This is a genomic window from Nostoc sp. TCL26-01, from assembly GCF_013393945.1.
In the GTDB taxonomy this organism is placed as follows: domain Bacteria; phylum Cyanobacteriota; class Cyanobacteriia; order Cyanobacteriales; family Nostocaceae; genus Trichormus.
In genome coordinates this window covers 6,667,280-6,724,950 of sequence record NZ_CP040297.1, presented here as the reverse complement: position 1 = coordinate 6,724,950, position 57,671 = coordinate 6,667,280, and the positions used below count along the sequence as shown (strand labels likewise).

The following is a 57,671-nucleotide window of genomic DNA, read 5'->3' as shown; positions in this document are numbered from 1 at the left end:
AAGTAGTTGCCACCAGTACCATCATTGCTGACTTGACACAAAAGGTAGGAGGGGAAGAAATACAACTAACAGGAATTCTCAAACCGGGTGCTGATCCTCATGTTTACGAACCAGTACCAGCCGACAGCAGATTTTTAGAAACAGCCGACTTGATTTTATACAACGGCTATAACCTAGAACCAGGAATCATTAAATTAATGAATGCAGCTGGTAGCAAAGCTAGAAAGTTAGCTGTGGGGGAAGTCGTCAAACCGTTACAGCTAGATAAAGGTAAAGGTGAAATTGTCCCTGATCCTCATGTTTGGGGAAATGCAGAAAATGTGGCTGCAATGGTGCAGGCAATTCGAGATGGATTAATTGAATTATCCCCTAAAGATAGAGAAAAATATACTCAAAGAGCAGCACAACTTACGGCTGAATTACAACAGTTACATAGTTGGATTAATCAACAAATCCGAACCATTCCCCCAGAAAAACGGCGACTAGTGACAACCCACGATGCTTTTCAATATTATGGACGAGCTTACGGATTAGCGATCGCAGGAACCTTAATCGGCATTAGTACCGAAGAACAACCAAGCGCCCAAAAAGTACAGCAGCTAGTAGAATCAATCAAAAAAACAGGCGTACCCGCAATTTTTGCCGAAACCACAATTAACCCAGCATTAATCAAAACCGTTGCCCAAGAAGCAGGTGTGCAACTAGCGCCACAGCAACTTTATTCTGATTCAATTGGTACAAAGGGGAGTAATGGCGATTCCTATATCAAAATGATGACAGCCAATACCCGCAGTATTGTAGAGGCTTTAGGCGGTAAATATACCCCTTTTCAACTCAAGAAATAGGGAATAGGAAATAGGGAATAGTAAATATTAAGGTAGCAATAAATTTGTAGGTTGGGTTGAGGCTTTGGGAAACCCAACATCATATCCATACTAGGTTTTTGAGATCCATGTTGGGTTGCGCTGCGCTTAACCAAAACTACACCTAATCCAACATTTTAGGCTTGCCACGCCACTACTTCTATCCCAAAGATAATTATTTACACCAACTTACTTACTCATAGTCAAGACATTATTTGTCACCAACCACAAATTAGAAACAGCATATTTTACCGAAACTGAGGTTTGATTTGCATTGCAAGAACTCTTGATATTAATAGTCTTAGTAATATCTTTAATCAACTTAGCTTGATATGTATAGAGAGAATCAGTACTCGGTGCAAAAGTTAACTCTCCTAATATTGTGTTATTGTCTAAACTTTGTTCTAGAATCTTCCCGGCAACTCGATAGTTAAACCAACTCCATCCATGACTCAGCATTAAATCTCGTTCTAAAACTTGCAATGGTGCTGGCAAAATTCCCCAACCTCGATAAACTTGCTTTAATGCCTGAATATCTCCTGTTTTCTGTAAAATTGATAAGAATGAATCCTGTTCTAAACGTCCGTAATATCGTCCTTCTGGTAAGTCTATTGCTGTGGGTGCAAATCGGTGTCCGCCAAAATGACTAGATTTCCAAATGCGGATATTCTCTAGGTTCATGTTGGCGATCGCTGTATTAGCATGGAAATAAAAAGGATTACCATATCTGGCACAGCACTTGTCGTAACTACCGTGGGTACAAACTAAAATATCTCGTGTGATGTTTGTTGCTATCTCTGATTCTGGTCTTTGACCCCACAACCATTTTTTGACGACTGCTGCTACCTGTTCGATGTGTGACAGCTTAAACTCATGCTGACGATATCCGTGACTTAATCCTTCTTGTTTTTGATAAATCAGTAGAGTCGTACTGTCTGCTTTATGTGTTGTGTCATTAGCAATTAATAGAAATCTGATCGGCAATTTGGCTAGAGATATTTCATTAACTAATATTTGTAAATTATGAGGAACCCACTTAGATTTAAATACATCTCCTATCCACGGTTGGGGACACTCTACAAGAATATAAGTTTGGTAATCAGTAGCGCTACCAATAACATCTTCTCCTACGTGTTTTGTATAGTCTGAACAGAAAAAGTTACTCATTTCTCTATACTAATTTGCTTTTCTCATGAATAAATGTGATGAACAAGACAATTGTGTTTTGAGTGACAATTTTCTCATTACACAAACTTAAAAAGTAATCAGTTGCATCTACTCGATTAACTTAGGTAGCCACTTTATAACACTATTTGCAATTAACGTCTTCCCTATTGAGAACAATTCCATAATAGAGAGCAACAATTTCTTGAGGATATCCGGTCGAAATCTGGGAAAAATAAGTTTGTCTGATAGATATTTGAAGCAACAATACATAATTTTTGATGAAATGATTCGCACATATTACTAAAACATCTGTACTATTATTAAACAAGCTGATAATATAACGCTGCAAATAAAAGTATTTCTAAACAAAAACTTTTAACCAATATTTAATAATTCTACGCCAAATTAGTCTAGAACTGAGGCAAGGGGTAGTATGCTCACATCTTGCACCTGCCCTAGCGATTAAAAATCGCGGCTATACAAACGCTCGCCCTTGGCGTATCAGGAGTTTGAAACCCGCGCAGGCGGGTTTTGCCCGTGTAGCCGCGACTTCCAGTCGCTTGGTGCAAGATATAAGTTCTGCTTTGCTAAGTTATATTGCAAAATTTTCTCAATAAGCTGCGAAAAAAAGAGGACAAATATTCTAGAAAAGATGTTAGGTAACATCTCATCTGGAGTGAGTTTAAAGTTCATTGGAAAATTTTTGCTGAAATTATGCTTATCTTATGATTTAAGCGTCTATGTTACAGAATTAATGTTAACTTTTGCAATATTGATGCAGCATAGACAACTAAATTGGTTGCCATACCTATTTATTTATCTTCACTGTCAAAAGTTAGATAATTTTTGAGACACCTATTTCAAGATTAAACCAAGAAAATCATAAATGCAAGTTTTTCTTATTATTGGCACGAGATATTCCAAATATACTGAGCGACCACCAAGCTAGATGTGTAAATTGGGCGCACTCAAACCAAGTGAAGGTAAAGACAAGATAGGCAACGAAGACTGCTTCTATCCCACAATAAGGGGATTGAATCACCTGCCACAGACACCATGCTAACAGGGTAAGGTAGGATGCCAGCCCCAGGAATCCTATCGATATAAGTGTATCTAAGATTAAATTATGCGCTTTAGTTGTGGGTAGTTGTGCAGTTTTGATTTGTCCATTCTCGTCTTGGTAGTTGAAACTAAAATCACCCAAGCGAATTACTTTAGTTATTTTTCTGCCGGGTTGCACAGAGGAATAAGCAGTGCCGAAACCATTCATTCCCCATCCAAGTAAAGGACGCAGACTAATTCTATAGTTAGCCATTTCCCACAGATAAACCCGGTCGGATGTGATTTGTTTAATCACAGGTAAATTATTGATCTGCCTAGTACTGGTAGCGATGCCAATTAGCAGCAGACATATTAGTGTTGTAGGGATTAAAAGCTGATAATACTTGCGTCCTAATAGGTAAATAGTCGCTACCAGTAAGGCCAATAATCCCGCCCTGGTTTGAGTAAGCACTAAAGCAGGGATAATTAAGATGCCAGCAGCAGCCGCCTGACGTGTGTTGATCCATTGCCATTGCCAACCGATAAGTGTCATCACTGCTACTGCTGCGAGGACAAATGACGCATGACCGCGATGGGAGTATAAACCAATTGGTTGTTGATTTTGGAAGATGGTACTGGCTAAAATATTATTCTGGATCAGTTGACCGCTTGTGGCGGTGTAGTCGATGCGCCAGTTAATAGCTTGGGGGAAGATGCTGATTGCCAGGATGACTCCACCAATGACTAAACCTCGGAGTTGAGAACGGACTAGTTCTGGGTGTAGTCTTAGTAGTAGGTTATTACTAAGAGTAAAGAGGGCGATGAGCAGCCAGTAAAGCCAGCCATCACCCATCTGTTCTTGACCGAGTAGGGAACGCCAAGGGAAAGGACTAGCGAGAGTTGAAATTAACCCAATTCCCAAAAATATTTCCCATAGCAATCTGTTAATTTTCCAACTTTGGGGCAGCTTAAGATTTTCCCTGTCTTCCCAGAGATTTAAAAAGTTGAGTATGCAGATTAGACTAATGGTAAATACTTTTGGTTGAGTCCAAATTTCCCCGCGCATTGTCCCGATTGGGTTGATGAGTATAATGCTGAGGGAAAATAGTAGGGTGTAAAGACTGTTCACAGTTATTTGTCAAAGCGAATTTTCATCGCTTTTATTATTCCCCATGCGCCTAGTGCTAATAGTCCTAATGCAGATGTTGTTTCAGGGGTAGAGACAGGGGATTCAGAATTATCTTCTTGTTGGTTTTCATCAAGAATCGGTTCTTCGTCAGAAGTCCAATCCCAATTCTCAAGTTCAAGAAATGACGGGTTTTGTACTTCAATCCAGTCTGGGTCATTGATATCAAAATCAAAGTCTTCAGTCCAGTTGGTCTGATCAATATTGTCATAAGAAATTTCCTGATTGATATTTTCGATACTGTCGTTATCAAATATCCCATCAGTTTGTGTTCTATTACACCCACCACCGCCACTACCGGGGTGACAAACTAGATGTTCAGGAATTTTAGGAATGGGAATAGGTATTGGCTCAAATTTAGGTATTTCGGGTATAGGTATGGGAAAAGGTACAGGATTTTTACGACGATATACTCTGTTTAACCAACCCCATCTGATTCCGTTGTAAATTTTTACTGTTTTTGGTGCTATTTCCTCAACTAAATAAAGTTCACCAACCCAAAAGTGAGAGTTTTTGGCATCTTTTCTATAAGATTTATCTCGAAAAGAAGATTCATTTGCAGTGCCAAGAGTGTCATAGTAAGGGTTAACATTCATCCATATGGGAACATCAAGCCCATCATAACGGAGACCATGTGTCCCTTCATCTGTATGAACCTGGTTTTCGTTATAAATGCTATGGTTGTTAACTACACGCTGAATCCAATGGATTTTTCCTTGTCCTGGTTTTGGATCTGTTTTTTGGGAATTATACTTTATATCAATATAAGTTCCTACTCCACCTCGTATGTGATTGTTCGGATTGGGTTCTTCTTTTGCACAAAGAGTTTGAACACTACAAGCATAGTAGTTAAAAATTTCAAAATTACCATATAAATTCTTATCGGAAGATATGAAATTCCAGCCTTGCCACCTAACATCATTATTTAACATCTTCAGAAAGTCATTTGTCCCACCTAATTTAATACTAGCAACATATCTGGGCGATAAAAAAGTTGTACCTCTAGTGTTAGCATCTATAACGTATGGGACTGTAGGATTGTAATAATTGATTGCACCCTTTCCATACTTAAGAGTAAAGCCCATAGCTAACTGATTTGTTAGTGTTACCAGCAGATTTGTTGCTAAAAAACACAGAAGATATTGTTGTTTACGCATTTTTAAATGACTGAAATATTAGGTTTATTGAAAATCACACTAGTCATCAATTTGTTCCTTGAACTAGTTGAAGAACCACAAGTGGAGTTAGTACTTTTCCTGTCCAAAGATTTTGTAAGATTGTTTGTAATATTGTTGGTTCAATCCACAGCGAAAGTTCCTCAATAGATTCCCGAAATTCACGATACTGGAAACGCAATTTATATGTACCTGGATACAATGGGCAAAAAGCATAAATGTCTTGATATAGAGAAGGAATATTCAAGGTCAAATTTCGCTCACGCTTTTTCTTACGGTTCTGTATCCAACAAAGAAAGGCATCACGAGAAAAAGTTACTGATTCTCCAGGTACTACTAACACATAGTCAGATTCAAGCGGTTTGTTTAGTCTCTCGCAACTGATACCTGTCTGCATTACTTGACCATCTGGTGCTATGAGTTCTGGAAACAAAGAGTAAAAAGAGGATGAAAAATAAAAGGGTGTTTGCGTGTTATTGGTAATACAAATACCAAGCTGTACAGGAGTATAAACACCATGCTTGGCTTCTGGGATGGTTAATACCCTTTCTGATACAACAGTTTCAAACTTGACATTATCCACTTCAACGGTATTACTCTCATTTGATTTAAAAGATGTCATTTTGATTACCCTTAAACTGAATATATGCTGATTTTAACTATACTGATAACCCTGGATTTACTGGATTATTAAAAATCAGTGTTTATTGAATTTTTGGAGGAATAATTTTTCTAAAATAGTCTCTTGTGAGTAGTCCATAGTTATCTACAGTTGTCTTATAAAAAGCTACAGGCTCATAACTGGAAGAAAGAGGAAATTTTGTATAAACTAAGTTAACAGCAATAGCAGGATGTGATGTCAGAAAAAAAGGAAATGGAAATACTATAAGAATTGCTAATGATTCTTTAATTTTCATATTGTGTTTTTCTGTCTAATAGTTGTGTGATAGTTAAAGAGCAGATTATTTGAAGTTAGCTAGGCAAATAAATGTACTTCTGCTTTACTCAAAGAAATGTTCTGTTTATCTGAGACGTAATCTTATAAAAGGTGTAGCAATTGTACCTGTCCAAAATTCGTCGATTTCATATTGTCCTCTTAAAAGAAGCATTTTTTTTTCTTTAGAACATTCTTGTAGGTAAGCCGAATTTGGTATTTGCCAGGCTTGAAGTTATAAAACCACCAAATTGCTCCATATGATACAAAGCCTTTAAGTTCAACGCAATCTCTGCTGCACCAGCTAAATTTTGCATCCTTCAAAAATTCCAGACTCTCTCCAGGCACAATTAACGGAATGTCTGCTTCTTCTACCTTTCTGGTTGAATTTTGAGAAAAACTCATTTGCTTAGGTTTTCCATGTGGATTTAATATTTCTGGCACAAACATAGGCAATTCAAAGCGATAAGGAGTTGATGTTTGATTAGTAATCCGAACACCAAATTGAATATCAGTCTCTTCTCCATATTTGGGTAGACGGTACATTCGCTCAGGAACTAAAGTTTCAAATTGAATTCCATCTACTTCAATAGTCTTGGGGTTGTTGGATTCGCCAGATGTCATATTAGTTATCCTGTTAACTTCCACTTTTTCATGCGCCATCACACTGATTGGTGAATGGTTTAATACTATTATCCCGAAAATGATTAAAACTATAGCTAAAACCGCCACTCGTGAATAACGCATCAGATATTTGCTGAAGTTTAGAGGGTGATGTAGAGATTAAATGTCAGTCAGAAGTAGAGATAAAAAATCTCATGAAATCGTGTTTGTCATAATTTACAAGCCTGATGAACTTGAATCAACTTTATGTTACTTGCTAGCAATTGAATTTACTCAAGTAAGTACATAATAGATAATTTTGTGTTTTTTTTGCAACTAGATAAACACTGATTTTGAGAGCTTAGTTTCTTGAAATAGTTGTAAACACCAAGAGCCTTTCTCGTAATTTTGCGTGGATAGCTGAAGTTATGGTTAACTCAGGTAGTTTGGATGAAAAGAATGATTACTGAGTTAAATAAATACTTTATATAATTTTTACAAAACAGAACTTACGCAAGTGTCACAATTAGTGGTTGGTATGTGACGCTATAAGTTTCATTGCTAGGTTCAAATATTCTGGCAGCGTTACACACCCTACAGAAAAAATATGTTATTAAGCTGATGAAACCAATATTAGCTCTGGATTTTGGGGGAACTAAGTTAGCCGCAGCTTTGGTAAATCCTGGTGAGAGAGAGTGGTGGCGTTACGAACGTTGTCTTTCTCCAATGAATGCAGATGCTAGCACAGACTTGGAAATTATGCGATCGCTCATTCATTCTCTGCTCCAAGGAACAACCCCATCAGCTATTGGTGTTAGCTTTGGCGGGCCAGTAGACGCAACAACTGGCACAGTCAAACTTTCTCATCACGTTCCTGGGTGGGAAAACATCCCTTTGCAAGATTTACTTACAGCCGAGTTTGGTGTACCCACGACTGTAGATAACGATGCTAATGTGGCGGCGTTGGGGGAATATCGCTTTGGTGCTGGTCAAGGATACGATAGCCTGTTTTACATTACCATCAGTACTGGTGTGGGTGGTGGTTGGGTACTCAACGGTAAACCCTGGCGGGGTGCATCTGGGATGGCTGGAGAAATTGGACACATGGTTGTAGACCCTTCCGGCCCTTTATGCTTATGTGGTAAGCAGGGATGTGTGGAACGTTTAGCATCAGGGCCTTACATGGCACAAAATGCTAGGGATATTTTAGCCAACCGAGCAAAACTGCATCATGGGACGATACTGAAGAATTTGGTGGCAGATGATCTCAATTCACTTACAGGTAAACTAGTCAGTGAAGCAGCAGCTCAAGGCGATGATATTGCTCAAGCAGTTTTGCAAAAGTCTGCTTGGGCTTTGGGTGTAGGCATTGGCAATGTAGCTAATTTAATTAATCCACAACGGTTTATTTTAGGTGGTAGCGTCACTAAGGCAAGTGCAAGCTGGTGGAGTGTTGTCCAAAAGACTGCCAGAGAAACCGCTTTGCCAGAAGTTAGCTTAGAAATTGTGCCGGCGGCATTGGGTGATGATGCGCCGTTGTGGGGTGCAGTAGCTTTGAGTGGTCAATAGTCAATGGTCAATGGTCAATGGTCAGTTGTTACACTCCCTATTCCCTATTCCCTATTCCCTATTCCCTATTCCCTATTCCCTACTTCTCATGACAGCGATCGCATATACCTTGGACTGTCACCTCGTAGGTTTCACCTTGCAAGCCAGGACGCAAACTCTTTAATTGGATGTACTCAAAAGTGTCCCAAGCAATATCTTCAATGGCTTTGCATTGGCGACAGTAAAAGTGATGATGGGGTGCAACATTGGCATCATAGCGCGATACCCCCTCTTCTAATAAGACTTCTCTGACTAAACCAGCTTCTCGCAAAGCTTGCAGAGAACTATATATAGTCGCTTGGGATGACACAGGACAATCTTGATTCAGTTCAGTTAAGATTTGCTCAACTGTAGGGTGGTCAGTGCGAGATAACAAATTTGCATAAACCGCAAACCGTTGAGGTGTCACCCGCAAACCTCTAGATTTTAAGGTTTGAACAATTGCGTTTGCTTGTTCTTGCATACTTGTTGCTGCATTGTGTAACTTTTCCTTTATTATAATCCAAACTAATAAGAAATTATTACTTTATTTATTTAAGTCTAAAATTTAAGTATTTCTAACTATTGAGTTTTTCTTAAATCAGAATTATTCTGAGTTCATCAGCCGAAAGTTACTACTCGCGCATAAAATAGCTTACTTAAGAGGTCAACATGACTGTAATTACCAAAGTTCCTAACGTTGTCTTCAAAACCCGTGTTCGTGATGAGTCTATTCCTGGGCCAAATCCTTATCGCTGGCAAGATTTAACTACTCAAGAAATTTTTGGTGGTAAGCGTGTGGTGGTGTTTTCCCTACCTGGAGCCTTTACTCCCACCTGTTCCACCTCCCACCTACCCCGTTATGAAGAACTCTATTCAGAGTTCAAAGCATTAGGAATTGATCAAGTAATATGTATATCTGTCAATGATGCCTTCGTCATGTTCCAGTGGGGTAAGCAACAAGGCGCTCAAAACGTTTTCTTACTTCCCGACGGCAATGGTGAATTTACTCGTAAGATGGGGATGTTAGTTGATAAATCCAACCTGGGCTTTGGTCTGCGCTCTTGGCGCTACTCAATGGTAGTCAACGACGGTAACATTGAAAAGTTCTTCATTGAACCAGGTTTTGAAGATGTCTGTGCTACTGATCCGTTTGAAGTTTCAGATGCAGACACCATGCTAGCTTACCTCAAACAAGCCAAAACTCCCGTCGGCGTTTAGAGGACATGGAAGGGGAGAAGGAGCAGAGGAGCAGAGGAGCAGAGGAGCAGAGGAAATTAACTTTTCTTCCCACACTTCCCACACTCCCCCATCTCCCCACACTCCCCATCTCCCCATCCCCCCGCTATTTGTTGTACTAAAAAAATATTCACCCAGAGGGACACATGACCTACGATTTTGACCTATTTGTAATTGGTGCAGGTTCAGGTGGAATTGCATCCGCAAGACGCGCAGCCGAATATGGAGCTAAAGTAGGGATTGCGGAATTCGACCGACTGGGTGGTACTTGTGTGAACCGTGGCTGTGTACCGAAAAAGCTGATGGTTTACGCTTCCCATTTTCCCGATTTGTTTGAGGAATCTCAAGGATATGGCTGGAGTCCAGTCAAGAGTTCTTTGGATTGGGAAAAAATGATTACGGCGGTGAATAATGAAGTGACTCGCTTAAATGGGATTTATCAAGGGATGTTGGATAAATCTCAAGTAGAACTTTTACAGGGATACGGGAAGTTTATTGACTCGCATACAATTGTCGTGGGCGATCGCCAAATCACCGCCGACAAAATTCTCATCGCTGTGGGTGGACATCCCATTAGACCGAATATTTTGGGAATTGAATACGCCATTACCTCTGATGATATTTTTCATCTGCAAAAACAACCCCAGCGCCTAGTGATTTTGGGGGGAGGTTACATTGGTGCAGAATTTGCCTGTATTTTACATGGGATGGGGACTGAAGTCACTCAGATAATTCGGGGTGATATGATTTTGCGTGGTTTCGATGATGATTTGCGATCGCAAATTCAAGAGGCGATGATTAACCACGGTATCCGCGTTCTTAACAAAATTCAGATGATTGCCATTGAGAAAGATGGCGCAGGTGTGAAGGTGACAGTTAGAGGAGACGAAGGTACGGAAGAAACCGTCATTGCCGATGCTGTCAGTTTAGCGGCTGTTGGTCGTAAACCGAATACACATAACTTGGGTTTAGAAAATACTAAAGTTAAGCTACATGATGGGGCGATCGTTGTTGATAAGTACAGTCGCACGGCGGAGGAGAATATCTATGCAGTAGGAGACTGTACTAACAAAATTAACCTCACCCCAGTAGCGATTAACGAAGGTCGAGCATTTGCTGATACTGTGTTTGGTGGTAAGTCGCGGATTATGAGTTACGAGAATGTCCCCACCGCTATTTTCACCACTCCAGAAGCAGCCACCGTAGGACTGACGGAAACAGAAGCCAGAGAAAAATATGGTGATGCGGTGAAAATTTATCGCAGTCGCTTTCGACCAATGTATTACACCCTAGCTGGTAAAGATGAAAAAACCATGATGAAGCTAGTAGTGGATCAAAAGACTGATAAAGTACTAGGCGCGCACATGGTCGGGACAAATGCCGCCGAGATTATTCAAGGAATTGCGATCGCTATTAAAATGGGTGCAACCAAAGCTAATTTTGATGCGACTGTAGGTATTCATCCTAGTTCTGCGGAAGAGTTTGTGACTATGCGGTAATTTTGTGATGTTGGGTTGTGCTATGCTCCACCCAACTATTACCTATTACCTCTGATTAATTAGCAAATTAATACTCTCTAGATTACATAAAAATGTAATCACATATTCTATTTATTAAAAATACTAAAATTCAGAATGTTTTTCGATAATTTCCAGCAGGAATTATTTACAGATATTTACTAAATTTAGAAGTAGAGATAAACCACAAATTTATTTACATAATTTAGTCAGTGCAATGCCACAGGAGAGAAGATAATGATGACTAAGCAATGGCTCTTGCACAAAATTTTACATACTAAAATTGCCATAAGTTGTATGTTAATTACAACTGTAGGTGTCAATCTAATTGCCTTAGCAGGATATAAACCACCCAAAGACCAAAAACCCCCGAAAGACTCATCTGATTCATCAGGGGTGAGAATGTATCGAAAGCTGGTGATTAGGAACTGGTGACTGATATCAATTTTGTTTTTTTCTCTGTGCCTTTGTAGTTCCATAAATTATTGTTTACCACAAAGACACAAAGTTATAAAAGAATTGGGATTAACCCGAATTTCTCACGAAATTTCTAAAACCAAAGTCCAGAGGCTGTAGGGGCGGGTTCACAAATATGGTTATATCATTCACGAATATCTCGTGAACCATTGGTGTCAACTTAAGGAAAAAGCTAGACTAAGCTGGCGTTGAACTCAGATGATTTCGCCCTCATCCCCTAACCCCTTCTCCCATGTTTGAGAGAAGGGGGACAAGAATTCCTGACTCCTCTCCCAAATGTGGGAGAGCAGGGTGGTTTCATACAAACAGAGAAAAAACAAAACTTTGTTTCAAAGCCTCTCCCCCCGTGGGGGAGAGGTTTGGAGAGGGGTCAAAACTTCTGCTACAAAGCGACAAATCAAGATGTATGTATTTTTCTTTTTTCGTATGAAACCACCCTGCTCTCCCAAATGTGGGAGAGGGGGGTGAGGGAAAAACGTTGTCACCAAGCGGGTTTCACGTTAAGTTGACACCAATGCTCATGAACCCGCCCGTACCGTTTTGTGAGAAATGCAGGTTAAATATTTCCAAAGCTGGGAGTTGTATATCTCCCCGCTTTGAAAATACCTAACGGCATCGGCGATATTTAACGTGATAAACTAAACCACGATGGGCAAGGTCAAATGAGTCAACAGTTGCCATTCCTTGACCACTAGCAGTCATTGCCGCATTGACTCGCATATTCACGCTGTCGCCACAACGCGACCAAACATCAGCTACAGTTACTAATTTATCTCGAACGTTATAGTCTTTTTCGCCTCTAAAGGTTCTAGAGAAAACAGGGCCGCGTTGACCCGCAAAAAAGTATTCTGCTCTTAGTCTGCCAATTGTACTGGGTGCAACATAGCCCCGATAATCAGCATCGTAGAGGGAAATTTGAAAGCCTTGGGGTACTTTAATAGGAATACTCAAGTTACAGCTTTTGCGACGTTCTGCTGACTTGTTCCCCAGGGCTATAAACTGATCAAATAGAATACTCAGTTCTTGACCATCGGGGCTGACGCTGACACTAGCAGAACCGTCAGGACAACCACTACCACCATATTCTGCCCCTAAAATTTCTACTTTGTCGCTAGCAAAAGCAGGGCCGATAGAAGCAGTAATTAAGGTAGCAGCAACTAGAGAGGATTTAACGAAATTGATAGATTGTTTCTTGAGATTTTGGTTATTCATAACTCACCTGGATTGAGGATTGTTCATGATGTTAGATTCAAATCTAATGACGATAGTTTCGTAAGTTTGTATCCCGAAAATCGAGAAAACATTCATATTGATACGAGATGTAAAATACTGTATTTTTTATTAACAATTCTCTCTGTATCTCTGTGGTTAAATAATAGTTGACCACAAAGACATATAGTTAGAAATATGATAATTATAGGACTTATGCAGTGTCACTAAATTTTCTGGCTTTTTTGTCAATAGTGAGATAGTGCGTTCCTGTCGCCTTGCGTCGGAAAGCAACTATCGAACCCGTAAGGGTCAATAGTCCAAAAAACTTGATTTTGACCATTGACCATTGACCATTGACTATTGACTATTGACCATTGACTATTGACCACCCTCATTTATGGTTTATTGGTTGAGTGCGTAAGTCCTAAGTTATTCAATTTGCAGCGTAGAACTGGCTGAACGTCCGAATTCTTCTGGTGCATACTGTAAATGCACGTCAGCACCGGGCCAGAGGAATATACCGGGAGTGACGGAACGGACTAGATAGTGTAGGCTGTAAACTCCTGGTTCTATGTGGTCAGCGTAGGCGATAATGCGATCGCTGTAGATATGCTTGTAACCTAGTTGCCAACTATCAGCCTGTGCTTGTAATGCAGGTGTTGCGGTTTGAAAACTCTGGTCTACTGCTTCTAATCCGGCTGGTAATGGGTCTTGAATGACGATATGATCTACAGGGCGATCGCTAATAATTTCTAAGCCAATATCAAATACTTGGCCACTTTTGAGAGTTAAAGGTTTATCAACAGCATAGATACCTGTTTTTTGTAAAAGCTTGGTTTCTCCTACTTCGCTTATGGCTTTTGTGACTCGTAAACCGTTAAATCTTCCTGGTTGATTTCCTGGTAAGGTGTAACTATAAGCCACTAAATAATGTAACTTGCCATTACCCGATTTTTGTAATGTCAAATCGTGACGACCACGGGGTAATTTATTCATTGGCACATTTAGCTGTAAACTAGAATCTTTGTAGCCATTAAATCTATGTTCAGCAATTTTTTGACCCGCTAATTGGACTGTGGCGAGAAAATTAGGGGGTGTGGGTTGGAGTCGGCTATATTCTACCAATGCTGTTAATGCTTGGGCATTATTATAGTTGGTTTGCCATGTACCATTGCGTCGCTGATTCAGCAGACTTTGCACTAATTTATCGATAATTTCTGGGTTACTTTGGTTGGCAATAAATAGTCTTAAAGCCTGTGCTTGTGCGGTGGTGGCTGAACTCATCCATCCCCAATTCTGGGGATAACTAATGACTGCTGTCCTACCAGTTTCGGTAATATTTTTTTGCAACTGCTGAAATAATTGTTGGGCTTCATCTTGCCATTGGGGAAACTGAGATAAATATCGTGTCAGTTTGATTTGTGTGACTAGATCAAATTTTTGACGCTGTTGATAAATATCTCCTAAAAAACTATTGCGTTTATCTCCTATTTCTGCTAAAGCAATTAAAGTATTGAGTTGCAGTTGAGTTTTGCACAATTGTTGTTGACAAAATTCATATTGTCCAGGGTTAGCTAAGACTTTCTGCAAATAACTCTTTAAGCGAGATATGATAGTGGAATTGACTGCATTGGGGAAGACTAGTTGGGCTTGGGTTAAGGATTGTGCAGCATATGCAGAAACCCAAGGGTCTGATTTTTCTTGACCTGGGAAAGCTGCAAAACCACCATCGGCTAGTTGCAATTTTTGTAATTGAGTAATGGCTTGATTAGCCTGTTGTTCTGGATTAAATTCGGCAAAAGTTTGACTATATTTTTGTGCCAGAGTTTGTAAGTTAGCGGCAATAATTAACTGACTTACCGCAGGTTCAGCGAAGGGTAAATCATCATCGGCTAATACTTGTTTAGCTGGTGCTGTGATTTCTGGGATGAAGGTACTCGCCAGTTGGATATCTAAACCGCCAGCTGCCGGCAAGACATTTTTATCAACATTCAGAGGAATTTTGACTGGCTTATCACTCACACCAGTTTCCACAACTTGTTCTGTCACTGTCAAAGGTTTGACTGTTAGCGGTACGGCAAAAGCATCGGCAACAGTATTATTAAGTTGGGTGGCAAAGCGGACTTGTGCCACACCAACACTATTAGCTACCATCTCAAAACGATAAGCTTGGGTGGTTGATGCTGTTTGGGTTTGTAAAGTAGTTTTTGTTGGGTTCTGTTGGACAAACTCAACTGTACCGTCAACTTCCCCATTAATGGTGAGGTTTCCAGAAGTACCAGTGTTATTGGTGACAGATAAACCAGCGAAGAGGCGATCGCCTGGACGAGCAAATTGTGGCAAGATGGCATTAGTTAGTAGTGGCTTGGTTGTGATCAAGGTCGCATCACCATTCCCAAACCGCAGATTTCCATCAGTAGCGACAACCATCACCCGCCACGTAGTTAAGTCATCTGGTAATTTGAAAGTGATTTGCGCCTTACCATCAGTATTGGTCAACAGAGAACCATTGTAGTAAGCTAAAGCTTGAAAATCTGTGCGGACGCGGGTATTTGCTGCACCTGCGGAAAAACCACCACCATAACCCCAGCCTTTAGGTTTAGCTACATCTTGGGGTTGTATCACCACATCAGGACGATTATCACTGAAGCGGGTAGATATTGGCTGTTCGGCATAAACTGTATCAACTAAATTAGGTGGACGATAACCTGATAGTTGCAATACAGCTTCATTCACCACCATCACAGTTAATTGTCCTCGGATGGGTTGGTTTTGGGGATCTTTGAGTTCTAGTTGTACGGTTTCCTCTGTCCCAGGTGCTAATGATGTTTGCAATGGGGTAACTTGCACTTTTAAATATTTATCTTGCAAGTTAACTTTAAACGGTGTAAACCCAATTTTGACTAATTTATCTAAACTTCCTGGTTCTATTTGGTTAAGTGGTGCGCCTTGTCTAACCAACACAGCTTCTACTGCGGCATTGGGTAACATTTCTGGTGTGACTGTAAACTGAATTTGTGGTGCGCCACCTTTGGTTTTAATGATTTGTTGATATATGGGTTTATCTTTAATCACTGCAAAGTATAACTCTGCATCGGCATAGGGAGAGGGAATTAAAGCGGTAGCAATTTCTCCTGGTTGATACTCTGTTTTATCTAGTTTAACTTCCAAGATATTCTGATCTTCAGCACCCCAATATACAGGATTTTCACCTGTCACCCAAATTTGTAAATCTGTGGCAGAGACGTTACAGGAAACATCTTGACAATCACTAAAATTCGCTCTAATTCTATATGTTCCAGATTCCTTGGCTGTGAAATTAACTGTTTGCGGATTATTTGTAGATGTAACTTCTACTTGGTCAACTGTCTTATATTCAACTTGATTTTTAGCTGTGCGACTACCTTCTACCAACTGCGTCACACTACTATATTTCATCTGTTGTAATTCTAGCCGCACCCGTTGATTTGTGATGATTTTACCTGTAGGTTCAGTGACAATCACTTCTACAGGAAAAGCTTTGCCAGCATTAGCAATAAAATTACTTTTTAACCCAATTAAACGGTTACTGGGTAAAGCGATAAAAGATTGAGAATTAGCTAAAGATAAGTTAGAAACATCTGCCACTTGTACATCCACACGATAAGTCATAGGATAGGGCAAGTCTTTCGCTACTGTCAGCGTTTGACTGGTTTTTCCTGCCGCATCTAATTTGGTGTTAGTTTGTAAGACATCACTCGGTACAGCAGGACTTTCTTCAGGCCAAAACCATTGTCTACCAAAATTAAATTTTTCCCAACCTTGAGGGATGAAATTTTCTTGGCGACGAGTGACAAAATACTTAGCTTCTCCTGCTTCTACAGGCGCACCAAATAAATAATTACTACTTGCTTTCGCCGCTACTTGCTCACCAATTAAAGCAAATTTTTTATCTAAATCTAGTGCTACTTGAAAATTCGGTGGCTTAAATTCAGCTACTCGTAACTCACCCGAAATTTCTCTCCCATCTTTCCCCTTAGCTTGGATTGTGTAATAACCTAAACGTTGTGTAGCATCAATGGGTAATTCTAGAGAAAATGTGCCAAATTCGTTGGTAGTTTTAGTACCTAAATCAGTCTTTTGTCCATCGGGATTTACCAGAGTTAATTGGTAGCTAGCATTTTTATCTTGCTGGATCGTACCATTTTCTAAATAATCTGCCACTCCGGTTAACCAAGCTTTCTCTCCTGGTTGATATAACTGTCTATCAGAAAATATTACTCCCCGTGAAACTGGTTTCTCTTCTGCCCAACCTGCATCAATACCATAACCGTAAACACCACTATATTCTTCCGTTCTCGCAAATGCCCAATCTTGATTTTCCCGCGCAATAACTAATAACTCTGGAGATTTAACAGATTTTTTTTCATTCCCATAACATAACTGTAATTCTTGACCTTGTAGTCTTAAATTACCATCATTATCTGTTTTCCCCGTCGCACAAGCTGTCACTTGGTCACGATATTTGGCATCTAATTTTAATTGGTAGATTTCCATAGATGCACCCTTAACAGGTGAACCATCATTAAGATGATGAACGCGAATTAAACCAGCATCAGGAAACCATTGACTAAATACACCCAAATTTGTTAACTCTACTAAGCCATAGGTGGTTGCTTCTCGCCACAACTCCTTACCGTTTTCTTGATATTTATTCGTTCGCGCCTGTACCCCATAAGCTAACATTCCTGTAGCCGCACCCAGTTTTTCTCTCAGTGGGACAGTGATATCAACTTGTTGATTTTTTTTACCAGAAACTTTAAAACTTTGCCACTGACTTGGTTTAGCTAATAAATCATGATCATTACCTTGTGGATAAGCACCTCTGGCATAAACTAAATCTGTTGGTTGGACTACACGATAAGCAGCTTTATATTGAGATTCTGGTAAATTAACAGTATTAATATTGAGTTGTAAATTCTGTCCTGATGGGAAAATATGTAAGTCTGAGGGAACCCAAATATCGCCAGCTAAATCGCCAGTATTATATTGCAAGGTGACGGGTTTACCCAAAGTCTGAGCAAACTTATCTTGCAAATTTGCCCCGATAGTAATTGTGTAATTCGTCGCTGGTTTTAAAGCATAGGGATTGATACTAATAAATCTATCTTCATCACCAATTTGGATCAGCCTGGAAATATCTGCTGGTGTCGGCTCGATTTTAATATTTTCTTTGACTAAATCTGCAACTAATATATTATTAAATTCTAATTGGGGACTACCTTTGAAAAACCTACCGTAGGTTCCACCTGCATCTGGTTGTCCGTAAAAGTTAATTTGTTTAAATGCTAAAGGTGAATAAGTAGCTAATTTACTGACAAACTCTTGAGTTGTGGGTAAGTTACCATAGGCAGGTAAGATTCCAGGAGTAAATACCAGCCGATAATTCGTCGCTTTGACTAGATTTTGCTGAGGAAATAAATCATAAATCCAAGTACGTGTAGAAGGGTCGAATTTTTCTCCAGGTTCTTCACTTGTTGTTGCTTCTGCTTTAGCTAAGGCTATTTTAAAAGTAATGCCTTTATTTTTACCTTCAGGAATTAATTGTAAATGTTCTTGTACAGAAGCCATGTTCAGTTCTGTATTTGAGGTAAATCGCAGCTTTGGCTGTAAATCAACTGGCTGAATTTCGGCTGGTTCTACAGGATTTACACCCGGTAAGTTAGTTAATTTAATTGATTCTGTATTAAAAGTCCAAGCTAAATCTTTTGCTAAACGATGATTTTTTAAATCTGCTAAACCTGCTTTTAAGGTAACTTGCAATCTGGTGGCTTGTGGTAGAGCTTGTTCTGGTTGAAAGCCTACCATGCGGGGTGTCAAAAACCGAAATTGTCCAGGTAAAGGTGGCCAAGTTGCAAATTTTTGTAACAATTTTTGTTGTTCTGGACTATCAAGTTGTTCGACAGGAATTAACGCTTCTTGAAAGCGGATACGAATCTGATTGAGAGGTTTAGCATCACCAAGAGGACTAATTTGGGTAATCCAATCTGGTAAGTTGGGTGGTTGGAGTGGTGCAACAGCTGGGAGTTGTTCTTTGCTGGTAGATATACCAATAAAATTGCACCCCGCGATGCCTAATATGAGTGTACATACAATGAGGCATCGCATGAACATTTGGATAATCATGCGGAGCTGATATCTGATTTACTATAAAAACTTATCTGTATGGATACCTAATCTTATGTAATTGTTCCGTAAACTACAAATAATTTGTAATTGCTTAAGCTTTGCTGCACTCTTTGGTGTAGCAATTGAGCATTCACGAGCGATTAATTTAGCAGATCAAACCATCAGAGGTTCATGATGTACGAAGCCTTGTACTTATTCATTGAGAAAATTTATCCTCAATTCAAAGTTGACTCACTGTTAATTGATCCTCTCTTAAATTTAAGAAAACTGCATAAGGGAGATTTTTTGTTTCGAGAAGGTGAGATTTGTGAGTTTGTGGGCTTAACCCTCAAAGGCTGTCTACGGATGTTTTTTCTAAAAGATGGCAAAGAACTAACATTGTTTTTTCATCCAGAAAATCATACCGTCGGAGACTACGAGAGTTTTCGGCGGCAACGTCAGTCCTGTTTTTCTTGCCAAGCAATTGAAGATGCGGAAGTCCTGATACTAAATCAACAGGCAATTACTGCACTCTCAGCAGCACCGGATGGCGAGAAATTACTACGGCTGATTGTTGAATATCTTGCTTTTCAATTGCGCGATCGCTTAATGTCTTTGTACCGAGACACTCCGGAACAGCGTTATCTTCACCTACTCAAGGTTGAACCACATCTGTTAGGGCGCATTCCACAGCATTATCTGGCATCATATCTGGGAATTGAACCCGAATCTCTCAGTCGTTTGAAGCGGAGAATTTATTTACGCGCTATTTCTTAACCCAAGTCAATGCCGAGGATGATATGCGCTAACTAGGATCAAAGAAATACCACAGATAGATGTGATGGAAATCAATTCAAAAGCACCCGTAGCTGCCCGGCATGAAATTATCATTAACGCCTCAAAGCAGACCATTTGGCAACTGCTGACTGATATTAATCATTGGCATCTTTGGTATCCCAATGTTTCCGAGTCAAAACTAGAAGGATCACTTCAGCCTACTTCTATCTTTCGGTGGAAATCCAATGGCACGGCCATTGTATCAACCTTGGAAGAAGTTGAGGATCAACGTCGAATTAGCTGGACAGGTAAGGCATTTGGGACGCAAGCTATTCATATATGGATACTTGAACCTCAAGAAAAAGGTGTACTTGTCAGAACTGAGGAGTCATTTGACGGTTGGTTAATCGTACTGTTAAGAAGCATGATGCAGACGATGCTGGATACCTCCCTCAAAAGTTGGTTAGATTACCTTAAACAAACAGCTGAAGATGTAGTTTAAGGACAGAAGTGGATTTCACTGCCATCGAAACTCGACTGGCTGCATAGTCTCCTAGTGAACGAGATAGCTGTTTGGGCAAGTGCTAATACCAATTCACAAAAATCCTGATACATATAGCTTACTCGTTGGGTATTGTCCGCCCACCGTTAAAACGGTGGTCTCATAGCTTAAGTCCATTAAAATGGACTCTGATATTCAGTCCTCTTGAGAGAACTTTAGCTATGAGACAGGGATTTACAATCCCTGACTTGCTGCATAGTCTCCTAGTCAACGGGATAGCTTTTTGGGCAAGTGCTAATACCAATTCACAAAAATCCTGATACATATAGCTTACTCGTTGGGTATTGTCCGCCCACCGTTAAAACGGTGGTCTCATAGCTTAAGTCCATTAAAATGGACTCTGATATTCAGTCCTCTTGAGAGGACTTTAGCTATGAGACAGGGATTTACAATCCCTGACGGACTGACGGACTCACGTATTTGTATCATTATTAAAGTGAAATGGTATAAGTCTTGCTCAAAAGTCAAAGAGGAGTTACCCACAAATACGGGGAATTTTCGATAAAACTTTACATAAATTGCGGATTCTTGCTATTAAAATCTTAGAGCTGTACCACAAAGTCCAAGTATCACGGCATTGTCTGATACTGACTCAGCATCTATCACTTAAGAGCGCCAAACCAAGCAGATAATGACTGAAGTGCTGCAAATCGGGAACCGGACAATTCAATCTAGTGAACTCATTCCCTTACTAGCTAGTTATCAACTGCTACCACAATTACTACGGGAATTAATTATCGATGAAGCTATAACACCAATAAAGTGTGAGGCTGAAGAATTAGCCCAAGCAAAACAGAGGTTTTTCGCCGAGAAGCAGTTAGCCCAAGAAGCCGACATTCAAGCATGGATGGCGCATCAAGGTTTGAGCATCGAGCAATTGGAGCATCTGCTGATGCGAAAAATCAGACTAGAAAAATATAAGCAAGATACTTGGGGTCACAAACTAGAGTCTTATTTTTTTCAGTTGAAGGGTAAATTAGATAAGGTAATTTATTCCTTACTACGAACTCAAGATGCTGGACTAGCCCAAGAACTCTACTTCCGCCTGCAAGCCAAAGAACAAACCTTTACAGAAGTAGCACAAAAATATTCACAAGGCCCAGAAGCTCAAACTGGTGGTTTAGTCGGCCCTGTAGAACTGAGTTCACTGCATCCAGCAATGGTACAACTAATTTCTACCTACCAACCAGGTCAAATTTCCCCGCCAGCCCGTATTGCTGAATGGTTCGTCATTCTGCGGGTAGAAAAACTCATACCAGCCCAATTGGATGAGCCAATGAAAGCAAGACTATTAAATGAGTTATTTGAGGGTTGGTTACAGGAACAACAGAAACAAGTCAGTGTAATTACTGATGCAGAATGAGAGTAAGCAATTATCATTGAGGATTTGATTTAGGCGATCGCATCCAGTGAGCGATCGCTTTTGTTTTTCCTTTACAATCAAGATTGAGTCCGGATAAATTTTAATCCACAATACCATAATCCCGAATTTCTCACGAAATAGATCAAACCGCAGTTTAGAGGCTGTAGGGGCGGGTTAACAAATATGCTTCAATTATTCACGAATATCTCGTAAACCCGCCCCTACCGTTTTGTGAGAAATGCAGGTAATCCCCTCTGTAAGGCAAAGGGGTTGGGGAAGAGGTCAAAACAGACTTGTCGAACTTAGTTTAAACTAAATTGTCTTCATAACACCAATTCGCTAATCCCACATAATATCTGAACTATTCAATTACGAATTACGTAGGCGCAAGCCTACTCTCCGAGAAAGCCTTACGGCTAACCCGTAGGGTATTACGAATTATGAATTGGTATTAAGTCTTATCGCTTATTAGGCGTATTCAAACCACGGCGCTCAAGAATTTGTCGCACTTCTGGGCTAGGAGTATAGTTATAGCCATAAGAAGAATTCTCAGAATCATCCATCACTTGAGGCGTGAGCAACACAATTACCTCTCTGCGTTCATTAGTTCTATTTGTTCTTCTGAATAGTGAACCAATTAACGGAATATCACCTAAAATAGGAACCTTCGTTACAGTTGCCCTATCTTGGTCTTGAATGATGCCACTAAGAATTAATGTCTGTCCATCTCTTAGACGAATTGTACCAGAATTTAAGGAGCGTTCAGACACTAAAAATATTTTTTGAGTATTGCCTCCTCCAACATTCACATCAGCCGAAGATTGTGGTGCTTTGACAACAGGAGCTACGGATAAAGAAACGAAACCATTGTCATCAATGCGCTCAACTTTAACTGCTAAGGTTAAACCCACATCGGTTTTTTCGGCTGTGATTGTTTGTGTAGAAGTACCATCACCACGAGTTACCAAGCTTGTGAGATTTCCTAATACTTCTTGAGTAAGTTTGACATTAGCCGTTTGACCTTCTTGTACAATTAAAGTCGGGTCAGTCAAAATTTTAGCATTACCACTTACAACTTGAGCCTGCAAACTTGCTAGCAGACGTTTGGGGAACTGATAAAGAGTTGGTAATGCAAATGTGTATGTATCAGGAGTACCGGGAGTAGTCGCTGTTCCTCGAGTTCCTGGAGTGAAGTCTGTAATACCTGGTTGTGACGGATTTGAGCTAATGCCAGCCTCAGCTGATGGTCTACCTGATGCGTTAAAAAAACCATCACCCAAAAATAAATTTGCGTTTTGGAGTGTGTTCTCAGTAACAGGTGTACTAGTTATACTATTTCTTGCTTCAGTACTAGTGGCTGGTCTGGAACCACCAAAATTTAGAGATGCTGCGCCACCATCAACAGAGAAGTAATTATTACCAAGGCCAAAAGAAAAGCTGCTGTTATAAAGTTGCTCTCCTGAAAGATTTACATCAATAATTTTGACATTAACTACCACTTGACGACGACGGATATCAAGCTGAGTTATTTGAGTCATTGCCATATCAACTACTCTTGGTGGGCCAATTAAGGTGAGAGAATTGGTACGCTCATCTCCTAATGCCTGTAAACCTCTGAGTAATGGATTGGAGTCTTTAAAATCTATCCTTTGAGTTTCAACTCTGGTTTCTGTGGTTGTCTGGGTTTGAGTAATAGGTGCAACACCAGTCCCCACGGGTACAGCATTGACGTTAGTAACTTGGCGTTCACGGCTGACGGCTGTTTCTGCACCCAAGCCGACTAAAAAGTTTAAAGCAACTCCCACACTTACTTGATTCAACCGCAAGTTACGCATCACGACATCACGAGTGGAGTTAGGTAGTTTCGGCCCCACAAAAATTGTTCTGTTGCTGCGGTTGGCTTCTAAACCACTCAAACGCAAAACGTAGTTAAATACGTCTTGTACAGGCTCATTTTCAATATCTAAGGAAATTGTTTGCAGTGCATTTGCAGGAGCAGTTGTACCACCAGTAGGATCACTGCTGATATAAGCCAAGTTTAAATTAGCCGCACGGGCGAGTAATGACAAAACTTCCCTGACTGGTGCATCGCGCAACACCAACCGGGGGACACGTTCTTGAGTACCTAAATCTATAGTAGTGGGAGAAGCATCGGTAGCAGAAATGGCGATATCACCGACAGGAGGAGCAACAGCTCTGGGTAAGAAAGGTGGTGCTTGGCTGAGAGGTTGACCAGGGCCTGATGGTTGGGCTGGTTTGCCGTCAATTGTCACTTCTGGGTTGGGTACAAGCACACCGGGTTGTGAAGTCGGTGGTACTGGTATAGATGCAGGGGGTGTTGTAGCTGGTGGTGGCGTTGTGGCTACAGGCTGTTTTGGAGTGGGAGTAACTGGTACTGATGCTGTAGTACTTCCTGATGGAATAAAGCCAAGAGTAATGCCATCTTGCTTACGTACCACAGGTTGACTACTTGGTGTATCGTTACTACCAGTCACGATGACACGGATACTATTAGCATCCAGTTGCACAACCTCGACTGATGCAATACCTGCCACGGGATTTTCTTGACGGAAATTCTTCCCTTGGGGTAAGCGTAATTGAGTATTGATTAAATCTGCAACTAGAGCTTTATCTCTTTTAGTTGTAAAAACCTGTGGGCGCGAACCGGCAGAAGTTTTTAAAACAACACTAAGTCCGCCATCGGCCGGATTTAGCTTGACTTCTGTAACTTGAGTTGTTTGCGCCCACACTGGTTGCGCTGCTAGGAAGACAAAAGCAGCCGCACCTAAAACCAAACTATTACCGTGAAGCTGTTTCACAGTTCATTCCTCACCTAATAAAACCTTGTTAATCAAAAATCTCAGAGTAGTGAGTCATTAATTCTTAATTCTTAAATTCTTAATTTTGAATTTTGAATATTGAATTTATTTCTCAATCTCCTACTTCTTCGGTTGAGCCGCAGCTGCCATTTCTTCAGAGCTAAGGGGCATTAATGCTTGTAGTTGAAAGGCTGTGGTAATAGGAGCTGCCCCTATCCTGCGAATTAATTTACCTGATGGGCTAGTATTTTGTACGGGAGCTAAGGTTGATTGATAGTCTCTGACTATTAATAAGGGCTGTAGACGCTCTATATTCCGAATAATCGATTGAGTTTGTTCATAAGTGCCAACGATTTCAATATTCACGCCAGTGCGTTTTAGCTTACCGTTAACTGCTATTCCTAGAGAGCCATCGATCACTGGTTCGGGTTTTTGTATAGTCGGGACAAACTTTTGTAGTTTGGCTTTGACAGCATTGAGAGGAATTTGTGCATTACTAGATTCAACTAGACGATTTAAATCTAACAGCAAAGTATCTAGGGTTTTTTCATCAGCAAATAATCCGAGAACTTGTTGTTTTTGCTGTTTTGCTTGAGCTAATTCCTCTTTTACCTTGTCCATCTGTTTGACAGTGGCTTTTTTCTGGGTTATTTGCCCTTGCAAATCGTTACTTTGTGCCTGCTTTTGTTGATAGCTATCCCAAGCTGGCATGACCAGATTGAGCAACATATATACAGCGCCGGCTAGTCCGACTACACCGACTATAATACCGATAATTTTCGGTGTGAAACTGACCCCAAAGAGGACGGGGTAAGCTGATGCGTCTGCATCTAAATCAGCAGCCTGTTCGGCAAAATTTAAATCATCACTCAGCGTCATCTTGTAATGACTCCTGTTTGTTGCATACTGCGAATTCGAGTTACTAGTCCTACAGTGCCTTTTTGTTCTAACTCCCGAATTAATTCAGAAGCGGGAACATCACTGAGACTTGATTGAATGGTATATCTGACTATTTGCGGGGGTTTGATGGCTATACCTTTAGAATTGCTGCTAGCCTGTTGTACAGGCGCATCTACTAGAGAAGCCGTGATAATTTTACTTTCAGAAGCCTTTAAGAAGCGGGACTGTTGCAGGGTTAATAAGAAGTCATTGACATCGTTAAAAGAGCGTGCTAACCCGGTAATTTCTATACCACCAGCCGGATTACCGGGGGGTTGTCCTTCGACTGGCGGGACTGGGGGGATTTGCTTGACGTTTTCGATTTGTACAGATCCTGGAATGCGATCGCGCAAATCTTCTAACATGGCAGACCAAGGACGAATTTGGTCAAATACAGTGACTAGACTTTGAGTTTCGCCTTTGACAGCGTTAGTCTGTTCCTTGATTTTGTTGATATTGCTGATTTCTGCGTCTAATTTTTTATTCTCCTGATCTAAGAGTGCGATCGCCTGTTCTAGTTCCAGATTTTTCGCTTGCAAAAACCACCAACCCACACCCACAAAGATCGGCAGACTCAAACCCAGACCAACTCCTATATATACAGGAGTTAAGCTCCCAGTCGGTAGTTTAACTCCTCCTGACTTTTTGTCCGGGTTGCTTTGGTAAGCTGGGCGGTCTTTGAGAAAATTAATATCTAGACTGTACATTTATTAAACCTCCCGCATCCCTAAACCAAGAATGATCGCTAAACCAGAACGTTGTGTAGAGGGGTACTTTTCCGGATCAACCTGCAATGACAAAGACCCTATAGGATCTATTTGGCTAGTTGGTATACTCAATCGTTGAGTAAAAAATTCATCTAGCTGTTGCAGTCCACCTCCAGGCCCTCCCAGCAAAATCTGCGCTACTTCTAAGTTTTCACTCTGATTTAAGTAAAAATCGATAGAACGGCGTAACTCGTCTGTGAGTTCTCCCAAAATTCGCAACACACTCGCCAGTCCAGGATCAGCTTCTGTCACCCCAGTTTTCTCACCATCCCCAGAATTTACCGGAATCGTAATTCCCTGTAAAATTTCCATGTCTCGTGATGTGGGTAAACTCATTGCCCTAGCCATTGCCATCTGCATTTGATAAGTCCCAATTGGCACAGTGCGAGAAAATTGCGGTACTCCGTTAATGACGATCGCAATTTCTGTACTGTCAAACTCGATATCAACTAATACAACTGCTTCTTGTGGCCCAAATTGCCGCAGTTGATCCCGAATTGTCCGAATCAGGGCAAAACTGTTAATCTCTAAGACGCTGATTTGCAATCCTGCTTGCTCAAAAGTACGAATATATGTATCTGTTACCTCCTTGCGAGTAGCCACTAAAAGTACCTGCACTTTTTCGATGCCGTCTTCATCTACAAAGTACCCAAGTTTCTGATAATCTACGTCAGCCTCTTCACGGGGATAGGGTAAATACAACCCGGCTTCGTGATTCAACACCATATCCCGCAATTCTTTGTCATCCAACTCGGCGGGTACAGGGATGATCCGCACAATCGAATCTCTTCCTGGTACGCCAGTTGCTACCCGCGAAGTTTTGATTTTACTCTCCGCCAAAGCCTGCTGAATTAATTGCGCCATTGCTGGGGGATCAGTGATTTGCCCATCGGCTACAATTCCTTCAGGAACTGCGACTGATGTGAGGGATTCTAGTTTCAATCCCTGACGCTGTTTGCGTATCTGCACCACATTCACCCGTTCTGGCGCAATTTCGATCCCCACCCCTTTGTGAGATTTGCCGAATAGACTACTGAAACTTTTCACCACAGTTATGCCCGCCAAACTGCTAAATTGAAAATTTAAATTGTACTGAGAACTAAGTAGTAGTCATGAGTCATTAGTCATTGGTCATTAGTTAACTACTCCGAGATTTTGTCATCAACTCTCTGCTTCATGATGAATGTGTAAGTTGAGATGATTTACTCAGGACTAATGACTAGGGAATTTTGACTACAGACTCTTGATTCCGCAAAGCGGTTTAATTTGAACTATAATCTCGACAATTCTGCATAAGCTTTTCACCCTGATCAAGCGTAAAAATACTGGAAAGATGATGAGATTGCAAAAATTTAAACAATTGATTGCTTGGGCAATGCTGGGTTTAATCACCAGTTGGATTGTTAGTTGTAGTCCAGGAAAAGTGGCAACAAACAATCAACCAACTGCTTCCGGAACAGCAAAAATTGAGTTTTGGACAATGCAACTCCAACCTCAATTTACTAACTATTTCCAAAGCTTAATCGCCAATTTTGAGTCACAAAATCCCGGTATCAAAGTGAACTGGGTTGATGTTCCCTGGTCGGCAATGGAGAACAAAATCTTAACAGCTGTCTCCGCAAAAACGCCACCTGATGTTGTTAACCTCAATCCAGATTTTGCATCCCAACTAGCAGGAAGAAATGCCTGGATAGATTTAGATACAAAAGTTCCCCCAACAGTCCGTTCCTCCTATCTACCAAATATTTGGCAAGCCAGCACTCTCAATGGCAAAAGTTTCGGTATTCCTTGGTACTTGACCACAAGGTTAACCATTTATAACACCGATTTATTAAAACAGGCAGGTATCAGTACACCACCTGCTACTTACGCCCAATTAGCCCAAGTGGCGCAGCAAATTAAAGATAAGACTGGGAAATACGCTTTTTTTGTGACGTTTGTTCCGCAAGATTCCGGAGAGGTTTTAGAATCTTTTGTGCAAATGGGAGTCACTCTAGTAGATACTCAGGGGAAAGCCGCTTTTAATTCTCCCCAAGGTAAAGCTGCGTTTCAGTATTGGGTAGACCTTTACAAAAAAGGGTTATTACCCAAAGAAGCCCTAACTCAAGGTCATCGTCATGCGATCGATTTATACCAATCTGGGGAAACAGCTTTTCTGGCTTCAGGACCAGAGTTTCTCAAAACCATCGCCAATAATGCGCCAAAAATCGCTCAAGCTTCTTTAATCGCACCCCAACTTACTGGTGACACGGGTAAGAAAAATGTAGCGGTGATGAATATTGTTGTTCCCCGTGATACCAAACAACCTGATGCGGCGGTGAAATTTGCTCTATTTGTCACCAATGACGAAAATCAATTAGCTTTTGCCAAAGCGGCTAATGTTTTACCCTCAACCATCAAAGCCTTATCTGATCCCTACTTTCAAGATGTGCCAGCCACTGCTTCTACTGTGGAAAAAGCTAGAGTTATTAGTGCGAAACAACTCCAACAAGCAGAAATTTTAACTCCTACTTTGAAGGATTTTAATAAGCTGCAAAAAGCAATTTATGAAAATCTCCAAGCGGCAATGTTAGGTGAGAAAACTGTAGATAAAGCTGTAGAAGATGCAGCCCAACAGTGGAATAATCGATAATAAATGGTAGGTTGGGTGGAGGCTTTGCGTAACCCAACACCTGATCTATGATAATACAATTTCACGTTAATCATGATACATATAGTAGTGGCGTGGCAAGCTTTAAATGTGGCGATAGATTTTTATTTTTGTAGGGTGCGTTAACGAAGTAACGCACCCTCTTAATCTCATTGGCGGTGCGTTGCGCTACCCTGCGGGTTCTCCGAAGGAGTACGCAACAACGCACCCTACTATTGCACTATTTTAGTCTTGCCACGTCAGTAGAGACGTTACATTGCAACGTCTCTACTCAACACCATGATTTATGTTGAATTGCACAGATAGAACACGCATAAGCCAACACCATAATCCATGTTGGGTTAAACTTTGCCTTAACCAACCTACATTAAATGCTGTATATTTTGTTCTCCGATATCCCTAAGAGGGTGTTGGAAAAGTTTCAGTAGGTAGAAAAATGTCATTCTGACTGGAGCGGAGCGTCAGTCAGAATCTAGGTTTTGTGGTACATACAGAGATGTTTCATTCCGCTACGCTGCATTCAACATGAGAAAGAAACAGACTTTTCAAACGTCCTCTTAACTCGACTTTATCCATTTTTTGGCAAGGCTCAAGCTGACCCTGAAAGCTTTATGAGACGGGAGTTTTACTTTTTTGTTTGCACTGAGAATTAGTAACATGGAAAAAGTTTTTGCCAAAAAGCTAGGGTTTTGCCGTATTAAGAAAACCAAGTTCTTAATTTTGGACAAAGTCGAGCTTAACCAACCTACATTAAATGCTGTATATTTTGTTCTCCGATATCCCTAAGAGGGTGTTGGAAAAGTTTCAGTAGGTAGAAAAATGTCATTCTGACTGGAGCGGAGCGTCAGTCAGAATCTAGGTTTTGTGGCACATACCGAGATGTTTCATTCCGCTACGCTGCATTCAACATGACAAAGTAAACAGATTTTTCAAACGTCCTCTAAGCTTTAATCAACACTAATTTCTGAATACGCTCATTATTCATTTGTGCTTTCCTAGAAGAAGCAGTGTTAACAAAAAGCTGCCAAGCTGATGGTGAAAGTACTGCTGGATTTAACATCTGGAAAAAACTTGGGAGATTTTTTTGTTTCAAGGCTATCAACGTCCAATGCAGGTTTAAATAATTTTTGATATCGGCAATACTGGGAATAGAAGAACGATGTTTTTCATTGACCAAAGCGTAAATTCTTTCCTTCATCAAAATATTAGTGTTTAAGCGTTGCTGGAGAGAAAACTTTTGGTTATATGCACCAGTCCAAATTGTCCGGTAAGCCAAACATTGATTGAGGAAAATGGCATGACCAAATTGAGCAATGCGAATCCAAGAATCAATATCATCACAATTGGTATTGAGTTGAGCATCCCAACCCCCAGTTTTTAAAAAAGCATCCCGCCGACAAGCAACTTGTACAGGTGTACCAAATGGGACTAGTTCTAATAGCATTCCATAATGAATATCTGTTTGGGGGATATAAAAAGCCAAACCAGGGCCAGTCTTAGGAGTGCGGCTGAGTTCCACCCCCTCACTATCAACTTGAGCCGCAATACAAGAGCAAATCACCGCATCAGGACAAAGAGCGATCGCCTCTGCCATCTTTTCTATACACTTAACATCTAGATAATCATCATCATCTAAAAACTTAATCCAATCACCACTGGCTTTTTCTACCCCAGTATTCACCGTCGCCGCATGACCTTGATTGACTTGATTGCGATGGTAAACCACAGCGTCACCCAGACTTTTCACATAATTTTCTGTCTCATCTGATGAGCAATCATCAATCACCACTACCTCACAAGCAAGGCTCTGATTGAGTGACGATTCAATTGCCCGACGCAGCAAGTTCAATCGGTTATAGGTAGTAATAACAATGCTAAATTTCATAAGTAACCAGCCTGTCGTCAAGTTTACTGGAATATAGCTTTTATTATCAGCTTGCTGTAACAGTAAAATTATCCATCATTACAGTAGATAGGATTGTCCCAGGGTGGCAAGTTTTTCCCCAAATTTATCACTGACCAATTACCCATTACCCATCTCCTAAATTCTGCTGTATGATGGATGATCGTGAGTTTTTAAAGTAAATAGGTTATGAACGCTCAAGAAATTATCCGTTCTATAGAAGCGGAACACATAAAAACTAATCTCCCAGAGATTTACATCGGTGATACCGTCAAAGTGGGAGTGAAAATTAAAGAAGGCGATAAATATCGCGTCCAACCCTATGAAGGCGTTGTCATCGCTAGACGGAATGGTGGGATTAACGAAACCATTACAGTTCGTCGCGTCTTCCAAGGTGTAGGTGTAGAACGGGTATTTTTGCTCCATTCCCCCAGAATTGAAAGCATCAAAGTCATCCGTCGTGGTAAAGTCAGACGTGCCAAGCTGTATTATCTCCGCGATCGCGTTGGTAAAGCTACCCGCATTAAGCAACGGTTCGACCGTTCTTTATAGGATTTTGTCTAGGCTATGGGAGAAAAATTTGTGCGATCGGCGGCATCTGCCGCTAGCTCCCTCGACAAAATTATGCTAAGATGATAATTTAGTGGTCGCGTTGAACTTTCAGCTTAACGCAATCAACCAAACCAAGCCAGCTTGTGCGCTCTTAGTTCAGTTGGTAGAACGCAGGTCTCCAAAACCTGATGTCGGGGGTTCAAGTCCTCCAGGGCGCGCTCGAAAGTAAAAAACACAGCCCGAAGCAATAGCACAGCTGCTAAGATAGCAGAAAGTGTTATTGATTTCGGGTGTAGTTGTTTTATACTTACAGCTTTTTTGCTTCCAGTTAATTTGATGGAGTGAAAGCTGTCAACCTGGATGAAAATTAGCAGAGTATAGCTGTATTGACTAAAGACGGGGGATAGACGGCCGTGTCCAAAAAAAATGAAGCAGAAATTGCCGAGACAAACGACGGATTTAACTTTCTCAACTTCTTTCAGGGAACTAGAGAAGAGTTGGACAAAGTAGTCTGGCCCAGTCGCAAGCAACTAGTAAGCGAATCAGCAGCTGTGTTGCTGATGGTGACACTCTCCGCTTCTTTAATCTATTTGGTAGATGGATTTTTTCATTGGGCTGCGACAATCGTATTTAAACCACCGACTGTTGCTGCTTTGATAAATCTAGTTGATGGGTTGTTTGCTTGGGCAACAAAGCAGGTATTCTGATGACTTTTGCAACAGACGAACCAATTAACTCGGCGTTGCAGTCAGAGGAAACAGCAGAAACAGCACTTAATGAAGCACGCTGGTATGCAGTACAAGTAGCCTCCGGCTGCGAAAAACGAGTCAAAACCAATCTAGAGCAGCGCATTCAAACCTTTGATGTTGCTGAAAAAATTGTCCAAGTAGAAATCCCCCACACACCAGCAGTGAAAATCCGCAAGGATGGTAGCCGCCAGCACACAGAAGAAAAAGTTTTTCCTGGTTATGTGCTAGTACGCATGGTGATGGATGATGATACTTGGCAGGTGGTACGCAATACATCCCATGTAATTAACTTTGTGGGAGCAGAACAAAAACGTGGCACAGGTAAAGGTCGTGGTCACGTCAAGCCATTACCCTTGAGTCACTCAGAAGTAGAGCGTATCTTCAAACAAACCACCGAACAAGAGCCAGTTGTCAAAATTGACATGGCCAGTGGTGATAAGATCATAGTGCTTTCTGGCCCATTCAAAGACTTTGAAGGTGAGGTAATAGAAGTTAGTCCAGAACGGAGTAAACTAAAAGCCTTGCTCTCGATTTTCGGGCGAGATACACCAGTAGAACTGGAATTTAATCAGGTAGAAAAACAGAGTTAAATACACCAATGGCGAAGAAAGTAGTAGCGGTCATTAAATTGGCCCTGAATGCTGGGAAAGCCAACCCAGCACCCCCAGTTGGCCCCGCATTGGGTCAACATGGTGTTAACATCATGATGTTCTGCAAAGAGTACAATGCCAAAACAGCAGACCAAGCTGGGATGGTTATTCCTGTAGAAATCTCGGTGTATGAAGACCGGAGTTTTACATTTGTACTCAAAACGCCACCAGCATCAGTCTTGATTCGCAAAGCGGCGAAAATCGAAAGAGGTTCCAACGAACCCAACAAAAAGAAAGTCGGCAAAATCACCACAGCACAATTACGGGAAATAGCTCAAACTAAATTACCCGACCTCAACGCCAACGATATCGAAGCGGCGATGAAAATTGTGGCAGGAACAGCTAAAAATATGGGCGTAACCATAGCAGATTGATTTAATCATCAATCTCAAATCTAAATCCAAAATTAATTGCATTGGGGGAGAAGCCAAGCTTCGCCAATAACCCCAGGAGATAAAAATGACAAAAAAAATATCACGTCGCTTGCAGGGATTGCAGGCAAAAGTTGAAGATAAAGAATACGCACCTTTAGATGCCTTAGCTCTCTTGAAAGAGACAGCAACAGCTAAATTTGCGGAAGCGGCAGAAGCACATATTCGTCTGGGTATTGATCCAAAATATACAGACCAGCAGTTACGTACCACTGTAGCATTACCCAAAGGTACAGGGCAAATCGTGCGCGTCGCCGTGATTGCTCGTGGTGAAAAAGTTACAGAAGCTTCAAACGCTGGTGCTGACATAGCAGGTTCAGAAGAACTAATCGACGAGATTCAAAAAGGCAGAATGGACTTTGACAAGTTGATTGCCACCCCAGATGTGATGCCGCAGGTGGCAAAACTTGGTAAGCTATTAGGCCCTCGTGGTTTAATGCCATCACCCAAAGGGGGAACAGTAACTTTTGACATAGCTAGTGCGATCGCTGAATTCAAAGCTGGTAAACTAGAATTCCGGGCTGACCGTACAGGTATCGTCCATGTTATGTTTGGTAAGGCATCCTTCTCGCCGGAAGATTTGTTGGTAAACTTGAAGGCGTTACAAGAAACGATTGACCGTAACCGTCCTTCTGGAGCCAAAGGTCGTTACTGGCGTACATTTTATGTGTCTGCCACAATGGGGCCATCTATTAAAGTCGATATCAACGCTCTACGTGATTATAAACTGACAGAAGCAGCGTAATTAGGGAATAGGGAGTGGGGACTGGGGGTTGGGAGCAGAGAAGCAGAGAAGCAGAGGAGCAGAGGAGCAGAGGAGCAGAGGAGCAGGGGAGCAGAGGAGAATAATTAATTACTCAGCACTCAGCACTCAGCACTCACAACTCAGCATTCACAACTCCCAGACAATTAAATAAGCCAAGCCGGAGACAGCAGGAGCTAATAGCTTAAATATCCTGCCGAGGTAAAAGCTCAACGGTCGAAAGTGCCACAAAAAAACGTGTCACTGTCGCCACTACGAGTCTTGATACTGAACCCCGGCTAAGATAGCTGGGGTTTATTGTTATGCCCTGGTCAGATAAAAATCATTACAAGAGAAATCGACGATTGTTTTGAGGAGGTGAAACCGAAATGGGTAGAACACTAGAAGATAAACAGCAAATAGTGGCAGAACTCAAAGAAACTTTGAGTGAGTCAACTTTGGCACTAGTAATTGAGTACCAAGGACTAACAGTTGCGGAAATTACTGACTTACGGCGGCGGCTGCGTCCGAGTGGCACTGTTTGCAAAGTCACCAAGAATACTTTGATGGGTATTGCCATTCAAGACGATGAAAAATGGCAACCTCTCTCGGAGTTACTGAAAGGTTCTTCTGCCTTTTTGTTAGTTAAAGAAGATTTTTCTTCAGCAATTAAGGCTTATCAGGATTTCCAAAAAGTTACCAAGAAGACAGAACTTCGTGGTGGCGTAATGGAAGGTCGCCTACTTAAAGAACCAGATGTCAAGGCTCTAGGAGACTTGCCATCCAAAGAACAACTCATGGGTCAAATTGCTGGAGCCATCAATGCTGTGGCTACCAAACTGGCCTTGGGTATCAACGAAGTTCCCAGTGGTTTGGCGCGTGCTTTACAGGCTGTTGCTGACCAAGAAAAAGGTGGCGAAGATAGCGCTGCTTAATTAACAGATGTTGCGTGTAATCGCATAACAGACAAATAACCAAATCAACATCACAGGAGTAATATCAATGTCTGCTGCAACCGATCAAATTTTAGAACAATTGAAATCCTTGACTCTGTTAGAAGCTTCCGAGCTAGTTAAGCAAATTGAAGAAGCTTTTGGTGTAAGTGCTGCTGCTCCTGTTGGCGTAGCTGTCGCTGCTGCACCAACTGCTGCGGCTGCTGAACCAGTAGAAGAAAAAACCGAGTTTGATGTAATTTTAGAATCCGTTCCTGCTGATAAGAAGATTGCGGTACTGAAGATTGTCCGCGAAATCACAGGTTTGGGTCTGAAAGAAGCAAAAGACTTAGTAGAAGCTGCACCCAAACCCATCAAAGAAGCCATTGCAAAAGAAGCGGCTGAAGATGCTAAGAAGCGGATTGAAGAAGCTGGTGGTAAGGTAACTATTAAGTAATGAAAGCAGAAGGTATAGGGCGGAAGGTATTTTGCAGATTAGTTTCTAATTTTTACTAATTCTGTCCCTAAAGATTGTTGCTTTCGCTATCAATTACTCAAAAATTATTACCACTAAAAAAGGAGTCTCATGGGACTCCTTTTTTGTTAATATGTGATATCTTTTTTCTGTTGTCGTGCTTTGAGTTTTAGCAAAATATCAGCGTGTATTTCACGAGTAATGGGATAGAAATAGGTTAAAAATAAACCGCAAATTAAACAAATAGTTGGCAAAGGCCCAACAGCAATACGGATGGCTGTTAATGCCGATTCAGGTTGTGTCGGTAGAGTAGTTTGTCCGGCTACAGCTTCTCGAAAACCAGATGCTTGCAAAGCATTACCGACGAGAAATAATCCGAAGGCTAAACCAAATTTTTGCAACAAAACCATAAAGCCATAAAAAATCCCCTCTCGGCGTTGTCCAGTTTGAAGTTCGTCTAATTCAATTACATCAGGAATCATTGACCAGGGAACTAGGTAAGCTGTGGATACACCAAACCCAGCCATGACAGCCATGATATACATTAAAGTGATTTGACCAGGCTGCAAGAAAAATAAGCCGCCACCTGCAATAATCCAGAGAGTCATGCCTAAGAAATAAACTAATTTTTTGCCAATTCTTTTACTTAAAGCAGTCCAAACAAATAACATTAATAAAGCAGTTCCTTGCACAGCAATCATCACTGTCGGTACGTCTGATTCTGGTAAAGACATACAATTAATGACGAAATAAGGGATAATGCTGGCGGTTATTTGTACACCTAACCAAGAAAAGAGATAGATACCAATAACAAAGAGAAAAGGTTTGTTGCTAAATGCAATTTTAATTTGTTCTAAAAAAGGGATAGATACAGATTCTTCCACTTGCATGCGTTTTGCTTCAAATGCCAAGACGCGATCGCGTATGCCAAAAACACACCAATATAGAGATAATACAGAAATTACAGTGCAAATTGCCGCTAATACTATATATTGTTGCTGGCGATCGCTAATCATAGCAAAAATCACCCTGGCAAAAATCAAGGAGACTATACTGCCACCAATAGAAAAAGCAAACCGAAAGCTATTGAGGCTAGTCCGTTCGTCATAATCTTGTGTCAGTTCTGGGGTCAATGCTGTGTAAGGTAAGTTCACCACAGTGTAAAACACCTGAGATATGACTCCAATGACAACGTAATACCAAAACAATCCCCAAACATTGCTAGTTTGGTCGCTACTAAATCGCGGTACAATCCACTGTAAGAAAAAGAAAAAGCCGAAAGGGATAGCCCCATAAAACATCCAAGGTAAACGACGACCCCAGCGTCGAGATTTTGTCTTATCTGTCAGCACCCCCACAAAAGGATCGTTGACCGCATCCCAGATTTTACCAATCATCAACACACTGCCAGCCAAACCCGCCGGAATCCCAGCAACATTAGTAAAGAAAATTAATAGAAAAAATATGGAAATATTCGCAGTTATCGCCGGACCTAAATCTCCAGCACCGTAAGCTACCTTAGTAGAAAAATTTAGTTTTTGACTTGCTTGAGTATTCTGAGAATAATCATCACGAGCAGAATCGTTCATAATACCTTGCGCTCATACTAAAATATTGCGGTTGACTTCAGTATCACCTAGAAATTACTTACCTTATGCCAGACCTTTACGTTTCTTGGTCAGAGTACCACTACAAAATCGAGCAACTGGCTGCTCAGATTTATCAATCTAGTTGGGAATTCAACCAGATTGTCTGTCTTGCCAGAGGTGGGTTAAGAGTAGGCGATATTCTTGCTCGGATATATCAGTTGCCATTGGCAATTTTAGCAGCATCATCTTACGGTGGTGCTGGCAAACAAGAGAGAGGTCATTTAACTTTATCTCAGCACTTAACAATGACCACGGAAACTCTAGGTACACGCATTCTGTTAGTTGATGACTTGGTAGATTCTGGCATCACACTGCAAAAAACTATCCCTTGGCTACAAGAATATAGTCATTCCCCAATAGCAGAAATTCGTACTGCTGTTATCTGGTACAAAGCCTGTTCTCTCATAGCACCCGATTACTACGTCGATTATTTGCCCGATAATCCTTGGATTCATCAACCTTTTGAACATTATGAGCAAACTAATCTACCAGAACTAGCCGCAAAGTTAGGTATGGAACCTCAGAAGGAGAGATGAAGTAATGAGGGAAAATAATCTGATGAATAAAACTACTACTCCACCCCACAAAATTATCGGTGTGGCTGTAATTTGGAACGAACAGCAGCAAATCTTAATTGATCGTCGTCGTCCAGAAGGAACAATGGGAGGCTTGTGGGAATTTCCTGGAGGTAAAGTCGAACCGGGTGAAACCGTTGAGGAATGTATTCAACGAGAAATTTATGAAGAACTAGGAATAAATATTGAAGTCAAGGAATGTCTCATCACAATTGACCACACCTACACCCACTTACGAGTGACTCTCACAGTACACCATTGCCGCTTGCTTCAAGGTATTCCCCAACCTCTAGAATGTGATGAAGTTCGCTGGGTAAGCTTGGATGAGTTGGAAAAGTTTACCTTCCCAGAGGCAAATGCTCAAATTATTGCCGCTTTAAAGAGTGCTGAGTAAGGGAGTGCTGAGTGCTGTTAGCGGTAGCGGGGCGTTTAGCCCGTGCTGAGTAAGGGAGTGCTGACTAATGACCATTGACCATTGACCATTGACCATTGCCCATTGACCATTGACCAATACCGTAACAATGTATTAACCAAATCAAGTAAAGTACCTGAATTTTCTACAATAATCCCAGAGACTTTGAATATAGAGTGTCAGTGAGCATATGTCTAAAACCGTTGCCGATGTCATGAGTCACAACCCAGTTGTGGTTCAGCCAGAAACGCCGCTACAAGAAGCTATTCAAATTCTGGCAGAACGACGTATCAGTGGATTGCCTGTTGTGGATGATGTCGGTAAGTTATTGGGCATTATCTCCGAGACTGATTTGATGTGGCAAGAAACAGGTGTAACTCCTCCTGCTTACATCATGTTTTTAGATAGCGTGATTTATTTAAAAAATCCGGCTGTTTATGAACGGGACTTGCATAAAGCACTAGGACAAACGGTTGGTGAGGTGATGAGCAAAAATCCCATCACGATTACGCCGGAGAAGACCGTAAAACAGGCAGCTCAACTGATGCACGATCGCAATGTTCACCGTTTACCAGTACTAGATGCAGCAGGCCAGGTAATTGGTATACTAACCCGTGGCGATGTTATCCGGGCAATGGCTGCTAGTTAGTCAATAGTCAACAGACAACAGTCAACAGTCAAACAACTTTGACTATGGACTATGGACTCTTGACCACTTTTTAAAACACTTGGAAAATTAGGATTATTCAATGAGTATTACCCCTGAGTCTGTAAGACAAATGCTCAGTTCTGAGAATTTGGGCGATCGCTTACGTGCTGTTAATCAAATCCGTGACTTAGAAAGAGCGATCGCTTTTGAGTTAGTGCAGATTGCTGTGGGTGACAGTAATTCTCGTGTGCGCTACTCAGCAGTGAGCCAGTTTGATACACTGGGAACTCAGGATTTAGATTTATCGTTAAATGTATTACGCAGTTTGTTAGCTGATCCAGAGGCTGATGTGCAAGCTGCTGCTGCCGATTGTTTAGGCGCACTGAAATTACACGCGGCTTATGAAGACTTAGAGCAACTTTATCACAACACTCCCGAATGGCTAGTGCAGTTTAGTATTATTGCCGCATTGGGAGAGTTGGGAGATCCGCGATCGTTTGAACTGCTCAAACAAGCACTCTCCTCTAATACAGAATTAGTGCAAACTGCGGCGATTAGTTCCCTGGGTGAGTTGGGAGATTTACAAGCAGTCCCTCTGTTAGCTCCCTACGCTAGCAGTTCCGATTGGCAAATTCGCTACAGAGTGGCACAAGCCTTAGCTAATTTGGGTGGGGCAGAGGCTAAGTCTCTTTTGGAAACTCTGGCTGATGATGAAATAGAAGCGATCGCCAACACAGCACAACAATCTCTACAATCAGTCTAGCCTCATCCGATGAGATAGGGAATAAAGCATAGCAGATAGAGAACAGAAAAAGCATCTGTCTAACTAATTCTGTCTAAGTACTGAGTAAAATACCCATTTTTGGCTATAAACACAGTTTATATTTAGCTAATTGCTTGATATTAAATTATCAAGACTTGGATAAATCATCCAAGTCTTTTTTTATCATCACTCAAAATTATCTTTACAATCACCACTAGCCCGAATTTTCTCAAACATAGTTGTTATTAATCAATACCTTGCAATTAAAGATTGTTTTTGTTGATTTTATGTATCTAGAGACATTATACAGAAGTCATCGGTTGGTCAAAATATCTTGGTTGAACCGTATTTTATGCTTAATAACTACTTTCTCATGTATCACTCAAGATTATAGTTTCTACGTAATACCTCCTTTTTAGCAAAGATGAGTGTTCACCTGATTGCATATTTATTCTTAAATTGCGTGCATATACTCTATTTGAGTTTTTCGTGAATTTACCCTGGATGATAGTCAATATTAAAGCGGAAGATTAAACAAATTTCACTCTGTCTTTTTGTTAAAAACTTGATTTTTAAAAAGTTTTAAGGGTGTGATTTACCAAATTATCTTGACTATTTAACCAGGGATATTTATGCCTCTTGATAACGCCGGTAACACATTCACTACTGCTCGGAAGTTAACACTCACCACTAATATTCAGAGTTTTAGCGACTGGGTGGGTACGTCAGACATGGATGATTTCTACAGTTTGAATCTGACTAGTCGCAGTAGTCTGAATCTGGCTGTTGATGGTTTGAGTTCCAATGTCAATTTACAAATAGTCAAAGATACTAACAAAAATGGGTCATATGAGATTGGCGAAGCTCTCGCTGGTTCATATAACACTGGAAATACAGGTGAAGCAATTCGTCAGACTTTTGATGCCGGAAATTATTGCATCAGAGTCTATTCCAAAGGTGGCGATACTAACTACAACCTCCGAGTTTTTGAAAACGTTACTCCCACTGCATTAGAGTTCCAACTTAACAACACTGTTCTCAATCCCACAGACACACTGAAAGTTAATAGTGCTTGGGTATCCGACATCAACGGCGCTAAAGATGTCACAAAAGTAGATTTTTGGATTAAAAGAGCAGATGGTACGGGAATAAATGTAACTGACGCTAACATTTTTACCACTGATATTAACGATCCCACGAAAGCAAATTTTAACTACAGCTTGTCCCTCACAAACTTTAATTTGGAAGCTGGCAACTATACCCTCAAAGGTAGAGCTTACGATGAGACTGGTAAGGCTATCACGGCTACAGAGAAGTCTTTTACAATTCAAACATCGATATCTACAACTACCTCGACAACTACAACCACCCCCACAACTACAACCACCTCGACAACTACAACTACAACCACCCCCACAACTACAACCACCTCGACAACTACAGTTAAAGATTGGTTCAGCCAAAATCTACTCGACCAACAAATAGCTACACTTGCACGTAACTTCGCAGCTGACGGTAGCTTAAATCGTCAGGATATGTTGGGGATATTTAGAGATGCACAAGATAATTCTGTAATTGATGCTAATGAAGTCAACGACCTCAAAGCATTGTTAGGTACAAGCACTCCTTTTAGTCTGCAAGATCCTGTGAAATGGCTATCAACACAGGTAGCAAATAGCGCGACTATAGACATGAGCGCTAGCAGTTTTGAATCAAAAGTTGGTCAGTGGTTCTTAGGAACAGTTGCACCAACACCTATCTTTAATGGGTCGAAGCTAACCTATACAGAAATAAAAGGTAATCTGTATGGCAGTGCTAACGAAGCGCGAATTGGTGATATTGACCAAGGAAGACTAGGTGATTGTGCATTTCTAGCAGCTTTGGGTGCAACCTTTGGTCGTCAGTCTAATGACGCAGGCAACGCCTCTAGTTCTGTGATTAATAGTATGATCACAGATAATGGTGATAAAACTTATACCATGCGTTTTTACTATAACGGTACGGCAGAATATGTCACCGTTGACCGTCGTGTTGCCACTGGCGTAGCATCTCAAGCTAATAACGGTATTATTTGGTCTCCTTTAGTAGAAAAAGCTTACGCTCAATGGCGCGAGTGGCGAGAAGGTAGACCGGGTTATAACCTAATTGGTAATGGCGATACTCTTTCTCGTCCTTTGAGGTTTATTACAGGACGACAAAGCTCTTATGTCGATCCTAACAGTATTAATAGTTTTTCTACAATCGAAGCTGCTTTAGCAAGTGGTAAAGCTGTAACCGCAGGTGCAATGAGTAATACAACTTATGTTGTTGGTTCTCATGCTTATTCAGTAACAAATGTTTACATTAATGCTAGTGGTGAGAAAAGGTTTGTTGTTCGTAATCCTTGGGGAATAGATGGTAAGGCTAGAAGCGGTAGTGATGATGGATTTATTGACTTATCTTTTGATGAGTTTAAAAATTCTTTTGACTATGGAGTTAACATTGCTTAGTAAATAAGTAAGTTAATATTTTTATTGCAAAAATTTGGGAGAGTTTACAAGACTCTCCCAAATTTTTGTTTTTTTGTTAACTGACACACATTTCACCAGCCTTTGATAATTAGTACCCTAACTAAATCCAGTATTTTTAATTGCCAGCAGAAAATAAAATTATATTATTATTCTGGAATATTTAAAAAATTGCCTTAAATTGACTAATACACTTATCTAACCTATTGATTGGGCTATATGAGTTTATAAAAATCACTATTATGATTTTTCCAGAAAAAATTCTACTCAAGTAGTTCATACAAACTTAGTTTCATCTTCATGGATATTTTAATACAAGTAGATGAATGACGTGTAAGAATACTGAAAGAGCAAGCATAATATTTTGCTTCCAACAAAGATCTAAAGATAGGTCTTTCAACTCCGTGTCATATCTACGTAGGATTCTGCTCTGTAGGAGTGACTGTGATTAAAAAGCAGTGTTTTTATAACAGATCAGCATATTCTTCGGAAAAACATCTACACAATTAACTTGTAAGGTAATCAAGATGAACAATTTCAAAAATGTAGGACGTGGATTAGCTCTAGCTAGCACTTCACTGGCTTTAGGCTCTGTAGTAGCGATGTCATCAAATATCTCATCTGCCTACGCAGTTTCATTTTTCACTCAACCCAGCGTAGTCAACTTTGCTGGTGCTGCTCGCGTCACTAATGCTCCAAGCACAGCAAATCCCAGTCCTACTCCCATAGGAATTAGCTTTCTCAGTGGTAGTATTACCAACCTAACAACAACTGGCGATTTTGCTCCGGATTTGTTCAACACCACAGTTGCTGTATCTGATGTAACCTTAACTAATCCTGTTCCTCCAGTTGGTCCAGCAGGTACACTGTTCACATATACTGGTACTCCTGCTAGCACAAACCCATTTATTACGTTTGCTAATGGTCTAACGTTTGTCTTAGACGATCCTACCTTTGCTGTTACTAGTCAACTGACTGGTAGCGGTGTAGCACAAAGAATCACCTTGGAAGTTGCAACATTAGCTGGTACTTTCTTCAGAACTGGTAGCGACAACCAAGCAGTAGGCTTGGGAAATTTAACTATTAACCAAATTTTAGGTAATGGTAGTTACTCTGCTACCTTAGTGGCTACACCTTTGGTTGGGCCTACCACACCAGAACCTACAGCTACCCTGGGACTTGCTGCTTTGGGATTAGGAGCTTTCTTTACTAGCAACTTGGCTAAAAAGAAAAAGGCAGCAGTAAACGCTTAATAAAAGCTCTTCATTGAAACCATAATCATCTGATTTTAGTGATTATGGTAGTCATTGTTCTTATTACCAATGCACACTTAATAGTGTAAATAATTTGCTTAAATTTACAAAACCTCTATGATTGCTAAAAGTCATAGAGGTTTATTCTTTTAGCTTTCATGTCGCCCCCTCAGCCAGGATTTCTTAATAAATCAATCACTTGCTCATAATATCCTCCCTTCATGTGTGTCTAACCATAAGACTAAATCAGCCAAGCTCGTAAAATCTAACAGTGCTTCACCGAGATTTTCTAATTGTTCTAGGGAGAGAGTATTGAGGCGATCGCTCATCTCTTGTGGTAATTCTCCCACTCGTCGTGTTATTAGCCGGAGAATGAGCGATCGCTCTCTTTGCTGCCCGATTTGCTCACCCTCAGCGAGAATTTCTTGATAAATCACTGACTCGCGCATCATACCCTCTCTTAATGTGTGTCTAACCACAAGAGTAAATCAGCCAAACTAGTAAAATCTAGCAGTGCTTCGCCCAGATTTTCTAATTGTTCTAGAGAGAGAGTATTTAGGCGATCGCTGATATCTTTTGGTAGTTCTCCCACCCGTCTTAGAAGTTGGCGAAGAATGAGCGATCGCTCTCTTTGCTGACCGATTTGCTCACCACGTTGCTGACCGATTTGCTCACCCTCAGCGAGAATTTCTTGATAAATCACCGACTCGCGCATCATACCCTCTCTTAATGTGTGTCTAACCACAAGAGTAAATCAGCCAAGCTAGTAAAATCTAGCAGTGCTTCGCCCAGATTTTCTAATTGTTCTAGAGAGAGAGTATTTAGGCGATCGCTGATATCTTTTGGTAGTTCTCCCACCCGTCTTTGAAGTTGGCGAAGAATGAGCGATCGCTCTCGTTGTTCACCACGTTGTTCGCCACGTTCTTCACCCTCAGCGAGAATTTCTTGATAGATCACTGACTCGCGCATCATACCCTCCCGAAATAGTTGTCTAATCAAATCCTTTCTATATTTTAACCCTGCCAATATTTGCGTATAAGCCGATATTTCTGGTCGTTGTGTTGGTTCAACTTGACTCACTTGTTGGACAACTCTTTGTAGTAATTGTTGTGGTTGAGTTGTTGCTGTCAGTGGTGCTAAAGGTAATAATGCAGGATCATGGAGAAACTGTTCTGGGTTTTCTTCCCACATCCGAATCACTCGATACTCATGACGGGTATTTTCGACTGTGAATGCTGTTTCGATGATTGTTCCTGGTGCGGGGGGAAGTAATAGGACGACTACTTGCGTAATTGGCAGACGATATAAACGATACAATCTTACCCAATAATCCAGCATTCGCAGTGGTAATGGTGGTATGGATTCGAGTTTGGTCTGAAACTCCAAATGGAGAATACGTCCTTCTAATTGTAGGAAGGTAACGTAATCAGCCCTTATCGGTTCGATACTCAATTCGGTTTTCAGGACTTTGACTGTTGTTTGTGGTGTTCCTAATACCCAACTGGCGAAGGTTTCGGGGTGTTTTTCTGATAACAGTTTACAGAGATTATCAAATGACATTGATTATAAGTTTTAAAGGATATTTTATTTAGTGTGCGTCTAATCAACTGAGTCAAGTCAGGCAAGCTAGTAAAATCTAACAGTGATTTGCCCAGATTTTTTTTATTTGTTCTAGAGAAATTTTGTCCAGATATTAAGAGACGTTATTTACAACGTTTCTTAATATCTTAAGATTACTTAGACCAATTTACTAGCATCGGCAAACCGCTTATTAATTTCGTCCCAATTAACAACATTCCACCAAGCTTCTAGATAGTCAGCGCGACGGTTTTGATAATTGAGATAATAAGCGTGTTCCCATACGTCATTTCCGAAAATGGGATATTTCCCTTCACTGATGGGATTATCTTGATTAGCTGTAGTGGTAATTTCTAGCTTGCCATTTTTGTTCAGTACCAACCACACCCAGCCACTACCAAAGCGACTTGCACCAGCTTCGTTAAATTGTTTTTTGAATGCTGCAAAATTGCTAAAATTGCGATTAATTGCAGTAGCGATCGCTCCTGTGGGTTCTCCACCACCTTGAGGTTTCATAATCTTCCAGAACATCGAGTGGTTGACATGACCACCACCATTATTCCTGATTGTGTTACGCACATCTGCTGGCAGATTGTCGATGTTGCTGATTAGTTGTTCAACTGTTTTTTCTTTAAGTTTTGGGTATTTCTCTAGGGCTGCATTTAAGTTTTTAACATAAGTAGCATGATGCTTATCATGGTGAAACTGCATCGTTTTTTTATCGATGTGTGGTTCCAGTGCCTCATAAGCATATGGTAAAGGTGGTAGCTCAATAGCTCTTGTTGCCTTATTATTAGCAGGAGTTTCTGCACAAGCCAAAGGTGCTAGTGCTAAAGTACCTGTACCTGCACTTAGTAAAAATAAAAAATGTCTACGATTAAAAGTCATAACGGGTTCTGCACCAATTTACGAAGTTTTCATCCGTTTTTATTTTATGCCGTATTTTACTAGTAGGATTTTTAACTTATGGGGATTGTTATTTTGAATTTTCTATGCTTACTACTTATAGGGTAACAAGCAGCGAGTAATATATATAAAGCAGATAAGTGACTAAAAATTTTCCTTAAGCTAACAATTCATCTACCGCAACATTAAATCCTGTAAGCACAGTTTGAGTATGCACTAATTCACCATCAATAAACACAAGTCGCTGAGTTTTAGTAATGACAATAATCCAGCGATTTTCGGGAAACACTAACCAAACTTCTGTACTTCCAGATTGCAAATATTCTTGAGATTTAGCAATCATATCTTCTGCTAAATCTGTAGGGGAAATAATCTCTGCTACGAGAGGGAAACTTTGAGGTAAAACCGCAGGTTCACCAAACTGCTGCATCAGTTCTGGGGTCAGATAAGCTACATCAGGACGACGACCTTGTTTATTAGTCAGACAGGGTACTTCTGTATACACTTCTCCACCTTGTCCACTAGCGTCTTTGTAATTTCGCCAGTAAAAGTACAAGTTCCCCTGTATGCGGCTATGTTTCAACGTCACTTCTTCTTTCTCCAATAATTCCCCATTTACCCATTCTGTACCTTCTAGGGGACTTTGCAACCAATTTTCTAAGGAATATTCTGTTGATATATTTTCTCTAACCGTGGTGATAACCATAACTATATACTCATGAAAAGTATATTTTAATGATAAATTAAATTCGAGATATCTAGATTAATTTTGGAATATATCTAGAGTCGTTGTTAAGAATTTTAAATTTAACTTAGAGTCATTATACATAACTAGTGATATGAGTCGCTTTTAAATGGCATAATTCAAAAAGCTTCACTAAAGCTGAAGAATGACTTTAAGTTTAACATGAGTTAACGCATATTACAATTTGTTGCTTGTATGTCTAGAGTGTAGACAGGCAAGATTATCCCATTCGGATTTTCATAAATCATCAAAACATGAGCAATTTAACTAGTTAATGGGTCAAAAATATGAGTATGCAACTGTCTATTCCTGACTCCGTGCTTTCAGCAATTCGACTACCAGAAAAGCGTATAGAACAGGAACTATTAGTTGAACTAGCACTGGCTCTCTATAGCCAAGAGTTATTATCTTTTGGTAAGGCTAGAGAACTAGCTCGTATGGGAAAGTATGAATTTGGTCAATTATTAGGAAATCGAAGCATTAATCGGCACTATGACTTGGAAGAATTAGAGGATGATTTAAACTATGCCAGTGGTCAGTAACACTTCGCCACTGTTGAATCTAGCAATCATAGATCAGCTAGACTTATTACGCCAGCAATTTGGCGAGATACTGATACCAAAAGCTGTGTTGGCGGAATTGCGAGTAGAGGAAAAGCTACCGGGTTCTGCACAACTGCGTCAGGCAATAGCCTCTGGATGGGTTCAGGTGCAAGATATAGAAAATCCATCCTTGGTGGAGTTACTACAGCGAGATTTAGATAGAGGCGAGGCGGAAGCAATTGCACTTGCGTTATTGCTAGGTGCAGATTGGATACTTTTGGATGAACGAGATGGGAGAAGAATTGCTAAAAGTCTGGGTTTAAAAGTAACAGGAATATTAGGTGTAGTTATACGTGCATCACGTCTTGGTTTGGTGTCTTCACTCCCCGCAGTGATTAATCAGTTAAGGGAAGAAGCTGGTTTTCGCATTGCACCAAATTTATTAGCCCAGATTTTGAGAGAGGAGATTCAAGAATGAAATGCTAACTCAGGCTATAAGTTGCAAAAAATTACAGATGAATAGCTGTTAGGACGGGGAAACCCCATCCTAATAATTAATTGAAATTAACCGAAATGTTTGATAATTGCGTTGGCAAATTCAGAACATTTGAGTGGTTCAACTGGTGGTTCGAGCAATCTAGCTAAATCGTAGGTGACTTGAGAGTTAGCGATCGCATCTCCTAAACCTTTCTTCACTAAGTCCGCAGCTTCTTGCCAACCCATATATTCCAGCATCATCACCCCAGACAAAATCACCGAGCCAGGGTTAATCTTGTCCAAGCCGGCGTGTTTGGGTGCTGTACCGTGGGTAGCTTCAAAAACTGCACAAGCATCGCCAATATTTGCCCCAGGCCCCATACCTAAGCCACCAACAATGGCAGCCGCCGCATCAGACAAATAATCACCGTTCAAGTTCATTGTCGCCAGAATCGAATACTCATCTGGTCTGGTTTGGATTTGTTGAAAAATACTGTCAGCAATCCGGTCATTAACTAAAATTTTGTCTTTCCACTTACCTTCACCGTGGGTTGACCAAATTGAGTTAAGAACTGTTTCAACTTCCTTGACAATTTGCGCTTTTTTCTCTTCTGTCAAGGCATCAAATCCAGGATCAATTTGACGGGCGTTTTCTTCCAAGGAAATATTCGGGTTTTTTTCCTTGTTGCTCAAAATCCAAGATTCCCGTTCTGTGACAGTCTCTTGGCGAAATTCTGTGGTCGCCAGTTCATAACCCCAATCGCGGAAAGCGCCTTCGGTGTACTTCATGATGTTACCCTTATGCACCAAAGTCACCTGTTGCTTGTCTTTGGGGAGTTGCAAGGCGTGTTTAATTGCCCGACGTACAAGACGCTGGGAACCACTTTTGCTGATAGGTTTAATCCCTATACCAGCATCCAGGGGAATTTGCTTTTTACCGTGTTCTGGGGTGGCGGGGATGAGTTCTTTATTGAGGATAGAGATTAGGCGATCGCCTATTTCACTACCCTGCTTCCATTCAATCCCCAGATAAATATCTTCCGTATTTTCCCGATAAACAATCACATCCAGCTTTTCGGGGTTTTTGTGGGGTGATGGCGTACCAGCGTAATAACGGCAAGGACGCACACAAGCATACAAGTCAAAAATTTGTCTGAGTGCCACATTTAAAGAACGAATCCCACCACCCACAGGGGTAGTCAAAGGCCCTTTAATCGCTATGCCATACTCTTCAATTGCCGTGAGAGTATCCTGTGGTAAATACTGATAAGTACCGTATAAATCACAAGCTTCATCCCCAGCGTAAACCTTAAACCAGCTAATTTGTCGCTTACCTTGATACGCCTTAGCTACTGCTGCATCCAAGACTTTTTGCGTAGCTGGCCAAATATCAATTCCCGTTCCATCGCCCCGAATAAAAGGAATAATAGGATTATCCGGTACAATCGGCTCACCATTTTTGAAGGTGATTTTTGCTCCACTTGTAGGGGGGGTAATCTTTTCGTACATATTTCACACACTCCACAAAGATACATTGTGTATTGGGGATTAGGAACTGGGGACTAGGGACTGGGTAATTCAACTTTGGATTTGTAACTAAAATCCAAAATCTAAAATTTTCTTGTCTCTCCTCTATATACCCAGTCCCCGATCCCCTATCCCCAGTCCCTGATTTAGCAGACTTCCCCCTATTCTTCTTGTACAGCATTTGCGGATTTAGTTATAGGATGGCCGTGAAACTGCCGCAATTTTGTACGATCAAAAATAGTAAACTACTTTTCGCTATCAGTGCTTCACTAAAAAGAACACCAGATAGGCAATCGCTTTTTCACGCTCCCGCTAAAACGAGTAATGGCATGACAGACCCAATGATTGTATCAGGCACTGCAAATGACATCGACTCCCTCAGACAACGGTTAATCGCTGGGTCTACTCAAGTCCAACAACAAATCATCCCACAATTAGCTGACTTGGGTAATGAAGGGTTAGATGTGTTAATGGACTTTTTACTGAAACGTCGTGATAGCCCAGCGACTTGGATTGATGGCAAAGTCTACCAGATCCTTTATAACTCTGATGCACCCAAAGCCCAAGAATTTTTGCAAAATAATTTTCCTGAAGGCATTGTACCCTTAAAATCCAGTTGCGGGATTAATTACAATCCTTTGCAACAGTTACTAGCAACTCAGGATTTCCAAGCAGCCGATCGCACAACTATCGAAATCATGTGCGAACTAGCCGGGCCAATGGCTGTAAAAAGAAAATGGCTGTATTTTACAGAAGTAGACAATTCCCCTATTGTAGACTTACAAACCATTAATAATTTGTGGTTAGTCCATTCTGAAGGTAAGTTTGGCTTCTCGGTACAGCGAGAACTTTGGTTAAGCCTTGGCAAAAATTGGGACAATCTCTGGACGAAAATTGGTTGGAAAAATGGCAACAACTGGACACGCTACCCCAATGAATTTATTTGGGATTTAAGTGCGCCTAAAGGTCATTTACCCCTCTCGAATCAATTACGTGGGGTGCGAGTAATTGCTTCATTATTTTCTCATCCGGCTTGGTCTAAGTGAGAGTGCTGAGTGCAAAATCAATTCAAAATTTAAAATTCAAAATGAAGAAATAATGACTCTTGCCTATTACCTATTGACTAATGACTATTGACTAATGACTAAGGACTAAGAACTAATGACCAATGACTAATAATCAAGAATTTTACGTCATCATCGAACGAGATGAAGATGGGTACTATGTTGGAGAAGTTCCACAGCTACAAGCTTGTTATAGCCAAGGAGAAACAATTGATGAGCTAATAGAGAATATTAAAGAAGTAATAGAGTTATGTTTGGCTACTGACATCAACAAAAGTATTCCCAATCATATTAAGGTAAGTCAGAAATGGAATATCAGCTTAGATCAGAATATGACTTAAAAAGCTTGAGAGTGAGAAAGTTTGGTTCTGAAAGGAAAAGCTTTTGTCACATTGTAATTCGTTTAGAACCTGATGTGGCAGAAATTTTTTCTAATGCTGAAGCTGTTAATGAGGCTTTAAGATTTCTCATTAAAGTTACTCAGGAAAATCAACTGCCTAGATAGCTAACTTGCTTTTAAGTTGCATAATCAAGCCTTTTGAATTTTGAAATTCCCCAAAGGGACTGACAATGGCTAGAGTTCATTTAGAAGATATCAAACGTCGATTTAACAACGTCACCGCGATAGAGGATATCACCTTTGAAATTCCTGATGGTGAATTTTGGGTTTTAGTAGGCCCTTCTGGTTGTGGCAAGTCTACAATCTTGCGAACGATCGCCGGCTTAGAAACTGCCACATCCGGTAAACTCTACATAGGCGATCGCTTGGTCAATCACATCCCCGCTAGACAGCGCGATGTAGCGATGGTATTTCAAAATTACGCCCTTTATCCCCATATGACGGTGGCAGAAAACATTGCCTTTGGGTTAAAGATGCGGAAAGTTGACGCAAAAATTATTCAAGAACGAGTAATTAATGTAGCGCGATCGCTGTCTTTAGATCATCTCCTAGATCGTAAACCCAAACAACTTTCCGGTGGACAACAACAACGGGTAGCATTAGGGAGAGCGATCGCTCGTGAACCTCAAGTATTTCTATTAGATGAACCCTTATCTAATTTAGATGCCCAATTGCGAGATGATACCAGAGCAGAATTAAAACAATTACATCAACAATTTGGTGTGACGACTATCTATGTCACCCACGATCAGGTCGAGGCTATGACCTTGGCTGATAAAATTGTCGTACTAAATGGCGGCAGGATTCAACAAATTGGTGATCCACAGACTATTTATGCTTCTCCAGCTAATCAAATGGTGGCAACTTTCTTAGGCAGTCCACCGATGAATATTTTACCTGCAATCTATAAAAATGAAAATTTTGATGTCAATGGACAATTATTAGCAATTCCCTCATTCATCAAAGAAAATTTACCACTACGTCCAGGACAAAGCATCGATTTAGGTATTCGTCCAGAACACATCACCATTAGCACCGATTCAGAACTCACCACTCAAAACTTCCTAGTAGAAGTCAAAGTAGTCGAACCTTTAGGGAGAGAAACCTTAATCCGAGTTTCCTTACCAGAGTCAACCATATTGTTAAACGTGCAAGTCGCCGGAGATATGCGTCTACATCCAGGCGATCGCCTTTCCTTACAATTAGACTTACATCACCTATTTATCTTCGATCCTAAAACCGGGGATAGGATATGGCCACAACCATAAATATGCAGGAAAAATCTATGACAACAAAATTGACAGCCTAGTAAATATACGTAAATAAGTGAATAGCAAGAAAGTTTTTTTACTGAAGTGATAGATCGCAGATCGCAAGTGGGTAAGTTTCTTTTAGAACAGAGCGTAGGCGTAGCCCGCCCCAGGCATCGCCCTCTACTTACCCCCAAACTTCAGGAGAAACCCATGCTCAAGCCAGAACTACAAGCTAAATTCCTTAACCACCTCAGCAACCGCAAAAACAGAGAAGAAGAAGGTTTTACCCTCATTGAACTGCTAGTAGTAGTAATTATTATCGGTGTACTCGCTGCGATCGCCCTACCTTCACTACTTGGCCAGGTTAATAAAGCGAAACAATCAGAAGCCAGAAACTACGTAGGTACAGTTAACCGTTCTCAACAAGCCTTTTTCTTGGAATATCAAAGGTTTGCCACTGACCTCTCTGAATTGCAAGTAGGGATTAGAACAGCATCTGATAATTTTACATATGATATCCAGACTGACAATAGTAGTGCTTCTAATGTTGCCCAATTTAGAGGACGAGCTAGTAGAAATGCCCTTAAATCCTACTATGGGTTAGTAGGTACACAATTAGGAAATGGAGCTACTTCTGAGGCATTGACAGTAGCAATAGCCTGTGAGACAGCAGCTCCTACTACAACAGTAGCTGTTATCGGTGCATTTAATACAGCGTGTGCAGCTAACTTCGTTTCTTTGTCTAGATAAATACAATATTTTACTGACCACCTTTCTAAGTTGTGTCAAATAAAAGTTTTGTTTGATTGGGTAATGTTATTACACATTACCCAATTTTTGCAATTTCCTAGAATTGAGATTGCTAACAGATGTTTTCATTTTCTCCATTACTTGAAATTTGATTATGCTCTCTTTAACTTCTCCAAACCAATATCATCAACTTGCTGAAAAATATTTACTTGCAGGAAATTATACTCAAGCTGCTAGTCTCTATGAAGAGGCAATTACTATAGAACCTGATATTAAATCTTACTATTGGCATTTAGGTTTAATCTTGCTATTACAAGGGCAAGATGTAGAAGCTCAAACAACTTGGTTGATGGCGATGATGGAAGGAGAACCAGAACAAGTTGAAGTTTGGAATGCAGAATTAATTGAGATTTTGCAAACCGAAGCTCAACATCAAGAAAGTCAAGAAGAATATGCAATTGTCGAGAAAATCCGCCAAAATATTAAAGAAATTTCTCCTAAAAGTATTCACAACTTATTACATCTCCTACAACTATCCATTAAACTAGAAATCTATACAGGTAATGATTTACAAGAACTAGGTATAATTGAAATCCTACAACTTGAACCCAGATTAGAAGTCAACTTAGAACTGTTGATGGCATCATTAAAGATAGTTTTAGATTATGCACCTGTTCATCCCTCAACCCTAAAGTTTGTCGAAGCTTGTTTACCATATTGTGAAAATAACACAAAAGCTTTACTAATTACTTTGTTACCTGCTGCTCTAGACATTGGTTATTCTCAAAGGCAATATGGTGTAGCCATACAGTTGTGTGAACTCTATTTAGATTTAAATCCTAAAAACACAGAAGTTATAGGTCATTTGGCTAGTCTTTATCAAAATCATGGTCAATATGAAAAAGGTATAGAAGTTGCTAAACTATTTTTTTCTTTAGTTCAAGAGCTAGCCGATAAAATTTTTGCCAATCGGCAAATTCTTAGGGGATTAATGACAGCAGGTGGGCATTGGCAAGAATCTTGTTATACACATCATCAGCAAGAGCTATTAGTAAAAACGCTCATAGAAGATAATCCTACACAACTTGATAATTCTAGAATTTCTAGATTATTTAATGCTAACTTTTTCACTCCCTACATCGAAGACAATCCTAGCAAAAATAGAAATATTCAAAATCAATTAATGCAGATTTGTCAAGCAAATATAGTTAATTGTGATAGAGCGCAAGTAGATAAATACTCTCAAGGAAATCTTAGAAGGAAACAACATAATAGAGATAATGTAAAATTAAAGATTGGATATATATCACATTGCATGAGAAGTCATTCTGTCGGTTGGCTGGCAAGATGGTTATTTCAATATCATGACCGAGATAAATTTCAAATTAATGGTTATTTTATTAATACTAGTCCAGCTTGCGATCCCTTACATGAATGGTATCTCGGCAAAATTGACAAAGCTTATAAATCAAATGAGTATTTGCAAATGGCTGAGGAAATATATCAAGATGAAATCGATATTTTAATTGATTTAGATAGTATTACTTTAGATACTACCTGCGACATCATTGCTCTAAAACCCGCACCTGTTCAAGTCACATGGTTAGGCTGGGATGCGTCAGGAATCCCAGCCGTAGATTATTTTATTGCTGACCCCTATGTTTTACCAGATTCAGCCCAGGAATACTACAAAGAGAAAATTTGGCGCTTACCTCAAACCTATGTTGCAGTAGATGGATTTGAGGTGAGTGTACCTACAGTTAGTCGTGATCAATTAGATATTCCTGATGATGCAATAGTCTATCTCTGTGGGCAAAGAGGCTTTAAGCGACACCCAGATATTAGCAGACTGCAATTGCAAATTCTGAAAGAAGTTCCTAATAGCTACTTCTTGATTAAAGGAATATCTGATGAAGAATCGTTGAAAAGCTTTTTTGAAGAGCTAACAGAAGAAGAAGGTGTAGATTATTCCAAACTACGATTTTTGCCAATTGTATTTTCCGAATCAATACATCGAGCTAATTTAGGTATTGCTGATATAGTACTAGACACTTATCCCTATAACGGAGCCACAACAACCCTAGAAACTTTGTGGATGTGTATTCCTATGGTAACAAAGGTAGGTGAACAATTTTCTGCCCGTAACAGCTACACTATGATGATGAATGCAGGCATTACAGAAGGTATTGCTTGGACTGATGAAGAATATGTTGAATGGGGTATTCGCTTAGGAAAAGATGAAACTTTAAGACAACAAATTGCTTGGAAACTAAAACAATCAAGGAAAACATCACCTCTGTGGAATGGTAAGCAATTTACCCGCGAGATGGAAAATGCTTACGAGCAGATGTGGCAGAAGTATATTGACGAAGCATAAATTTTAGTGACATAAAAATCCTGGTATCTTAAAAATACTGGGATTTTTTCTCTAGAATAATAAATTTTAACTCCAGATAATCTGCAAGTCTAAAGTAAAACCAAGTAATACATCCTCTCCAGATAAACTTGTCGGAAATTCCAATACTTCTTTTGGTTGTCCTTGTCGATAAATTTCCACAAAGCGCGTTTTTCTATCTATTAGCCAACCCAGTTTTACTCCTGCGTTCATATACTCTTGCATTTTAGCTTGTGCTTCACTCAAACTATCAGATGGGGACATTAGCTCTAAAACAAAATCGGGAGCTATGGGAGGAAATCGTTCCCGTTGTTCTGCCGAAAGTGCATTCCATCTGCTGAGTTCTATCCAGGAAACATCAGGCGAACGGTTTGTTCCGTTAGGTAGTCTAAAGCAAGTAGAGGAGTCAAAAACTTCGCCCAGATGTGCTTGTTCATTCCACAAAACAAATCGTGCAGTCAGTTTGGCGTTAAGTTTTCCAGTTTCTCCCCCTGTAGGCGGCATTACTATCAATTCTCCATTAGCATTACGCTCGAACTTAATATCAGGATTATCTCGGCATAGCTGATAAAATTGGTCATCATTAAGTTTGATGATGTTACTAAAATTAATAGTAATAGCAGTCACAGCAAGATTTTAAGATATGGGTGTGGCTTTAAGATTTAACATACTCAGATACAATCTTATTCCACACATAGCAGTCTGATTTGATTTTTTAAACAATCTCAACATACAAGGTTGGGTTAAGATTATTTATCAAATGATCTACTTGATAAGATGATAGGTTTTTGACTGGTACTTGCGCCAAAGCTTGTTTATCTTCATAGTCTAAAATAATTCGAGCATGGATTTGAGCTAGCAAAGCTTGCCACTCAATATCAGATAAATTTCCTACTAGAGAAATTTGCAATCCTTCACTAATATCTAAATCTTCTGCCATTAGTAAATTCATGGCTACACCAGATAACAATAACTCTGCATCCTCGGCAGCAACATTGTTTGTGTTAATCAATAAGGTAATTTTGTCGTTATTGGGATGAGTGGCTATTGCTTTAATAACTTTTTCTAAGTCTGAAGTGATTAAATCTTCTGATTGTCTCCAATCTGGAAAAATTATCAAATTTATATCTTTTAAATTAAAATTTTCTTGGAGAGCAATTAATTGTTCTTGCCGCAGCAAACTTTGAATAGATGCAGGAATATCTTGAATTAACAGCAGAGGTTTTTCAATTTTGTGAACGTCTATACCCTTGATAAATATAAACAATAGTTCTGCTGCTTCCTCACTTTTGGGAATATATCTCAATATATCTATGGCTTTCACTAGTGCTTGTTTACGAATCAGACAAAATGCTAATAAACTCAGTGGATATTTGAGCCAAGATAAAGTATTAACAGCTTTTTCATAACTAACATTTGGATCACGTTTGGTAAAAATACTTTGAGGCAAATATTCTCCGTTTCGCATTAAGTTTTCACTAATAGGCAACCATCCCCCAAACCAGACTCCTGGCACTTTATATGTTATGTCAGCTAGTAAAACTTCCATTGCTGATGAGATGACAGATTTACAGTATTGAATATTGCTATGGCTTAAGAGAATATATTCATCGGGAATTTTTGTTAATAAATCTAAAATAGACTCTAGGCTTTGAGAGTGATTTGTCAAATCAAAATCTATAGAATATTCATTGATTTTCTGATATGTGGAATGTTTTAAGCTTTTGAATAGAAAATCTGGAGGTTCTAATTCGTTTTTATAATTAAGCTTCACAACACCTACCGATGGATAAGTTGGTGTTATCTGGTCTTTTAATGATGATTCGTATCTAATTTTTTGACGAAAATCACAAATCTCTAATGAATATTTCTCTAAAAACTCATTTTCTTCATTAACAGAACGCTGTTCGTGTTCAATGTTAGGCAAATTATATAATGAAGAACCATTTAGAATATTATTACAGACTTTATCCAATGTGGGATCTATACCTGGTTTTAATTGCTCTTTATTCTCATATAATAATCCTTGGGAATTAAATGAGCTAAATTTATTGCAAAACCTAAAAAATAGCGTATTTGTAAAGCGATATAATTTTCGATAATCTTCTATTGTTACTTGGGCTGATTCAGATAACAGGCTATCTACTAAAGTTATTAAGGATGGTATATCAGATTGATGAATTACATGGCGCACAGCTGAACTATATAAAGATTGCTCGGAAACAGCTGTGGGTATCCCTTTAGCAGTACACTCAATCGCCATTGTACTGAAGAAAGCGATCGCTGCATCAGTATGCCATAACAAAGCATAAGAGGTTAGCTGCTCTGATGGCATAATAATTCGCACATTTTTAGGCAGAGATAGAGATTGCTGATAGGCTCTAACAATAAAATCCATCTCAGCAGCTACATATTTTTCACCTGCTATATAAGGATGATGACGAAGTACTAAATATTCATCTCTATCTGCAAATATTTCTATTAACTTATCAATAATATCAAGTTGAGATGTAATACCAGCGAAGTCTTCAGACATGGCTAGTTCATCTTCACTAGAAGTGAATACTGCAAAAATTTTGGCATCTTCTGGGATATTTAGCTGACGACGAACAGAACTATAATCTGTCTGATAATCATAGAAGGACGAGAAATTTAAATTTTGTCCAGCTTCCCGTTCTAGCCAATATTTTTTCACCGCTATCAACTCAGAAGTAGTCAGGGGAATATTTTCCCAAGCACTAATTAAATTTAGCGCCGGTTTAGAATG

50 protein-coding genes, 1 tRNA gene, 2 pseudogenes and 1 other annotated feature (2 of these 54 running past the window's edge) are annotated in these 57,671 nt (G+C 40.2%); of the genes and pseudogenes, 30 read left to right on the top strand and 23 right to left on the bottom strand.

All coding sequences use genetic code 11. The annotated features are described in order from the left end of the window. Nucleotides 1-845, top strand: the 3' portion of a protein-coding gene (locus FD725_RS29055) for a metal ABC transporter substrate-binding protein (RefSeq protein ID WP_179051331.1). 133 nt of this gene lie to the left of the window's left edge; only the last 845 of its 978 coding nucleotides appear in the window; its start codon lies beyond the left edge, outside the window; it ends in the stop codon at nt 843-845. 207 nt (nt 846-1,052) lie between these two features. Here FD725_RS29055 and FD725_RS29050 read toward each other — a convergent pair whose 3' ends face one another. The 6 genes from FD725_RS29050 to FD725_RS29025 all read right to left on the bottom strand — a co-directional run bounded on the left by FD725_RS29050 (nt 1,053) and on the right by FD725_RS29025 (nt 7,113). Continuing rightward, nucleotides 1,053-2,030, bottom strand: a complete 978-nt coding sequence (locus FD725_RS29050) for a sucrase ferredoxin (protein ID WP_179051330.1) — start codon at nt 2,028-2,030, stop codon at nt 1,053-1,055. An 880-nt stretch (nt 2,031-2,910) separates the two neighbouring features. Continuing rightward, the gene (locus FD725_RS29045) at nt 2,911-4,200 is read right to left on the bottom strand and encodes an O-antigen ligase (protein ID WP_256871810.1); all 1,290 of its coding nucleotides are present in this window, start codon (nt 4,198-4,200) and stop codon (nt 2,911-2,913) included. 2 nt (nt 4,201-4,202) lie between these two features. Beyond that, nucleotides 4,203-5,414, bottom strand: coding sequence for a hypothetical protein (locus FD725_RS32785; protein ID WP_256871809.1), 1,212 nt, complete (start codon nt 5,412-5,414; stop codon nt 4,203-4,205). 46 nt (nt 5,415-5,460) lie between these two features. Next, a complete protein-coding gene (locus FD725_RS29035; RefSeq protein WP_179051329.1) occupies nt 5,461-6,054 on the bottom strand; it encodes a hypothetical protein in 594 nt (197 codons plus the stop codon). Nucleotides 6,055-6,136: 82 nt separating this feature from the next. Further along, on the bottom strand, nt 6,137-6,349 hold the full coding sequence (locus FD725_RS29030; protein ID WP_179051328.1) for a hypothetical protein: 213 nt from the start codon (nt 6,347-6,349) through the stop codon (nt 6,137-6,139). Nucleotides 6,350-6,528: 179 nt separating this feature from the next. Then, nucleotides 6,529-7,113, bottom strand: coding sequence for a hypothetical protein (locus FD725_RS29025; protein ID WP_179051327.1), 585 nt, complete (start codon nt 7,111-7,113; stop codon nt 6,529-6,531). A gap of 477 nt (nt 7,114-7,590) precedes the next feature. On the opposite strand from FD725_RS29025, the gene FD725_RS29020 reads away from it, so the two are divergent. Beyond that, nucleotides 7,591-8,538 (top strand): ROK family protein, encoded by a 948-nt coding sequence (locus FD725_RS29020; RefSeq protein ID WP_179051326.1) that lies wholly within the window; start codon nt 7,591-7,593, stop codon nt 8,536-8,538. 79 nt (nt 8,539-8,617) lie between these two features. Here the strand turns inward: FD725_RS29020 and FD725_RS29015 are convergent, their stop codons facing one another. After that, nucleotides 8,618-9,040, bottom strand: a complete 423-nt coding sequence (locus FD725_RS29015) for a Fur family transcriptional regulator (RefSeq protein ID WP_179051325.1) — start codon at nt 9,038-9,040, stop codon at nt 8,618-8,620. A 188-nt stretch (nt 9,041-9,228) separates the two neighbouring features. Between FD725_RS29015 and FD725_RS29010 the strand changes: the two genes are divergently transcribed. The 3 genes from FD725_RS29010 to FD725_RS29000 all read left to right on the top strand — a co-directional run bounded on the left by FD725_RS29010 (nt 9,229) and on the right by FD725_RS29000 (nt 11,747). After that, nucleotides 9,229-9,777 carry a peroxiredoxin gene (locus FD725_RS29010; RefSeq protein ID WP_179051324.1) on the top strand — a complete coding sequence of 183 codons (549 nt, stop codon included), beginning with the start codon at nt 9,229-9,231 and terminating at the stop codon, nt 9,775-9,777. Between the two features lie 164 nt (nt 9,778-9,941). Then, nucleotides 9,942-11,294, top strand: coding sequence for a glutathione-disulfide reductase (gene gor / locus FD725_RS29005; protein ID WP_179051323.1), 1,353 nt, complete (start codon nt 9,942-9,944; stop codon nt 11,292-11,294). Nucleotides 11,295-11,549: 255 nt separating this feature from the next. Next, a complete protein-coding gene (locus FD725_RS29000; RefSeq protein ID WP_179051322.1) occupies nt 11,550-11,747 on the top strand; it encodes a hypothetical protein in 198 nt (65 codons plus the stop codon). Nucleotides 11,748-12,395: 648 nt separating this feature from the next. On the opposite strand, the gene FD725_RS28995 is transcribed toward FD725_RS29000, so the two are convergent. Together FD725_RS28995 and FD725_RS28990 are read right to left on the bottom strand one after the other, a co-directional pair. Then, nucleotides 12,396-13,001 carry a DUF4360 domain-containing protein gene (locus FD725_RS28995; protein WP_179051321.1) on the bottom strand — a complete coding sequence of 202 codons (606 nt, stop codon included), beginning with the start codon at nt 12,999-13,001 and terminating at the stop codon, nt 12,396-12,398. A gap of 429 nt (nt 13,002-13,430) precedes the next feature. After that, nucleotides 13,431-19,148: an alpha-2-macroglobulin gene (locus tag FD725_RS28990; protein WP_372726699.1), complete on the bottom strand. Its 5,718-nt coding sequence runs from the start codon at nt 19,146-19,148 to the stop codon at nt 13,431-13,433. A 192-nt stretch (nt 19,149-19,340) separates the two neighbouring features. On the opposite strand from FD725_RS28990, the gene FD725_RS28985 reads away from it, so the two are divergent. The 3 genes from FD725_RS28985 (at nt 19,341) to FD725_RS28975 (ending at nt 21,850) form a co-directional block, all read left to right on the top strand. Next, complete coding sequence (locus FD725_RS28985; RefSeq protein WP_256871807.1) at nt 19,341-19,925, top strand: Crp/Fnr family transcriptional regulator; 585 nt, start codon at nt 19,341-19,343, stop codon at nt 19,923-19,925. Between the two features lie 64 nt (nt 19,926-19,989). Further along, nucleotides 19,990-20,427, top strand: coding sequence for an SRPBCC family protein (locus FD725_RS28980; RefSeq protein WP_179051319.1), 438 nt, complete (start codon nt 19,990-19,992; stop codon nt 20,425-20,427). Between the two features lie 691 nt (nt 20,428-21,118). Further along, the gene (locus tag FD725_RS28975; protein ID WP_179051318.1) at nt 21,119-21,850 is read left to right on the top strand and encodes a peptidylprolyl isomerase; all 732 of its coding nucleotides are present in this window, start codon (nt 21,119-21,121) and stop codon (nt 21,848-21,850) included. A gap of 458 nt (nt 21,851-22,308) precedes the next feature. Here the strand turns inward: FD725_RS28975 and FD725_RS28970 are convergent, their stop codons facing one another. The 4 genes from FD725_RS28970 to pilM all read right to left on the bottom strand — a co-directional run bounded on the left by FD725_RS28970 (nt 22,309) and on the right by pilM (nt 27,425). Continuing rightward, entirely contained in the window at nt 22,309-24,669 is a 2,361-nt protein-coding gene (locus FD725_RS28970) for a type IV pilus secretin family protein (RefSeq protein ID WP_179051317.1), read from the bottom strand. A 120-nt stretch (nt 24,670-24,789) separates the two neighbouring features. After that, on the bottom strand, nt 24,790-25,548 hold the full coding sequence (locus FD725_RS28965) for a pilus assembly protein PilO (RefSeq protein ID WP_179051316.1): 759 nt from the start codon (nt 25,546-25,548) through the stop codon (nt 24,790-24,792). Further along, nucleotides 25,545-26,315, bottom strand: coding sequence for a PilN domain-containing protein (locus FD725_RS28960; RefSeq protein ID WP_179051315.1), 771 nt, complete (start codon nt 26,313-26,315; stop codon nt 25,545-25,547). The genes FD725_RS28965 and FD725_RS28960 overlap by 4 nt, the downstream gene beginning before the upstream one ends. 3 nt (nt 26,316-26,318) lie before the next feature. Then, nucleotides 26,319-27,425 carry a type IV pilus assembly protein PilM gene (gene pilM / locus FD725_RS28955; RefSeq protein ID WP_179051314.1) on the bottom strand — a complete coding sequence of 369 codons (1,107 nt, stop codon included), beginning with the start codon at nt 27,423-27,425 and terminating at the stop codon, nt 26,319-26,321. A 283-nt stretch (nt 27,426-27,708) separates the two neighbouring features. Here pilM and FD725_RS28950 point away from each other — a divergent pair, with 283 nt between their 5' ends. Then, complete coding sequence (locus FD725_RS28950; protein ID WP_179051313.1) at nt 27,709-29,007, top strand: sugar ABC transporter substrate-binding protein; 1,299 nt, start codon at nt 27,709-27,711, stop codon at nt 29,005-29,007. Between the two features lie 958 nt (nt 29,008-29,965). On the opposite strand, the gene FD725_RS28945 is transcribed toward FD725_RS28950, so the two are convergent. Beyond that, entirely contained in the window at nt 29,966-30,910 is a 945-nt protein-coding gene (locus FD725_RS28945; protein ID WP_179051312.1) for a glycosyltransferase family 2 protein, read from the bottom strand. A gap of 207 nt (nt 30,911-31,117) precedes the next feature. Between FD725_RS28945 and rplS the strand changes: the two genes are divergently transcribed. The 8 genes and pseudogenes from rplS to rplL all read left to right on the top strand — a co-directional run bounded on the left by rplS (nt 31,118) and on the right by rplL (nt 35,441). Next, entirely contained in the window at nt 31,118-31,480 is a 363-nt protein-coding gene (gene rplS, locus FD725_RS28940; RefSeq protein ID WP_179051311.1) for a 50S ribosomal protein L19, read from the top strand. Nucleotides 31,481-31,625: 145 nt separating this feature from the next. Continuing rightward, nucleotides 31,626-31,698: transfer RNA gene (locus tag FD725_RS28935), tRNA-Trp, on the top strand. A gap of 195 nt (nt 31,699-31,893) precedes the next feature. Beyond that, a pseudogene (gene secE, locus FD725_RS28930) lies at nt 31,894-32,112 on the top strand (preprotein translocase subunit SecE); the annotation flags it as partial. Nucleotides 32,113-32,186: 74 nt separating this feature from the next. Continuing rightward, on the top strand, nt 32,187-32,819 hold the full coding sequence (nusG, locus tag FD725_RS28925) for a transcription termination/antitermination protein NusG (RefSeq protein ID WP_179051309.1): 633 nt from the start codon (nt 32,187-32,189) through the stop codon (nt 32,817-32,819). An 8-nt stretch (nt 32,820-32,827) separates the two neighbouring features. Continuing rightward, nucleotides 32,828-33,253, top strand: coding sequence for a 50S ribosomal protein L11 (gene rplK, locus FD725_RS28920; protein WP_179051308.1), 426 nt, complete (start codon nt 32,828-32,830; stop codon nt 33,251-33,253). Between the two features lie 85 nt (nt 33,254-33,338). Next, the gene (gene rplA / locus FD725_RS28915; protein WP_179051307.1) at nt 33,339-34,055 is read left to right on the top strand and encodes a 50S ribosomal protein L1; all 717 of its coding nucleotides are present in this window, start codon (nt 33,339-33,341) and stop codon (nt 34,053-34,055) included. Nucleotides 34,056-34,215: 160 nt separating this feature from the next. Further along, nucleotides 34,216-34,381, top strand: a sequence feature (ribosomal protein L10 leader region). A gap of 60 nt (nt 34,382-34,441) precedes the next feature. Then, nucleotides 34,442-34,987, top strand: a complete 546-nt coding sequence (gene rplJ / locus FD725_RS28910; RefSeq protein ID WP_179051306.1) for a 50S ribosomal protein L10 — start codon at nt 34,442-34,444, stop codon at nt 34,985-34,987. A 67-nt stretch (nt 34,988-35,054) separates the two neighbouring features. Continuing rightward, on the top strand, nt 35,055-35,441 hold the full coding sequence (gene rplL, locus FD725_RS28905) for a 50S ribosomal protein L7/L12 (protein WP_179051305.1): 387 nt from the start codon (nt 35,055-35,057) through the stop codon (nt 35,439-35,441). Nucleotides 35,442-35,587: 146 nt separating this feature from the next. On the opposite strand, the gene FD725_RS28900 is transcribed toward rplL, so the two are convergent. Continuing rightward, a complete protein-coding gene (locus tag FD725_RS28900) occupies nt 35,588-37,048 on the bottom strand; it encodes an MFS transporter (protein ID WP_179051304.1) in 1,461 nt (486 codons plus the stop codon). A 65-nt stretch (nt 37,049-37,113) separates the two neighbouring features. Between FD725_RS28900 and FD725_RS28895 the strand changes: the two genes are divergently transcribed. The 6 genes from FD725_RS28895 to FD725_RS28870 all read left to right on the top strand — a co-directional run bounded on the left by FD725_RS28895 (nt 37,114) and on the right by FD725_RS28870 (nt 43,267). Next, entirely contained in the window at nt 37,114-37,644 is a 531-nt protein-coding gene (locus FD725_RS28895) for a phosphoribosyltransferase (protein ID WP_179051303.1), read from the top strand. A gap of 22 nt (nt 37,645-37,666) precedes the next feature. After that, nucleotides 37,667-38,077, top strand: a complete 411-nt coding sequence (mutT, locus tag FD725_RS28890) for an 8-oxo-dGTP diphosphatase MutT (protein WP_179051302.1) — start codon at nt 37,667-37,669, stop codon at nt 38,075-38,077. Between the two features lie 208 nt (nt 38,078-38,285). Then, a complete protein-coding gene (locus FD725_RS28885) occupies nt 38,286-38,744 on the top strand; it encodes a CBS domain-containing protein (protein WP_179051301.1) in 459 nt (152 codons plus the stop codon). A gap of 100 nt (nt 38,745-38,844) precedes the next feature. Beyond that, nucleotides 38,845-39,507, top strand: a complete 663-nt coding sequence (nblB, locus tag FD725_RS28880) for a phycobilisome degradation protein NblB (protein ID WP_179051300.1) — start codon at nt 38,845-38,847, stop codon at nt 39,505-39,507. A gap of 632 nt (nt 39,508-40,139) precedes the next feature. Beyond that, nucleotides 40,140-41,996 (top strand): C2 family cysteine protease, encoded by a 1,857-nt coding sequence (locus FD725_RS28875; RefSeq protein WP_179051299.1) that lies wholly within the window; start codon nt 40,140-40,142, stop codon nt 41,994-41,996. A 545-nt stretch (nt 41,997-42,541) separates the two neighbouring features. Further along, nucleotides 42,542-43,267, top strand: coding sequence for a hypothetical protein (locus tag FD725_RS28870; protein WP_179051298.1), 726 nt, complete (start codon nt 42,542-42,544; stop codon nt 43,265-43,267). 203 nt (nt 43,268-43,470) lie between these two features. On the opposite strand, the gene FD725_RS28865 is transcribed toward FD725_RS28870, so the two are convergent. The 5 genes and pseudogenes from FD725_RS28865 to FD725_RS28845 form a co-directional block, all read right to left on the bottom strand. Then, complete coding sequence (locus FD725_RS28865; protein ID WP_372726698.1) at nt 43,471-43,719, bottom strand: DUF4351 domain-containing protein; 249 nt, start codon at nt 43,717-43,719, stop codon at nt 43,471-43,473. A gap of 8 nt (nt 43,720-43,727) precedes the next feature. Continuing rightward, nucleotides 43,728-43,994: pseudogene (locus tag FD725_RS28860) on the bottom strand (DUF4351 domain-containing protein); the annotation flags it as partial. After that, nucleotides 43,994-44,827 carry a DUF4351 domain-containing protein gene (locus FD725_RS28855; RefSeq protein WP_179051296.1) on the bottom strand — a complete coding sequence of 278 codons (834 nt, stop codon included), beginning with the start codon at nt 44,825-44,827 and terminating at the stop codon, nt 43,994-43,996. The pseudogene FD725_RS28860 and the gene FD725_RS28855, both read right to left, overlap by 1 nt. A gap of 177 nt (nt 44,828-45,004) precedes the next feature. Then, nucleotides 45,005-45,733, bottom strand: a complete 729-nt coding sequence (locus FD725_RS28850; protein WP_179051295.1) for a superoxide dismutase — start codon at nt 45,731-45,733, stop codon at nt 45,005-45,007. Nucleotides 45,734-45,908: 175 nt separating this feature from the next. Further along, nucleotides 45,909-46,457 carry a Uma2 family endonuclease gene (locus FD725_RS28845; RefSeq protein WP_179051294.1) on the bottom strand — a complete coding sequence of 183 codons (549 nt, stop codon included), beginning with the start codon at nt 46,455-46,457 and terminating at the stop codon, nt 45,909-45,911. Nucleotides 46,458-46,783: 326 nt separating this feature from the next. On the opposite strand from FD725_RS28845, the gene FD725_RS28840 reads away from it, so the two are divergent. Both FD725_RS28840 and FD725_RS28835 read left to right on the top strand, forming a co-directional pair. Further along, a complete protein-coding gene (locus FD725_RS28840) occupies nt 46,784-47,038 on the top strand; it encodes a UPF0175 family protein (RefSeq protein ID WP_179051293.1) in 255 nt (84 codons plus the stop codon). Then, the gene (locus tag FD725_RS28835; RefSeq protein ID WP_179051292.1) at nt 47,022-47,516 is read left to right on the top strand and encodes a DUF3368 domain-containing protein; all 495 of its coding nucleotides are present in this window, start codon (nt 47,022-47,024) and stop codon (nt 47,514-47,516) included. Before FD725_RS28840 ends, FD725_RS28835 begins: the two co-directional genes overlap by 17 nt. Nucleotides 47,517-47,602: 86 nt before the next feature. On the opposite strand, the gene FD725_RS28830 is transcribed toward FD725_RS28835, so the two are convergent. Next, nucleotides 47,603-49,024: an NADP-dependent isocitrate dehydrogenase gene (locus FD725_RS28830; RefSeq protein WP_179051291.1), complete on the bottom strand. Its 1,422-nt coding sequence runs from the start codon at nt 49,022-49,024 to the stop codon at nt 47,603-47,605. A 347-nt stretch (nt 49,025-49,371) separates the two neighbouring features. Between FD725_RS28830 and FD725_RS28825 the strand changes: the two genes are divergently transcribed. The 5 genes from FD725_RS28825 (at nt 49,372) to FD725_RS28805 (ending at nt 54,886) form a co-directional block, all read left to right on the top strand. Continuing rightward, complete coding sequence (locus FD725_RS28825; protein WP_179051290.1) at nt 49,372-50,088, top strand: GUN4 domain-containing protein; 717 nt, start codon at nt 49,372-49,374, stop codon at nt 50,086-50,088. A gap of 122 nt (nt 50,089-50,210) precedes the next feature. Next, a complete protein-coding gene (locus FD725_RS28820) occupies nt 50,211-50,447 on the top strand; it encodes a type II toxin-antitoxin system HicB family antitoxin (RefSeq protein ID WP_179051289.1) in 237 nt (78 codons plus the stop codon). A gap of 229 nt (nt 50,448-50,676) precedes the next feature. After that, nucleotides 50,677-51,774 (top strand): ABC transporter ATP-binding protein, encoded by a 1,098-nt coding sequence (locus tag FD725_RS28815; protein WP_179051288.1) that lies wholly within the window; start codon nt 50,677-50,679, stop codon nt 51,772-51,774. A 195-nt stretch (nt 51,775-51,969) separates the two neighbouring features. Then, the gene (locus FD725_RS28810) at nt 51,970-52,509 is read left to right on the top strand and encodes a type IV pilin-like G/H family protein (protein ID WP_179051287.1); all 540 of its coding nucleotides are present in this window, start codon (nt 51,970-51,972) and stop codon (nt 52,507-52,509) included. A 154-nt stretch (nt 52,510-52,663) separates the two neighbouring features. After that, nucleotides 52,664-54,886 (top strand): O-linked N-acetylglucosamine transferase, SPINDLY family protein, encoded by a 2,223-nt coding sequence (locus FD725_RS28805; RefSeq protein WP_179051286.1) that lies wholly within the window; start codon nt 52,664-52,666, stop codon nt 54,884-54,886. Nucleotides 54,887-54,952: 66 nt separating this feature from the next. Here the strand turns inward: FD725_RS28805 and FD725_RS28800 are convergent, their stop codons facing one another. Both FD725_RS28800 and FD725_RS28795 read right to left on the bottom strand, forming a co-directional pair. Next, entirely contained in the window at nt 54,953-55,531 is a 579-nt protein-coding gene (locus FD725_RS28800) for a Uma2 family endonuclease (protein WP_179051285.1), read from the bottom strand. 88 nt (nt 55,532-55,619) lie between these two features. Next, nucleotides 55,620-57,671 carry the 3' portion of a hypothetical protein gene (locus FD725_RS28795; RefSeq protein WP_179051284.1) on the bottom strand. The gene runs 663 nt beyond the window's last position, so only the last 2,052 of its 2,715 coding nucleotides appear in the window; its start codon lies off the right edge, out of view — the gene reads right to left on this strand; the stop codon is at nt 55,620-55,622.

Coding starts and splice junctions, on each gene's coding strand:
- FD725_RS28950 (WP_179051313.1), top strand. CDS start 27,709: ATGATGAGATTGCAAAAATTTAAACAATTGATTGCTTGGGCAATGCTG.
- FD725_RS29025 (WP_179051327.1), bottom strand. CDS start 7,113: ATGCGTTATTCACGAGTGGCGGTTTTAGCTATAGTTTTAATCATTTTC.
- FD725_RS28830 (WP_179051291.1), bottom strand. CDS start 49,024: ATGTACGAAAAGATTACCCCCCCTACAAGTGGAGCAAAAATCACCTTC.
- nusG (WP_179051309.1), top strand. CDS start 32,187: ATGACTTTTGCAACAGACGAACCAATTAACTCGGCGTTGCAGTCAGAG.
- FD725_RS28845 (WP_179051294.1), bottom strand. CDS start 46,457: ATGGTTATCACCACGGTTAGAGAAAATATATCAACAGAATATTCCTTA.
- FD725_RS28850 (WP_179051295.1), bottom strand. CDS start 45,733: ATGACTTTTAATCGTAGACATTTTTTATTTTTACTAAGTGCAGGTACA.
- rplA (WP_179051307.1), top strand. CDS start 33,339: ATGACAAAAAAAATATCACGTCGCTTGCAGGGATTGCAGGCAAAAGTT.
- FD725_RS28885 (WP_179051301.1), top strand. CDS start 38,286: ATGTCTAAAACCGTTGCCGATGTCATGAGTCACAACCCAGTTGTGGTT.
- FD725_RS28815 (WP_179051288.1), top strand. CDS start 50,677: ATGGCTAGAGTTCATTTAGAAGATATCAAACGTCGATTTAACAACGTC.
- FD725_RS28865 (WP_372726698.1), bottom strand. CDS start 43,719: ATGATGCGCGAGTCAGTGATTTATCAAGAAATTCTCGCTGAGGGTGAG.
- FD725_RS28995 (WP_179051321.1), bottom strand. CDS start 13,001: ATGAATAACCAAAATCTCAAGAAACAATCTATCAATTTCGTTAAATCC.
- FD725_RS28825 (WP_179051290.1), top strand. CDS start 49,372: ATGACAGACCCAATGATTGTATCAGGCACTGCAAATGACATCGACTCC.
- FD725_RS28805 (WP_179051286.1), top strand. CDS start 52,664: ATGCTCTCTTTAACTTCTCCAAACCAATATCATCAACTTGCTGAAAAA.
- FD725_RS29015 (WP_179051325.1), bottom strand. CDS start 9,040: ATGCAAGAACAAGCAAACGCAATTGTTCAAACCTTAAAATCTAGAGGT.
- FD725_RS29035 (WP_179051329.1), bottom strand. CDS start 6,054: ATGACATCTTTTAAATCAAATGAGAGTAATACCGTTGAAGTGGATAAT.
- nblB (WP_179051300.1), top strand. CDS start 38,845: ATGAGTATTACCCCTGAGTCTGTAAGACAAATGCTCAGTTCTGAGAAT.
- rplS (WP_179051311.1), top strand. CDS start 31,118: ATGAACGCTCAAGAAATTATCCGTTCTATAGAAGCGGAACACATAAAA.
- FD725_RS28875 (WP_179051299.1), top strand. CDS start 40,140: ATGCCTCTTGATAACGCCGGTAACACATTCACTACTGCTCGGAAGTTA.
- FD725_RS28965 (WP_179051316.1), bottom strand. CDS start 25,548: ATGACGCTGAGTGATGATTTAAATTTTGCCGAACAGGCTGCTGATTTA.
- FD725_RS28985 (WP_256871807.1), top strand. CDS start 19,341: ATGATGTACGAAGCCTTGTACTTATTCATTGAGAAAATTTATCCTCAA.
- gor (WP_179051323.1), top strand. CDS start 9,942: ATGACCTACGATTTTGACCTATTTGTAATTGGTGCAGGTTCAGGTGGA.
- rplL (WP_179051305.1), top strand. CDS start 35,055: ATGTCTGCTGCAACCGATCAAATTTTAGAACAATTGAAATCCTTGACT.
- FD725_RS28855 (WP_179051296.1), bottom strand. CDS start 44,827: ATGTCATTTGATAATCTCTGTAAACTGTTATCAGAAAAACACCCCGAA.
- FD725_RS28980 (WP_179051319.1), top strand. CDS start 19,990: ATGGAAATCAATTCAAAAGCACCCGTAGCTGCCCGGCATGAAATTATC.
- FD725_RS29000 (WP_179051322.1), top strand. CDS start 11,550: ATGATGACTAAGCAATGGCTCTTGCACAAAATTTTACATACTAAAATT.
- FD725_RS28990 (WP_372726699.1), bottom strand. CDS start 19,148: ATGCGATGCCTCATTGTATGTACACTCATATTAGGCATCGCGGGGTGC.
- mutT (WP_179051302.1), top strand. CDS start 37,667: ATGAATAAAACTACTACTCCACCCCACAAAATTATCGGTGTGGCTGTA.
- FD725_RS28975 (WP_179051318.1), top strand. CDS start 21,119: ATGACTGAAGTGCTGCAAATCGGGAACCGGACAATTCAATCTAGTGAA.
- FD725_RS29010 (WP_179051324.1), top strand. CDS start 9,229: ATGACTGTAATTACCAAAGTTCCTAACGTTGTCTTCAAAACCCGTGTT.
- FD725_RS28840 (WP_179051293.1), top strand. CDS start 46,784: ATGAGTATGCAACTGTCTATTCCTGACTCCGTGCTTTCAGCAATTCGA.
- FD725_RS32785 (WP_256871809.1), bottom strand. CDS start 5,414: ATGCGTAAACAACAATATCTTCTGTGTTTTTTAGCAACAAATCTGCTG.
- FD725_RS28820 (WP_179051289.1), top strand. CDS start 50,211: ATGACTAATAATCAAGAATTTTACGTCATCATCGAACGAGATGAAGAT.
- FD725_RS28870 (WP_179051298.1), top strand. CDS start 42,542: ATGAACAATTTCAAAAATGTAGGACGTGGATTAGCTCTAGCTAGCACT.
- rplJ (WP_179051306.1), top strand. CDS start 34,442: ATGGGTAGAACACTAGAAGATAAACAGCAAATAGTGGCAGAACTCAAA.
- FD725_RS29020 (WP_179051326.1), top strand. CDS start 7,591: ATGAAACCAATATTAGCTCTGGATTTTGGGGGAACTAAGTTAGCCGCA.
- FD725_RS28895 (WP_179051303.1), top strand. CDS start 37,114: ATGCCAGACCTTTACGTTTCTTGGTCAGAGTACCACTACAAAATCGAG.
- FD725_RS28835 (WP_179051292.1), top strand. CDS start 47,022: ATGCCAGTGGTCAGTAACACTTCGCCACTGTTGAATCTAGCAATCATA.
- FD725_RS28960 (WP_179051315.1), bottom strand. CDS start 26,315: ATGTACAGTCTAGATATTAATTTTCTCAAAGACCGCCCAGCTTACCAA.
- FD725_RS28900 (WP_179051304.1), bottom strand. CDS start 37,048: ATGAACGATTCTGCTCGTGATGATTATTCTCAGAATACTCAAGCAAGT.
- FD725_RS29030 (WP_179051328.1), bottom strand. CDS start 6,349: ATGAAAATTAAAGAATCATTAGCAATTCTTATAGTATTTCCATTTCCT.
- FD725_RS28810 (WP_179051287.1), top strand. CDS start 51,970: ATGCTCAAGCCAGAACTACAAGCTAAATTCCTTAACCACCTCAGCAAC.
- rplK (WP_179051308.1), top strand. CDS start 32,828: ATGGCGAAGAAAGTAGTAGCGGTCATTAAATTGGCCCTGAATGCTGGG.
- FD725_RS28945 (WP_179051312.1), bottom strand. CDS start 30,910: ATGAAATTTAGCATTGTTATTACTACCTATAACCGATTGAACTTGCTG.
- FD725_RS29050 (WP_179051330.1), bottom strand. CDS start 2,030: ATGAGTAACTTTTTCTGTTCAGACTATACAAAACACGTAGGAGAAGAT.